Genomic DNA, 56,982 nt, shown 5'->3' on the forward strand with positions numbered 1-56,982 from the left:
GGTCGAGAATGTCGTTCGGTATCGAAGGCTCTTTGCGTCGTGACATAGTGGATCTCCTTGTTGCCCATTATGCCTCGCCGCACACGAAATTCCTGGCAGTCCCGGCCACGCCGTTCATGCTTTTGCAGTTCATGGAGAAGTTCCTGAGGCGTGATATCGGTGACAGGCCGCTTTCTGAAGTCTGCACCCATCAGTTTCACAAACCAGCGCATCTTCTCCAGCGTTGGCTCAGCCAACCCCTCGCGGGCCCTCTTTTCTATCAGTTCCTCGGCCACGCTAGCGAAGCTGTGGCTGGCCCGAATGCGCGCCTCGATGCGGGCTTGCCTCTTGGCTACATTGGGATCGACTGCGTGAGCCAGTTGCTTACGGGCTGCATCCCTGGCGGCGCGCGCCTCGGCCAGCGTAATCTCGGGATACGCCCCTATCGACAGTTTCCGCTCCACGCCGTCGAAACGGTATTTGATTCGCCACAGCTTGCTGCCGCTTGGATTGACGAGCAAATACAAACCCAGGGAGTCAGTAACCTTGTAAGGCTTACCTGCAGGCTTGGCATTATGGATAGCGGTATCGGTTAGCGCCATTGGGGACCTCGGTTCTGCTGGGGCCTTTTGAGGCCCCCAAATTCGGGCCCCATCATCCGCAATTGCAGGCAAACAAGGGCATCCACTGACAATCAGCGAATGCTCATAAACTACCGGAAATCAGGGATTTTTCAACTGTTGGCAGACGTCGCCAGACAGGATTATGGAGGCCCGAGCCGGAATCGAACCGGCGTGCACGGATTTGCAGTCCGCTGCGTCACCACTCCGCCATCGGGCCGTCCTACGCGGTGGAGGAGGGCAAATGTGCTGCTTTGGTCGCAAAGTCAAGCATCCAGCCATGGCGGTTTCCAAGATTCCTTGCGTTCTTCCGCGCAAAGGCGCTTGGCGTGGCCTCTCGCCTGAATTAGAGCAGGCTGACTCTCTTTTAGTGTATTGCATTGCCAATACAGTTGTGCCAAGCGAGGAACTGTCGTGACCGAGCATAATTTTTCTTCGATGCGCGCCGCCATGGTCGAAAGTCAGCTTCGCACCAGCGACGTTGACGAACCGTTGGTGATCGCCGCCATGGCGCGGGTTCCGCGGGAGCGTTTCGTGCCTGCCGAGCGCGTGGCGATGGCCTATATCGACCGGCCGGTGCCGTTGGGGGGAGGGCGCGCGCTGAACCCGCCGCTGGCGACGGGGCGCTTGCTGTCGGAAGCGGCGGTGCAGCCGGGGGAAAAGGTGCTGCTGATCGGTGCGGCGACGGGCTATGCCGCTGCATTACTGGCGGAAATCGGCGCGGTGGTCACAGCGGTCGAAGCGCCGGATGGCCCCGAAACGACGATCGCCGATGGCGTGACGCTGGCGCGTGGACCGCTGGCCGAGGGCTCCGCCGACGGTGCGCCCTATGATGTTCTGCTGGTCGATGGCGCGGTGGAGGAACTGCCCGCTGCGCTCGTTGAGCAGCTTGGCGAGGACGCGCGGATCGCGACCGGCATCGTTGAGCACGGGGTGACCCGGCTGTGCACGGGCCGCAAGGTGGCAGGGACGTTTGGCCTCGTCGGCGTGACCGACATGGAAATGGTGGTGTTGCCGGGCTTTGCCACGCCGGAGCGTTTCGTTTTCTGAATATTAAAGACAGGACTTATGACAGCAAAGCGACTTCCCCATCCGCGCATCGCCGCAACAGCCTTGCTGTCCATGTCCACCGTCCTCGCTTCGCCAGCCTGGGCGGGCACGCTTCAGGAGGCGCTGGCCAAGGCCTACCGCTCCAACCCGACACTGACGGCGACCCGCGCTGGCTTGCAGGCGACGGATGAAAATGTGCAGGTGGCTAAGGCTGACGGGCGGCCGAGCGTGAGCGCCACCGGCAGCTTCACCGAAAGCATCCTGAAGCCGACGATCAGCTTCACCGCGCAGCAGCGATCGGTGGCCGCCAATGCGACCGCGACGGTGCCGATCTATTCGGGCGGCGCGGTGCGCAATGCGATCAAGGGCGCCAAGGTGCGGGTCGAGGCGGGGCGCGCCAATCTGCGCGGGACCGAAGCGACCGTGTTCGCCAATGTCGTCGCCGCCTATATGGATGTGATCCGCGACAGCGCGATCGTGTCGCTCAACATGGCGAATGTGAACGTGCTGGAGGTCAATCTTCAGGCGACCAATGATCGTTTCGAGGTCGGCGACCTGACCCGCACCGATCTGGCGCAATCCGAATCGCGGCTGGCGCTGGCGCGGTCCGACCTTCAGACGGCGCAAGCCAACCTGATTACCAGCCGCGAAAATTATATCGCGCTGGTCGGCGAGGCGCCCGACAATCTGGAGCCGCCGCCGGCGCTGCCCGGCTTGCCCGCAACGCCTGAGGATGCGGTGCGCGTGGCGCTGGCCGACAATCCCGACATTTTGGCCGCGCAAAAGACGCGCGATGCCGCCGCTTATGATACGAAAGTCGCCAAGGCTGGCGTTTCTCCGCGCCTGTCGGGCTTTGTGCAGGGCGCCTACACCAATTTCCTCGACACTTTGCCCAATTCGCCCGAGCAACTGAACAAGACCGCATCGGCCGGGGTGCAATTGACCTTGCCGCTCTATCAGGGCGGTCGCCCGGGCGCGCAGGTTCGGCTTAACCAGGCGCTGGAAAGTCAGGCGATCGAGCAGGAAATCGGCACGGAACGCGGCGTCATCGCCCAGACCCGCGCCGCCTACGCCAGTTGGCAGGCCTCCCTCCAGACGATCGAATCGAGCCAGAAGGCGGTCGATGCCGCCGCGCTCTCGCTGGAAGGCGTGCGGGCGGAAAATTCGGTCGGATCGCGCACCATACTCGATATTTTGAACGCCGAACAGGAATCGCTCAACGCGCGCGTGTCGCTGGTTTCGGCGCGGCGCAACGCCTATGTCGCCGGGTTCAGCCTGCTGGCGGCCATGGGCCATGCAGAGGCCGACGATCTGGGTCTGGAATCAGGCGCGCTTTATGACCCGGTGGTCCATTACGACCATGTGAAGGGCAAGCTGTTCGACTGGGATTTCGGCCACAAGCCGCAACCGGTGGCGACGCGCACCGTTGACACGCCCACGCAAAATGCCAATGTGGCTCCGAACGCCGCCGATTAACTTCAATTGGTTGGGTTGAGGGCGGCTGGGCATCGAGCGGGGGCGGATTGCGCGATGGGTGACATGAGCAAGGAACCCTCGATGGAAGAGATTCTCTCCTCCATCAAGCGGATCATCGCCGAAGAAGGCGAGGAGGCCGTGCATTCAGCCGCGCCTCTGGCCCGTCGCGCTCGCTTAGAACCGGTTGAGGTGCCTGTGCCCGGCGCTGCTCCCGCCGCCGCATCGACGGATGCCGAGGAAGTTCTGGAACTCACCGATCTGGTCGAGGAGGAAGTCGTGGCCAAAGCGCCCAGCCAGACCCGCGCGGCGCCAGCGCCCGTGAAGGAAGAAGCGCCTTCCATCCTGTCGGTGGAGAGCGAGGTTGCGACGCGCCAGTCGCTTTCGGCCCTGTCGGCCATGCTGGTAAAGCCGCGCGATGGCGAGGATAATACGCTCGACGGCCTGGTCCGCTCCATGCTGCGCCCGATGCTGAAGGAATGGCTGGACGCCAATCTGCCCGCAATGGTGCAGGATATGGTCGCCAGGGAGATTGCGCGGATCACCGGCGCGCAGTAACGGGTGCGGGCGCTTGGGCGCTCCCGCTTCGACCCGCCCCCTTTTTTGACACGGGTTGTATCGCTTTTGGCGATGGACAGGCGTGCGCCGCGCCCCGGATAGGGAGGGTGGCCAGACCAAGAGGGGAAAATCGCCATGTTGAACCGCCGCACCATGATCCGCGCCGCATTGGGTGTGGGCTGCGCCGGATTGCTGGCGCCTTCGCCTCTTTTCGCTGCGCTGGCCGGGGACGATGCCGCCGACATGGCCGCCTTCATCGCCGGGCTGCCCAAAGCGGAATATCATGTCCATCTGGAAGGCACGCTGGAGGCGGAGATGAAGTTCGCACTGGCCCGGCGCAACGGCCTGCAGCTGCCCTTTGCCGATGTCGCGGCGCTGAAGGCCAGCTATCGCTATCACGACCTGCCCAGTTTTCTCGCCATCTATTATGACGGCATGAAGGTGCTGCTGAAGGAGCCCGATTTCTACGACCTTGCCTATGCCTATCTGGCGAAGGCGGCGTCGCAGAATGTGCTTTATGCCGAAATGTTCTTCGATCCGCAGGAGCATCTGAAGCGCGGCGTCGCCATGGCGGACGTGATCGGCGGCATCACCCGCGCGCGGACGGATGCGGCGGCGAAACTGGGAATCCAGTCGCAGCTCATCCTGTGCTTCGTGCGCGATCTGTCGGCGGAATCGGCCATGGCGGCGCTGGATGCGGCCTTGCCGATGAAACAATATCTGGTCGGCGTCGGCCTCGATTCCGATGAGAAGGGCAATCCGCCGTCCAAATTCGCCGCCCATTTCGCCAAGGCGCGGGCGGCGGGCCTGAAGGTCACGGCGCATTGCGATCTTAATCAGGAAAACACGCTGGAGCATATCCGGCAGGCCATCGTCGATATACGGGTCGACCGCATCGATCATGGCGGCAACATATTGCAATCGCCGGAATTGATGGCGCTGGCGAAGGCGAAGAACCTCTATTTCACCGTCTGCCCGACTTTTTCGGGCACGGTGCAGGGCGAGGCGCCGCCGGTGGACGTGGTGCGCGGGATGCTGGACGCGGGCCTCAACATCACCATCAATTCCGACGATCCGGCCTATATGGCCAGCGAATATCTGAACGAGGTGCTGGTGAAGGCGCAGCACCGCAGCGCACTGACCAAAGCTGAACTGGTGCGGATGGAGCGGAACGCCTTCATGGCGGGATGGATGGACGAAGGGTTGCGGGCGGCATGTCTGGCGAAGCTGGACGCCTATGCCGCCGCGCATGGGCTATTGGCGTGATGCATGGCGAATGAACGGTTGGGAGGGGTTATGAGGTATAGGCGGTCGGCATGTGCTCTTTTGGCGGCGATGATGGCGGCGTCGGGGTGCGCTTCGCCGCCCGCCGCCCCCGAAGCCGCGCCGCCCCCTGCGCCCGGGGCTGAACGTCTTTTCGTCCCGGCCGATTTCACGCCGCCGACGCTGGTCGAAACGGCGGAGTTCAAGCTTGTGCCGCTCGGCCCCGATTTGGTGAAGGTCGACTATGACGCCTATATGTCGTCGATCGAGCATTTGCAGACGACCTTTTCCCGCAGCACAAGCTGGCCGCACAAGGCGATTTCGGATGCCGACGCCATGGCCGACATGGAATCCGAACAGGCCCGTTTCCAAAGCCGCAAATCCTTTGCCTATGCGGTGCTGACCCCGGACGGCAAGCGCGAGCGGGGGAGCGTCTATGTCTCGCCCAGCCCCGTGCCGCCCTATGACGCGATGGTCAGACTGTGGGTAACCAAGGCCGATTATGACGCGGGTTTCGACGCGGAACTCTACCAGTGGGTGACCCGATGGGTGCAGGCGGACTGGCCCTTCCGCAACGTCGCCTACCCCGGCCGCGCCATCGACTGGGCGACTTGGGACGCAATGGTTGCGGCCGGGAAGGCCGGCGATTAGTTCGGTTGAGTGAGATGGGTTGAGAGTTGCTGTTGGCCGCCCGGATCAACTGCGAAAAGGCCCTGCCGATTGTCCGATGTTGCCCCCGTATGATAAGTCCTCGGCCATGCACCTTTACGAGGTCGCGCCGTGCCGATGACGGGGCGCCCGGTCGATTTGGAAAGCCGATCCGATGAAATATCTTCCTGCTGCTGCCCTTGCCGCGATCATGCTGGCGCCGTTGCCCGCTTTGGCGCGGCCGTTCACGCCCGCCGACATGGTGAACCTCAATCGCCTGTCCGCGCCGGTGGTGTCGGCCGAGGGGCGTTGGCTGGCCTATCAACTGCGCACGACCGATTTCGACAATAATCGCGGTCGCAACGACCTGTATCTGCTCGACCTCCAAGCGAAGGGGGCGACGCCGCGCCTGATCGCGTCGGTCACCGACAAGAATGAGACGGCGCCGACTTTCGCGCCCGATGGCGCGTCTCTCTATTATCTGTCGGACGCGAGCGGCGACGATCAACTGTGGCGCGTGGCGCTGTCGGGTGGGGAGCCGGTGAAGATCACTGACGCGCCCGGCGGCCTGTCCGGTTATCTGCTGAGCCCCATGGGCGACAAGGTGGCCCTTTGGGCCGACCGGCCCATCGGCGCGGCGACCCTAGCCGACACCGCCCCTGCCAAAGCGAAGGACGCGGGCAGCGGCCGCGTGTACGACCGCTTGTTCGTGCGCCATTGGGACAGTTGGTCCGATGGCCAGCGGTCGCAGATTTTCGTCATGCCGCTCAAGCCCGGCGCGAAGGCCGTTTCGGTGATGGGCGGCCTGATCGGCGATGCGCCGTCCAAGCCCTTTGGCGGGGCGGAGGAACTGGCGTGGAGCAGGGACGGCAAGACGTTGTTCTTCGCCTTGCGCGAAGCCGGGCGGATCGAGCCGCTGTCCACCAATCTCGACATATTCGCCACGCCCATCGATGGCGGCGGCGCGCCGGTCAACCTCACCGACGCCAACGACGCGACCGACACCATGCCGACCGTCTCGCCCGACGGCCAATGGCTGGCCTATGCGGCGATGGCGCGGCCGGGTTATGAAAGCGATCGGCTGGTGCTGATGCTGCGCAACATCGCCAGCGGGGAGACACGCGCGCTGACGCAGGATTGGGACCGTTCGGTCGCCTCCATCGCATGGGAGGCGAGCGGCAAATCGCTGATCGTCACCGCCGACGAGGTGCTGGACCATCCCGCCTTCCGCGTCGATGTGGCGAGCGGCCGGGTGACGCGGCTGACCGGGGCGGGGCATGTGGGCGGGGTGACCCCCTTGCCCGATGGCGGCTTCCTCTATGCGCTCGACAGCATCCAGTCGCCCGCCGACCTGTGGCGTATGGGCAAGGGCGGCAAGCCCGTGCGGCTGACCAGCGTCAATGCCGACAAGCTGGCGGGCGTCGACGACGTGTCGGTCGAACGGTTCAGCTTCCGGGGCGCGAATGGCGACACGGTCTGGGGCCAGATCATCAAGCCGCTGAACCCGTCGGCCACCGGCGCGGGGGCGAAGCTGCCGGTCGCCTATCTGGTGCATGGCGGGCCGCAGGGCAGTTTCGGCGATTCATGGTCCTATCGCTGGAATCCCAAGGCGTTCGCGGCGGCGGGCTACGCCGCCGTCACCGTCGATTTCCACGGATCGACCGGCTATGGCCAGGCCTTTGTCGACAGCATCAACAAGGATTGGGGCGGCAAGCCGCTGGAGGACCTGAAACTGGGTCTGGCCGCCGCCGCGGCGAAGGACGCGCAGGTCGACGCAAGCAACGCCTGTGCACTGGGGGCCAGCTATGGCGGCTATATGATGAACTGGATCGAGGGGCGGTGGCCCGATGCGTTCAAGTGCATCGTCCAGCATGACGGCGTGTTCGACGCCCGCGCCATGGCGTATGAAACCGAGGAATTATGGTTCGACGAGTGGGAACATGGCGGCCCCTATTATGAACAGGCGGCCGAATATGAAAAATGGAACCCGGTCGCCCATGTGACCGCATGGAAGACGCCGATGCTGGTCATCACCAGCGAAAAGGATTTCCGCATTCCCTATACGCAGGGGCTGGCCGCGTTCACGGCGCTGCAACGGCGCGACATAGCGTCGAAGCTGCTGATCTTCCCTGACGAGAATCACTGGGTGCTGAAGCCCAAAAATTCGCTGCAATGGTATGGCGAAGTGCTGGGCTGGCTGGGCCAGTGGACGGGGAAATGACGCGAAGGTGAAACGCGGCTATGTTTGTCTTTCCGCACGACTCCGGTGGGAGAGACAAGCATGACGATGGTCCTGATCGCCGCGATCGCCTTTGTCGGTTCGCATTTCATCCTTTCGCATCCCCTGCGTGCGCCTTTGGTGGCGCGGGTCGGGGAAAAGGGATTTCTGGGCCTTTATTCGCTGGTCGCGGCGGCGACGCTGATCTGGCTGGCCATGGCCTATCGCACGGCCCCGGCGCAGGCGCCTCTGTGGGTAGCCGGAGACGGGCTGTGGGCCATCGCCACGGCCATCATGCTGCTCGCCTCCTTCCTGTTCATGGGGTCGCTGGTCGGCAATCCGGCGGTGCCCGATCCTGAAGGAAAGATGGCCATTCCGGCGGTGGCGAAGGGCGTTTACGCCATCACCCGCCATCCGATGATGTGGGGCTTTGCGCTGTGGGGCGTGGCGCACATCATCGCCTTTCCCGAACCGTCCAATATCATCCTGTGCGGGGCGATCATGCTGCTGGCGCTGGGCGGCGCGGCGATGCAGGACCGCAAGAAGGAACGGCTGAAACCCGCTGAATGGGCGCAGTGGGAGGCGAAGACAAGCTATTGGCCGTTCGCCGCCATCGCCGCCGGGCGGGCGCGGATCGGTGGGTTCGGGATGCATACGCTTGCCGGCGGACTTGTGCTGTGGCTGGCGGCAAGCTGGGCGCATTTGCCGCTGGCGGGCTGGGCGGCGGGCATCTGGCGCTGGATCGGCTGACGGTTTTGCTGGAATGGAGCGGGAAGGGCCATTAAGGGCGCTTCCATGACCGAACTGCCCAAGACATTCGACCCCGTCGCCATCGAAGCCCGCTGGTACGCCCATTGGGAGGAAAAGGGGCTGTTCCGCCCCCACCGGCCGGACGCGACGCCCTTCACCATCGTGAACCCGCCGCCGAATGTGACGGGTTCCCTGCATATCGGCCATGCACTGGACAACACGTTGCAGGACATCATGGTCCGTTACGAGCGGCTGCGCGGCAAGGATGCCTTGTGGGTGGTCGGCACCGACCATGCGGGCATTGCGACGCAGATGGTGGTCGAGCGGCAGTTGAATGCGAAGGGCGAGAAGCGCACCGACTATAGCCGCGACGATTTCATCGCCAAGGTGTGGGAATGGAAGGCCGAGAGCGGCGGCGCGATCACGCGGCAGTTGCGGCGGCTGGGCTGTTCCATGGACTGGGCCAATGAACGCTTCACCATGGATGAAGGCTTTTCGAAGGCCGTCATCAAGGTGTTCGTGGAACTGCACAAGCGCGGACTGCTCTATCGCGACAAAAGGCTGGTGAACTGGGACCCGCATTTCCGGTCCGCCATTTCCGATCTGGAGGTGGAGACGAAGGAGACGCAGGGCAGCTTCTGGCGCTTCCGCTATCCGCTGGCGGATGGCGTTCGCCTCGCGGACGGGAGCGACCATATCGTCGTCGCGACGACGCGGCCCGAAACGATGCTGGCCGACATGGCGGTGGCGGTGCATCCCGACGATGCGCGTTATCAGTCGGTCATCGGCAGGGAGATACTCCAGCCGATCACCGGACGGCGGTTGCGGATCGTGGGCGACGATTATGCCGACCCGGAACTGGGTTCTGGCGCGGTGAAGATCACGCCGGGGCATGATTTCAACGATTTCGAGGTCGGCAAGCGCGCGGGGATCGCCGCGTCTCAGATGCTCAACATGTTCGACGCCGACGCGAAGGTGGTGCAGACCGCCGACGGGCTGGTGCCGGAGGCTTTCCTGGGGCTGGACCGTTTCGACGCGCGCAAAGCGGTGGTCGAGGCGATGAAGCCAGATTTTTTGGTTCCCCATGTCACGAAGACCAGGGAAGGCGAGGCAGTCGAGAGCGATTTTGAGCCGCGCGCCATCCAGACGCCCTATGGCGACCGTTCGGGCGTGGTCATCGAACCCTGGCTGACCGATCAATGGTATGTCGATGCGGCGAAACTCGCGGTCGCGCCGATGCAGGCGGTGCGCGACGGACGCATCGAGATCGTGCCCAAGAGCTGGGAAAAGACCTTCTTCAACTGGATGGAGAATATCCAGCCCTGGTGCGTGAGCCGCCAGCTTTGGTGGGGGCACCGGATACCAGCTTGGTATGGGCAGCGTAAAGAAGGCGATAATTTGTTTGGGCATTTCCAGCCTATACTTAAGACAGGTGGCAATCGTGCAATATTTGTTGCGGAGAATGAAGAATCTGCGCTTGAGCAGGCGCGAGCCTACTATGGTGACGGATATGCTCCGTTCATTGCTGAATCGAATGACACGGACGAAAATACAGAGCTTTTCTTTACTAAAGAAGGTGAAAACAAGCCAGTAAAGCTAACCCGCGACCCCGACGTCCTCGACACCTGGTTCTCGTCCGCGCTGTGGCCGTTCGGGACGCTGGGCTGGCCCGAAGACACCCTCCCCCTTGAGGGGGAGGGCAGGGTGGGGGTGGTCCACCCTCTCGATAGCAGCACCCCCTCACCCCAACCCTCTCCCCCCAGGGGAGAGGGAGCCAGTCTTGTCTCCCGCCACTACCCCAACGACCTGCTGATTTCCGGCTTCGACATCCTGTTCTTCTGGGATGCGCGGATGGCGATGATGGGACAGGAGTTCATGGGCGATGTCCCGTGGCGCAAGCTCTACCTGCACGGCCTTGTTCGCGCGGCGGACGGGCAGAAAATGTCCAAGTCCAAGGGCAATGTCGTCGATCCGCTGGGCCTGATCGACAGGTTCGGCGCGGATGCGCTGCGCTTCTTCATGGCGGCAATGGAGAGCCAGGGCCGCGACGTGAAGATGGATGAAAAGCGGGTTGAGGGATACCGCAACTTCGCGACGAAGCTGTGGAACGCCGCGCGCTTCCTCCAGTCGAACGGCGTGGTCGGCGCGTCCGCGCATGAAGCGCCCCATGCCCAGTTGCCGGTCAACCGCTGGATCATCGCGGAGACGGTGGCGACCGTTCAGGCGCTCGACACCGCCTTTGCCGAACTGCGTTTCGACGCGGCGGCCAACGCCATTTATCACTTCATCTGGGACCAGTTTTGCGACTGGTATATCGAGCTGACCAAGGCGGCGATGGATGATGAGACGAAGGCGGTCGCGGGATGGGCGTTCGACCAGATCCTCATCATGCTTCACCCCTTCATGCCATTCATCACCGAAGAGCTTTGGCACGCCATGGGCGCGCGCGACCATGACCTGATCGTGGCGCAATGGCCGCAGGCGCTGGCGGCGGTGGACAGCGACGCGCAGGGCGAGATCGACTGGCTGATCCGGCTGGTGAGCGCCATTCGCACCGCGCGGACCGAACTCAACGTGCCGCCGGGCGCGAAGCTGCCCATGGTGGTGCGCGACGCGGCGGAAGCGACGCAGCGGCGGCTGGATCGGCAGGGCGTGGCGCTGGCGCGGCTGGGCCGGGTGGAGAGCCTGAGCTTTGGCGAACCGCCTGCGGGCGGCGCGGCGCAGATCGTGGTGGACGAGGCGACCTTCATCCTGCCGCTGGAAGGGGTGATCGACATCGCGGCGGAGAAGGCGCGTCTGGCCAAGGCTCTGGCGGCGGCGGAGAAGGAGCGGGATGGCCTCGGCAATCGTCTGAACAACCCGAGTTTCGTCGAGAAAGCCAAGCCCGAAGCCGTCGCCAAGGCGCGCGAGGACCATGCCGAAAAGAGTGCGGAAGCCGAGCGGTTGAAGGCGGCGCTCGACCGGCTGGGATGATCGGGCGGAGCCTGCCCGTTCTATTCGACCAGTTCGAAATAGAGCGGGCAATGGTCCGAATAATCGGCGATCCATTGGTCTTTGGCCGCATCGTCGGGGGCCTGCGCCCACCCGCCGACGTGCACCGTTGCATCACCGCCATCGGCCCCGGGGACATGTTTGAGCGTCAGTTGCTGCGACACATAGACGTGGTCGAGCGATGAATCCGGGATGCGGGAACGCGACCCGTTTGACCAGCTATATGGCCAGCTTTTTACCTGTCGAACCATCTGCACAGCGGCACGCGCGGCCTCTTTGTCCCATTTTTTCAGTTCGATCTCATGGGGAATGCCATGGTCGAACGGATATTCCAGTCCCATGGAATTAAGGTCGCCCAAGATGATGTAGCGCGCTTGCCCGCGGCCGCCGGCGGATTTGTCCAGCACTTTGCGAAAGTCGAAAGCGCGCTGGACCATGTCGTCGCGAAGGCCCATGCCGCGCGGGTCTACGCCGCTGGCCACATGCAGGAACAGGATCGCATAATCATGGCCGCCGACCCGCGCGGTCACCAACTGACCGGGGCGCATATGGGTCGTACCGGAACGATATTCGACCTTCTGCGTGACGAAAGCGGTGATGTTGCGGCGAATGCCCACCAGAATTTCCTGGGTCTGCGGTCCTTCGGTGATCTGGAAGGTATAGCCGGGCATTCTGGTGACCAGCGTTTCGAAAATATCCTTCCCCTCCACTTCGAACAGGCCGAAAATATCGGGATCATATTGCGCGAGGAGGTCGACGACCCGGCCAATCCGTTCCGTTTCAAAGCTCTTGCCCCGAGCGGAGGCTCCGAAATGTTCGACATTCCAGGACAGGACGGACAGCAATTTCGCCATGATGATTTCCTCCGCGATGCGCGGGCCGCAATATAGCATGGCGACAAAGCAGCCGGGAGAGGGTTGGCGGGTTCCGGCCCCAGACTTGTTCCGTTTGTGATCGAACCGGAGCGGTCCGTTTTTTTTGTTTGATTTCCGTTATTTCCGAATCGGCAGGTGATTCCGCCTGCCTCGAAATCGCTCTAACGCCCCTGATTGCGCCAGCGGGTGATGGTGCGGTCCAATATGTCGGATTCGCCGCCCGCCTGACGCCACAAATGGGTGAAGCTGGGGTCGCCGGACGCCGGGCGGCGGCTTTCCTCCAGATTGTCGAGCGCCACGCGGATCGGTACGGCGACGCCCTCGCCGCAGACGATCGCTTCGCGGTTGCGCAGCGCGGGGATGGAATCGAGGAAACCGCGCGCGCCTTCGGGCATGGCGGCCTTCACGAAGGCCTGGTCGCGGTCGTTGTTGAGGCGCATGGAAATGATGGTGCCGCACTGCGACAGCACGCCTTCGGCCAGGTCGGACGGGCGCTGCGTAATCAGGCCCAGCGACACGCCATATTTACGGCCTTCCTTGGCGATCCGCTCCAATATCTTGCGCACCGCCTGACCCGATCCGGTCGTGGTGTTGGGGATGTATCGGTGCGCCTCTTCGCAGACGAGCAATATAGGGCGCTGCGGTTCGTTGCGCGACCAGATGGCGTAATCGAACACCAGCCGCGAGAGCACCGACACCACGGTCGAGGTGATTTCCGACGGCATGGCCGATACGTCGATGATCGAGATCGGCTTGCCGTTCGAGGGCAGGCGGAAAATCTTCGCCAGGAAATCCTGCATCGTGTCCGCCACCAGCATGCCGGAGAACATGAAGCTGTAGCGGGGATCGGCCTTGATCTCGTCGATCTTGGTCTTCAACCGCATATAGGGCAGCGAATTGGTGCCCTTGTCGAGCTTGCCCATCTCGTTCTGCAGGATGTTGGTGAGGTCCGACAACAGATAGGGAATGGGCGAATCGACGGTCAGGCGGCCGATCTGTTCGGCCAACCGGTTCTTCGACCGCGCGGCCAGCAGGCATTTGGCGAGGATGTCGCAATCCTGCGTCCGCTCCGCCCCTTCGGACGTGACGAACACTTCGCAATGTTCCTCGAAGTTCATCAGCCAATAGGGCAAAGCGAGATTGTTGACGTCGAACACTGCGCCATTTTGATCGAAGGCGGCGCCATATTCGCCATGCGGGTCGATCATCACGATATGGCCCTGCGGCGACAGGTCGCAGATGCGGTGCAGAATGAGCGCGGCGCTGGTCGATTTGCCGGTACCGGTCGAACCCAGCAGCGCGAAATGCTTGCCCAGCATCGAATCGACATAGAGCGCGGCGCGCGTGCTGCTGGTCGGATAAACGGTGCCGATCTGCACATGCGGCCGGTCGTCGGCGGCATAGATCTGGTCCATATCCTTGCTGGACACAGGGTAAAGCTCCGTGCCTGGCACCGGATAGCAGGTGACGCCGCGCCGGAAACGGTGGATGCGCCCGGTCAGCTTTTCCTCATCGCCTTCGCCCAGAAAGTCGATGTCGGCGATCACCTGTTGCGGATTGTCGCGGTCCAGCGCCATCGCGCGGATGTTCGCGATCAGCCAGCTTCCGCCCACGCGCATCTTGATCTGGCTGCCGACCTGGCCCGCCATGGCGATGCTGGCGTCGGCGTCGAGCGCCAGTTCCTGCTGGCGCAGCGCGTCGATCATGATTTTGGAGGAGGAACCGGCAACCTGGAACACCATGCCCATGGGAGCGCCAAGGCGCGCAAGGGCAGCGGGCGCAGCGGCGGAAAATTGGGCGGCGCCCGGCATATGCGTCATCGGCCTTTGCAAAGTCCCTCACGAAGCCCGCGCGGTTGGCGGACTGAGCCCTTTCACCCCTAAGCGGCAGAGGTAAATTTTGGCTTAGCCTGTCAGCGTTAAGCGTCAGAATTTGATGAATGATTAGCGATCCATCCGAAACGGAGCCGCTGTTCGGCAGGGAACGGCCCCGGCATCGGCGCGTTGGCAGCCGGCCCGCAACAGGAACAGGCCCATTGCCCTTGATATTGCCGATTGACGCAAGCCGCCGTTCGGCCGCCATCGCCATCGCCCGGTCGCTTTGCATATTGGGGGTCGTTTATGTTCATGCCTGGACGGGGATAGGCAGCGCGGAATTGGCCGCGCTGCGCGGTACGGGGCAGGATGCGCTGCGCTGGACGTTGATGGAGGCGCTGGGGCGCAGCGCGGTGCCGTTGCTGGGCCTGATTTCTGGCTGGCTGGTCGCGTCGTCGGCGCGCTCGCGCGACTGGGGGCCTTTTGTCCGGCGCAAGGCGCGGTCAATCCTGTTGCCAATGATCCTGTGGAACGCGCTGGCCATTTCGCTGGTTTCGGGCGCCGCCTGGCTTTGGACCTTGCCCGCGCCGGTGCCCACATCATGGGAGTGGGTTGCGCAGGAATTGTTCATTCTAACCCGCAATCCCGACATCAATGTGCAGATGCCGTTCCTGCGCGACCTGTTCCTGTGCATGGTTGTCGCGCCCCTGTTGGTGCGTCTGCCCGCTGTCGCGTTGCTGGCGCTGGCTGGCCTGGCGGGCGTCGCCCATGTCGCGGGGCTGGGGCCGCCGGTGCTGATGCGCGCCGCCATTCTCTGTTTCTTTCTGCTGGGCATGGTGGCGTGGCGTTGGGGTTGGGCGGACCGCACGGTGGCTTGGCCGTTCTGGATGTCGGCCATGCCATTCGCTGTCGCCATGCCGGTGAGGCTGGCGCTGGCGCTGCAATGGGGAGCGCCGCAGGACAATATGGTGATGGCGGCGATCGACCTTGTCTCGCGGGTGGCGGCGGCTCTGTTTTTCTGGCGTCTTGCCTGGGCGCTTGTGCCGACGCGGGCGGGGGCAATATTGCGACGGATCGAACCCTTCGCCTTCTTCCTCTTTTGCGCGCACCTGATCCTGATCTGGCTGGGCGGGCCGCTGATCGGCCGGATCGTCGGGCGGATGGGATCGCCGCTCTATCCGCTGTTTCTGCTGCTTCAGCCGGCACTGATTCTGATGGCTGCGGCGCCTATGGCATCAGCTCTCAATCGGCTGTCCCCAGTCGCCGCCGCGCTGCTTAGTGGTGGGCGGCTGGGGCGACGCTGATCGACTGAGCGGCGGCCATGGCGATGCTGAAACTGCGATGGCGGGCGACGGGATCAAAAATTTGCCCGGCGATGATGACCTCGTCCACCTGCGTGCGGGCGATGAAGGCGGAAAGATCGCGGGCGACATCCGCCTGCGTGCCGATGCTGGACGCCCGAAGCGATTTGACCAGCATGTTGTGCGCCTGCGGGGGCAGGCTGTCGCGATAGCCGGGCACGGGCGGGGGCAGGAGGCCCGGCTGACCGGTCCATAGGGCGACGAAAGTCTGCTCCATCGAACTGGCGATCAGCGCCGCTTCCTGCGCCGTGTCGGCGGCAAAGACGTTGAAGCCGGCCATGGCATAAGGGCGGTCGAGCACGGCCGAAGGTTGAAAATCCCGACGATAAATCGCCAGCGCTTCGTCCAGCAGTTTGGGCGCGAAATGCGATGCGAAGGCGTAGGGGAGGCCCAGGGCGGCGGCCAGTTGCGCGCCATAATGGCTGGACCCCAATATCCACAGCGCCACGTCGGCGCCCGCGCCCGGCGTCGCGCGAAAGCCCAGTCGGTCGTCGCCCGCGAAATAACCCTGCAATTCCAGGACGTCGCGGGGGAATTGATCTGGCCCACTGGTGAGCATGCGGCGCATCGCCTGCATCACCCGCTGGTCGGAACCCGGCGCGCGGCCAAGGCCGAGATCGACGCGGCCGGGGAAAAGCGCGTCCAGAGTGCCGAATTGTTCGGCAATAACGAGCGGCGCGTGATTGGGCAGCATGATGCCGCCCGCGCCGATGCGGATGCGGCTGGTCGCCTGACCAATGTGGGCAAGCACCACCGATGTGGCGGCGGAGGCGATGCCCGCCATGCCATGATGTTCGGCGACCCAATATCGGTGATAGCCCAGTTCTTCGGCATGGGCGGCGAGCGCGGCGGCGCGGGACAGGGCGGTGGCGACGTCGCTGCCGCGCGTGACGGGCACCAGATCGAGCAGGGAAAATTTCGTCATGCGCCGTCATATGGGAGCATGACAGCTTCTATTCCACCAAGATTTTATCCGGCGCGGCCGAAAGTGGCGGGGCGAGGGTCGGCGCGACGGCCAAAGACGGGACGGCGCGGCACCAACGGATTGGCTTCGCGGTCCAGTTCGGCCATGGTTTCAGTGAAACAGGGCCGCAGGGCGACCACGATTTCAATCAACTCTTCGGGGCTTTCGCGAAATTCGACGCAGCGGCGCGCGGTCATTTCGATCTGTTCGGCCATGGCGCTCAGCCGCCAGGCGCCGAACTGGGCGGATTCGCCCTTCAGCGTGTGCGCGGGAATAACGAGGGCGGCGGCGTTGCGATCGCGGAAAGCCTGCTCGACGGCGGTGATCGCCTTGTCGCCATCTTCCCGGAAATAGCCCAGAATGCGAAGGAAACCGGCGCCCAGTTCCGCCCGCACCCGGCCGAAATCCGCCCAGTCCACCAATGCTCTTTCCCGATGCGGCACGCGCACGCTCCCTGCCATTACGGCCTTGGAATACACCTTCAGCCGTAAACGAGGGGTTAAGAGGAGGCGTCCGATCCCCGCTCGATCCGGAAATGATCCGCCCCGATCCCGCTCAGCGTCCAGCCCTGTTCGCGCGCCAGCGCGGCCAGTTCGGTGGGGGCCTGCGGATCATCGGCGCGGATGATGATGGCGCTGTGTTCGCGCAGGGCGCGGGCGGCGCGCAGCACCGGCCAGGGGCATTTCATGCCGCGCGCGTCCACCTCGAACGCGTCATTTGCTGGCATAGGGGTTCTTGGCGCTGCGCAGCGTCAGGCGCACCGGCACCGCGCCAAAGCCCAGTTCCTTGCGAATGCCGTTAACCAGATAGCGGCGATAGCTTTCAGGCAATTCGTCTAGCCGCGTGCCGAACAGAACGAACGTCGGCGGGCGGGTCTTGTTCTGGGTGATGTAGCGCAGCTTGATGCGCTTGCCGCCGGGGGCTGGCGGCGGGTTGGCCTCCAGCGCGCGTTCGAACCAGCGATTGAGTTGCCCCGTCGAAATGCGCTGCGACCATGCCGTGCGCGTTTCAAAGGCGACGCGGATGATTTCGTCCAGCCCCTTGCCCGTCGCGCCCGACAGGGTGAGGATCGGCACGCCGCGTATCTGCGCCAACCCGTCGGACAGGGCCTGCTTGATGCCCTGATAAAGGGCTGATCCGTTTTCCACAGTGTCCCATTTGTTGAGGCCGATGACGAGCGCGCGCCCTTCCTCGATCACACGGTCGGCGATGCGCAGATCCTGCGCCTCCAGCCCGCGCGTAGCGTCGAGCAGCAGGACGACGACCTCGGCGAAATTGACGGCATTGAGGCCATCGGACACGGCCAGCTTTTCCAGCTTGTCCTGCACCTTGGCGCGCTTGCGCATGCCCGCCGTGTCGATCAGGCGGACCGGGCGGACATTGCCGTCGGCGTCGGTCCATTCCCAGTCGACGGCGATGCTGTCGCGGGTGATGCCCGCCTCCGGCCCGGTCAGCAGACGGTTTTCCCCCAGAAAACGGTTGATCAGGGTGGATTTGCCCGCATTGGGGCGACCAACGATAGCGAGCTTCAGGGGCGCGGATTCAAAATCCAGTTCATCCTCCTCGACCGGCGCTTCCTCCTCTTCGCGGTCGATATGGGGCAACAGCGCCTGGAACAGGTCTGCCATGCCCTGGCCATGTTCGGCCGAGAAGGGGATGGGGTCGCCCAGACCCAGGCCGAAGGCTTCCATGACGCCGCCATCAGCGGCCTTGCCCTCCGCCTTGTTGGCGACCAGCACCACCGGCGCGTCGCCTTCGCGCAGCCAGCGGGCGATTTCCTCGTCCAGCGGAGTGATGCCCGCGCGCGCGTCGATCAGGAACAGGGCGACGTCGGCGCTTTCGACCGCCGCCTGCGTCTGCATCCGCATCCGGCCCGGCAGGCTCTGGGGGTCTTCATCCTCATAGCCGGCGGTGTCGATGATGGTGAAATCGACGCCCAGCAGGTTCGCTTTTCCCTCGCGCCGGTCGCGCGTGACGCCAGGCTGGTCGTCGACCAGCGCCAGCTTCTTGCCGACAAGGCGGTTGAAGAGGGTGGACTTGCCCACATTGGGCCGCCCGACAATGGCAACTGTGGGCAGCATGATGAGGGCCCTTATTCCTTTCTTGCGCGCCGCCTTAACGCAGGGCGGTCAGCTTGCCGTCATCCGCCAGGATGTACAGCATGTTGTTGGCGACGACCGGCGACAGGGACATGGATTTGCCCATGTCCACCTGCGCCTGGATGGCGCCGCTGGTCGGGTCGACATAGTTGAGGTCGCCCTGCGTCGAAACCAGCAGCAGGCGGCTGCCCGCCAGCACCGGGCCGGTCCAGCGGATCGCGCCCTTCTTGTCCTTCACATCCTTCCACCGGCGCAACTGGCTGATCCAGCGAATCTTGCCGGTGGCGCGGGCGATGCACAGCAGCTTGGCGTCGCTGGTGACGACGAACACCCATTCGCCCACGACCCAGGGGGTGGAAATGCCCGCAACATTGATTTCCCACAGCCGCTGGCCGCTGACCAGTTCGTAGGAGGCCATGCGGCCGCCCTGACCGATCACGAACACGCGGCCGCGGTCGATGACCGGATTGGCGTCGATGTCGGTCAGCGATGCGACCGCGGTCGAAATGCTGGTGCGCGACAGGGCGTCGCCCCACAGGGTGCGGCCATTTTCATAACGATAGGCGGTCAGTTCGCCCGAACTGTAGCCCGCGATCACCGTGCCCTGCGCGGCGGCGGGGGCGGCGACGCCGAACACGCCGGTCGCCTGCAACGTGCCGCTGTCGGTCCACACGACTTCGCCGTCGCTCTGGTTAAGCGCGAATATCTGGTTGTCCTGGCTCATGACATAGGCATGGCCATTTTCGAGCGTCGGGGCGCCGCGCAGCGGGCCGCCGGGGCGCTTCTTCCAGATTTGCGCGCCGTTGGCGGCGTTGAGGGCGAACACGTCGCCAACGCCGGTCGAGGCATAGACCCGGTCGCCCAGCACGGACACGCCGCCGCCAAACAGGGCGCGGCCATTGCCTTCGGCGGGCAAGGGCGTCTGCCAAAGGCGGGCGCCGCTGGCGGCGTCGAATGCGATGACGCGGGCGGAAGAGTCGATCACATAGAGCTTGCCGTCGGCGACCACCGGAGATGAAGCGAGCCGGGCTTGTGGCGTCGAGCCGTCAATGGAGGCGGTCCAGGCCGTGGATGGGGAACCGGAGAGCGAGAGATTGCCCATCGCCTTCGACGGCACGCCGCCCGGCTGGCTCCATTCGCTGTTGATATAGGGGGCGGGCAGCGCCACGCCGACGTCGGCAATCGCAGGGTCGACCTCGATCCCCTGTTCGGATGACAGGATCGACATGCGGTTGCCCAAAACCGGCGTCTTCGGCCCGCCCTTCTTGCCGCCGATAATGCCGCAACCGGCGACCGTCGCCAGCAACAGGGCGGCGCTTAGCACACGGCCCGTCGAACCCATGAATTTCATGCCATCCATCCCCAATTTGTCGCCCAACATCGGTCCGATCAGCCTTCGGCGCCATTGGCCGGAGCCTCAATCGCATCGACCCCCAATAGTCCCGCCATCTGTCGCGCGCGTGAACGGATAGTCTGCGGCACCGTGTCATCCTTGGCCATGGCGGCAAAGATCGGCCCGGCCAGATCGCGCTTGCCCATTTTCATATAGGCGATGGCGACCAGTTCGCCCGCGCTGCCGAACCATGCATTGCCCTCGATCGCCAGCGGCTTGAGCCGGTCGACGATTTCCTGCGGCTTCAGGCTGTCAAATTCCAGCGTCGTCTGGCGGATCAGCGCCAGATCGCGATAGGGCTGGGCCAGCGATGTGTCGGCCGCCATCGCCTTGTAACTGGCGATGGCGGCTTTGGTGTCGCCCTTGCGCGCGGCGACGCCCGCCTCGACCAGCCGGGCCGATGCGGCGAAGCCGGGCTGGCTCGCGTCGGTCAGTTTTTTCAGCGCCTTGGCATCTGGCGCGCCGCCACCGCCGGCGCTGTCAATCACCTTGGCCATTTCTTCCGACACGGCCTCTGACTGTGTTTTGCTGTGATGTTGCCAATAGAGCCAGCCGCCAAAGGCCGCGAGGCCCAGGATGATGACGGCCACCAATAGGCGGCCATAACGCTCCCAGAATGACAGAAGCTGGTCCTGCCGGACCGCTTCGTCGACTTCGCGCATGAAGGCTTCGCTATTCTGTGGCGTCAAGGCCAAGGGTAATACTCCGAAAATAGCCGGGAAACCGCCCGGAAGGCGCGATCTTTAGCGGGCGCGCGACAACAGGCAAATCACTTTTTGGGCCGATAGACCTGTTCTTGCGTCGGAAAGGCGCGGGAACGAACTTCGCCCGCGTATCGTTCCGCCGCTCCGCTGATTGTTTCCGCAATATTTTCATAGCGTTTCACGAAACGCGCGACGCGGTCGAACATGCCCAGCATGTCTTCGGTCACCAGCACCTGGCCATCGCAATGAGCCGAAGCGCCAATGCCGATGACGGGAATGGCGACGCTGTCGGTAATCGCGATGGCCAGATCCTCCATCACCCCTTCCAGCACGACGGCAAAGGCGCCGGCATCGGCGACGGCGCGGGCGTCGGCCATGATCTTGGCATGTTCCTCCTCGCTTTTGCCGCGTGCGCCATAGCCGCCCAGCGCGTTGACCGCCTGCGGCGTCAGGCCGACATGGGCCATGACGGGAATGCCCCGCTGGCTCAGGAAAGCGATGGTGTCGGCCATGGCCCGTCCACCCTCCAGCTTGACCGCGGCCGCGCCGGTTTCCGCCATGACCCGGCTGGCGCTGGCAAAGGCCGCCGACGGCGATGCTTCATAGCTGCCAAAGGGCATGTCGACGATGACGACGCTATGATAGCTGCCCCGCACCACGGCGGCGCCATGGGCGATCATCATGTCCAGCGTGACGGGCAGGGTCGATGGCAGGCCATAGATGACCTGGCCCAGCGAATCGCCGACCAGCAGCATGTCGCAATGCGAATCGAGCAGTTGCGCCTGCCGCGCAGTATAGGCGGTGAGCATCACCAGCGGTTCGGCGGTTGTGCCGTCGACCTTGCGGCGCTGAATGGCGGGCACCGTCAGCCGCTTCATCGGCGCGGGCGTGGGATTGGCGCGGCTGGTCGCGGTGTCGAGCGTGAAAGTGGTGGACATGGCGCTGATCTAGCCGAGCGAGGCTCCCCGCGCAAATCACGAAAAAATGCGGGGGTGGCCTGATGGCGCCACCCCCGCGAGTTGCCGTAACAGGGGACCGTTCAAAAACCGGCCTTGATCGTCAGGCCATAGGTGCGCGGGTCACCCGGCTGACCAGCGATCAAACCGGTATTGCCCGGCGTTGTTGCCAGCAACTCCATATAATCCTTGTCAAATATGTTGCGGACCCAGCCATAGATGTTGAGGCCGTCGTCGTTGCGAAAGCCTAGCCGCAGATTGTTGAGCGCATAGCCCTTCACATCCATGTAAATGGATCGGGATGCGTTGGACGAGAATTTCGAGCGATAGCTGCCGTCCCAACCGATGTAGAATTCACCGTCGCCGCCAAAGAGCGGGGTCGGCACGTTGAATTCGACGCCATAGGAGAGCGACCATTTCGACACGCCCGGTAGCAACTGGCCGGAAATGTCGCAGGTCGGCGGGCTGGAACTGCCGCCCGACAATTCCGGCGGGCAGGGGGCGTTGGTGAATGTGCGATAGGTGGCCTCGGTATAGGATGCGCTGGTATAGGCGTTGACCCGTTCGGAGGGGCGGATGGAGAAATCCGCCTCCGCGCCGCGCGTGCGCACCTTGCCCGCATTGGCGAGGTAGCCGCGCAGCACTGCGTTCTGACCATTGTTCACGATCGCCTGATAATCCTGGATATCCGTCCAGAACCCGGTGAGGTTGAGCGTCGCCTTGCGATCCCAGAACTGGGTTTTCAGGCCGATCTCATAATGGTCGACGGTTTCGGGTTTCACGTTTGCGACCGACAGTTGCGGTACGCCAGCACTGTCCAGCGGCACGCCGTTCAGGTTGATGCCGCCCGACTTGAACGCCTTGGAATAGGTGGCGTAGGCCATCACGACATCGCTGACCTTGTAGGATGCGGTCAGGCCATAGGACAGGTTCCAGTCGCTAAACGATGTCTTGAAATATTGCGGGGGCAAAACGCCGCGTTGCGCGACGATCCACGGGTCGCTGGCATAGGGGCCGCTGAACAGCACCAGTTGCCGCGTGCCGTCGGACGCGGTGCCGGTGACCACCGAATTATATTCGCCGGTCTTCTTGTCATAGTTGATGCGCACGCCCGGCTGAATGTCCAGCCGGTCGGTGACGTGCCAGGTAAGCTGGCCAAAGGCCGCCGCGCTGCTGTTTTTGAAGCGGATGTCGTTGTCCGCCGTCAGGCCGTCGAGCACTGCGGGATTTTGCGACAGGGCGTTGGTAGGATTGAGCAGCCATGCGCTGGCCGCCGGCCCCTGAACCTGACTGCCGGTGGTGTGCAGCTTTTGATGGAAGCCGAACAGGCCCGCCACGAAGTCGATCGTGTCGCCGGTCTGTGCATAGCGCAATTCCTGCGTCCATTGCGTCTGGCGGGTCGGGTTCTGCGATTTTGTGGTGATCGGCAGGCCGGTGAAGTCGCGGTCGTTGGACGGATCCCAGGCCCAGTAGCGCCAGGCGGTGATGGAGGTCAGCGTGCCTGCCCCCAGATCCCACTCCGCACGCAGCGATGCGCCGCCCAATTCGTTGCGGGCGTTGAGCGTCGCGTCGAGATCGGTCAGGCGATCATAGGGGTTGGTGCTCGGTACGCTATACCCCTGTGCGGCGCTGAGCGCCGGATATTGGCGATTGGTCGCGCGCTGTGTGGGGCCGTATCCGGCGTAGATCTGGGCGCAGCAATTGGGGTTTTGCAGGTTGAAATCGCCCGACAGGGTGATGTCGAGATTGTCCGTAGCCTTCCACAGCAGCGCGCCGCGAATGCCCAGAAAATCCTGACCGTTCACATGATCGTCGGTCGCGACATTGTAGATGGTGCCGTTGCGGCTGGTCGCCGCGACGCCCAGGCGAATGGCCAGAGTGTCCGACAGAGGCCCGGAAATCGAGGCCTTGCCTTGTTTGAAGCCCAGATTGCCGACAGAAATCTCCGCCTTGCCCTCAAGGGTGAAGCTGGGCGCCTTGGTCGTTATGTTGATGGCGCCGGCCGTCGTGTTCTTGCCATAGAGCGTGCCCTGCGGCCCGCGCAGCACCTCGATCTGCTGGATGTCGACGAAGTCGAGCGTCGCGGCGGCGACACGGTTGTAGTAGACTTGGTCGACATAGATGCCGACGCCCTGTTCGATGCCGTCATTGGTCAGGCCCAGCGGCGCGCCTATGCCGCGAATGTTGATCGAACTGTTGCGCGGATTGGTGGAGAAGAATTGCAGGCTGGGCTGCAACTGCTGAAGCCGCGTGACGTTATAGCTGCCGGTCTGCTCAATCGTCTGGGCGTTGAGGACGGAAACCGCGAGCGGCACGTCCTGCAACTGTTCCACACGACGTCGGGCGGTGACAACGATATTGCCATCGCCTCTGTCCCCGCTGGCTTCGGTAGCGGGAGGCGCATCCTGCGCCTGTGCGCTGGATGCGATGAAGGGTGCGCCCGCCACGGAGGCGAGCAACAGGAAACGCGCGATCATATTGGTCCCTTTCTGCCGGATGTCCGGTGTCTTTTGGATCGCGGCGTCTCCGGTGGTCCGGTCGAAGCCTTTTTTTCGGTGTTTGCCGACCGCTGTTCAGGCGGTCAGCCGGGTTCTTTCCGTCACGTCGATCTGGACGACACGGGCGTCATGCACCGTGACCGTGATCGATCCGAAACGCAGATGTTCCAGAACGGAACGCAGCTTTTCGACGCTGGCGACGATGTCCTTGCGCTCGTGCGGCGCAACGCTGGTCGGGTGCTGGTGGCTCATTATCATCTCTTGCTCGTGTTTATCTCAATTTATTCAATAGACAAATAACTTAAAATAGGGAGCGATCAAGCTTTGCTTGCCGCCCCTCAATGTCGCGTCAGCGGGGCGGCGCACCCAGTTGGCGCGATGATTCCTGCGGGCGCAACGGCACGGCGGGACGAAACTGGCGCATGGCTTGCGCCTGATCCTGAGCATGGATGACGAGGCGGTCGAGCAGGCTTTGCCCAAAACCCCAGTCTCCCAAGCCCGAATCCGCGTTAATGTGGCCGCTGAAGCCTGCATCCACAAACTCGCTACCCCAATATTTGCCGATGCTGTGGACCCTTTCGAAGAAAATATAGGGATCGTTCCGACTGCCCACGACGATCGTGGGGAAGGGCAGGGGCACGCGCGGGACGGGGCCGAAACCGCCGATCGTCTCCGGCGTTTCCATGCGGTCGCAATCAGGCGGCGCAACCAGGAGCGCGCCTGTGACCGGCCAGCCATAGGCCTGACTTTGCAAGGCCCCCCACCAGGCGACGGCGAGGCACCCCAGGCTGTGCGCGGCCAGCACGATGGGGCCGGGCGTTTCGCGGATGGCCGCGTCCAGCCGCGTCACCCAGCTATTGCGGTTAGGACTGGCCCAACTGCCCAGGTCGACGCGGCGGCAATCGCCGCGGGTTTCTTCCCAGATGCTTTGCCGGTGACCGGGGCCGCTGTTGTTGAGACCGGGAATCGTCAGCACGACGGGCTGACGAGCGTCATCGACATATCCGAAACGGTCCATGATTCTGGTCCTTTCCTTTGCCATGGCCCCATTCTCTAATATCTATAATAATAGTAGACAATAGGCAAGCGCCCAAATGTGGCGAAATGTGGATGGCCCGCCGGATGCCATCGCGCGTTAACATTTCGGGCACAGGCAACCCAAGGCGCACCGATGGGTTTCGCCTTCACCACGGACGAGGAGTAGGATGATGCAGATCAATCGAAGCGGGTCGGCAAAATGGAGCGGCGGGCTGAAAGACGGCAGGGGCTCAATCTCCACCCAGAGCAAGGCGCTTGATGACCATCCTTATGGTTTCGCCATGCGGTTTGAAGGGGTTGCGGGCACCAATCCGGAAGAGTTGATCGGCGCGGCCCATGCGGCCTGTTTCACCATGGCGCTGTCGAAGATATTGGGTGAGGCCGGGCTGACCGCCGACGCGATGGAGACCAAAGCGGTCGTGACGCTGGAGGAAAAGGATGGCGGTTTCGCTATCACGGCCAGCAAGCTGACTTTGAAGGCGACGATTCCCGGCGCGCAACAGGCGCAGTTTCAGGAACTGGCGGCGCTGGCCAAGGCGAACTGTCCGGTTTCCAAGTTGCTCAACGCCCAGATTGATCTGGAAGCCGAGCTTCTGGGCTAAATCCTGTTCGGCTGGCGCGAGCGTATATGTTCGCGCCAGCCGATATAGGCGCCTGCGCCGATTATCATCGCTGCGCCGACCCATGTGGTGGCCATCGGCCATTCGCCCCATAGCAGGAAGCCGAGCAGTGTCGCCCAGAGGATAGAACTGTAATCCATGCCCAGCACGACCGATACGGGCGCATAACGCAGCGCCGCCGTCAGAAACAACTGGGCGAACGCGCCAACGACGCCCGTCAACACGAGCAGCCCCCAGGTGACAGGATCATGGCCATGACCGAAAAACGGCATCAACAGGGCAAGCGGCGGCAGCGATAACGCGGTGAACCAGAAGACAATGACTCCGGGGCTTTCCGTGCGGCCGAGGTCGCGGATCACCAGGCTGATGCAAGCGGTCAGAAAAGCCGCAGCGAGGGCAACGGCGACGCCAAAGGCGGCGAAGTGCCCGGCATCGGGCCGCGCGATCACCAATATGCCGGCGAAGCCTACCAGAATGGCGCTCCAGCGATGGATGCCGGTCGCCTCCCGCAGCACGACTGCGGCCAATATGGTAGCAAACATCGGCATGGTGAAGCCGATGATGGTCGCTTCAGTCAGCGGCAGAAGGATGAAGCCGCCGAAATTGCATGCCAGGCCGAGCAAGCCCATCATCGCGCGCAAACCGTGTTTGCCGATGCGATTGGTCCGGACGGCGCGGGGGCCATCGCGCAGCGCGATGAACGCGAAAACCACGGGCATGGCAAAGAGCTGGCGATAAAACACCGTCTCTACCAGCGTGACGTGCCGATCCGCGGCGATTTTCCCCAGCGTAAACATCGACGTGAGGAACAACATCGCCAGCAGGCGGAGCGCCATGCCGAGCAACGGCCGATCGGGACGATGGGGGGCAGGTTGCACAATGGCGGGCGGGGCGGGCGATGACATGCCCCCATCCCTTAAGGCCGCGTCTGCCCCTGACAACAGGGCAGACGCGACAAAGTGGCTATTGGACGGGCTTGCGGAATTTCAGCGTCATGCGGTCGCTTTCGCCGATGGCGAGATATTTGTCCTTGTCCACTTCCTTGTTCCGCAGCACGGGCGGCAGAGTCCAGACGCCCTTTTCCCAATCGGCGGTGTCCTCGGGATTGGCGTTGACTTCCGATGCCGCGACAAATTCGAACCCGGCCGCCTCGGCAATCCGGCGAATGGTGGAGACCTTCAGGTAGCCGCTGCTCTTTTCGAGCGCGCTGTCGCGGTCTTCGGGCAGGCGGTGATCGACGATGCCCAATGTGCCGCCGGGCTTCAGGGCGGCGAAGAAGGCGGCGAAGGTTTCGGCTTCCTTGCCGCCCATCACCATATTGTGGACGTTGCGGAAGGTGAGGAGCGTATCGACGCTGCCTGCCGGGATTTGCGCTGTTTCCTCGGGATAGGCGATCACCTTCACCTTGTCGTAAACCGCCGGATTGGCGGCCAGAAAGGCCTTGTATCCCGCCAGATAGCCGCCCGTCGGTTGAAGCGCATAGAAGGTTCCATGGTCGCGCAGCAATGGCGCCAGGATTTCGGTATACCAGCCGCCGCTGGGCGCATATTCGACCACGGTCTGGCCCGGCGCGACCCCGAAAAAGGCAAGCGTTTCGGCGGGGTGTCGATATTTGTCGCGCGCGACATTGGCCGGTGTGCGGCTGGGCGCGGCAACGGCCGCCGCGATCGGATCGGCGGGCATGGCGTGGCCCGCATGGGCGTTATGATCGGCCTGTTGCGCGGCCAGAGGCAGGGCGGGAAGCGCGATGGCGCCAAGCAGCAAGGCGGCGCGCGGGAAAGATAACATGGGGGCGATCCTCTCATGGGGGAAGGGGTGCCCCGATGTGCCGTCCGGTTCGCGCCGACGCAAGAGGGCCGACGGACAAATGCCCGCCAGCCATCATTCGTTACAAACTTGCCCGTGGTTACAGGCAGGCTTCCAGAAAAGGCTGATCGAAACCGAACATGCGCGCCTTGTCGAGCGTATAGGGGCGCAGGCCCATAGAGCGATATTCACCGATGATCTTTCCGCTGTCGTCCTCGTCATGATATTCGAACTTGAACAGTTCCTGCGTGACGATCACGTCGCCTTCCATGCCGATCACTTCGGTCACATTGGTGACGCGGCGCGAACCGTCGCGCAGGCGCTTCACCTGGACGATCAGGTCGACCGAATCGGCGATCTGTTTGGAAATGGCTTCCTTGGGGATTTTGATGTCGCCCATCAGGATCATGTTTTCCATACGACCCAGGCATTCGCGCGGGCTGTTGCTGTGGAGCGTGCACATGGAACCATCATGGCCAGTGTTCATCGCGGCGAGCAGGTCGAAACATTCCGCGCCGCGGATTTCGCCCAGGATGATGCGATCGGGGCGCATACGCAGGGCGTTCTTGACGAGGTCGCCGATGGTGATCGCGCCATTGCCCTCCAGATTGGCGGGCCGCGTTTCCAGCGGCAGCCAGTGCGGCTGTTGCAGGCGCAGTTCGGCCGCGTCCTCGATGGTCAGCACGCGCTCGCCCGGGTCGATCATCTTCGACAGGGCGTTGAGCATGGTGGTCTTGCCCGAACCCGTTCCGCCCGAAATGACGATGTTGAAACGACATGCGCCGGCGATTTTCAGCGCCGTCGCCATTTTCGGCGACATTGCTCCCCATTGCGCCAGCATGTCGATGGTGATCGGCTTCGCCGAAAATTTACGAATGGAAATCGCGGTGCCGCGCAGCGACAGCGGCGGCACGATCACGTTGACGCGAGAGCCGTCGGGCAGTCGGGCGTCGGCCAGCGGCGTGGTCTGGTCGACGCGGCGGCCGACCTTGTTCACGATGCGCTGGGCGATCTGGAACAGATGCTCCTCATCGCGGAACTTGATCGGCGCGATCTGCAGCTTGCCCTTTTTTTCGATATAGGTCTGGTCCGGGCCGTTGACCATGATGTCGGTCACGTCCGGGTCGGACAGCAGTTCCTCCAGCGGGCCAAGGCCCAGCAATTCGTCGACCAGCACCTTTTCCAGCGCGAACTGTTCGCGCCGGTTCAGCGTGAATTTCAGTTCCGCCAGCACTTCCAGGATGATCGGGCGGAATTCCTCGGCCAGTTCATCCTTCGTCAGCGTGGCGGCCGCTTCCGGGTCGACACGCTCGAGCAGGCGGGGCAGCACCTGTTCCTTGATTTTGTGGACGCTGGCCTCAAAACCCTGGATTTCCGGTTCGCCCGAATGCTCGGCATTGGCGCGGTCGGTCAGGCGCGCCATCGCGTCGGCATTGCGCTGCATCTGGCTGGTCGGCGCGGACAGCGGGTCGAACGGCGTTTCGCCGGGCAGGGCGGCGATGTCGAGTGGCGGGAACTGGTCGCCGCCTTGTTCGTCGCGCCGTGTCCCGGGGCCATGCATCGGCCTGGCCACACCAAAGCCGGGCTTCATGCCCGCGGGTCCGTTCTTCCGTCCAAACGCGCTCATATGTCTCCGCCGGTTTCTCGTCGCGCCCCTGCTTCGCAGAACAAGGGTCAGCCAATGATGGTCGAAGAAGGTGAATAGGCTGGAAACTTTGACAAATGCCTAATGGCGGGGCGTCGGCCGAAGGCGATGAGCGCCAACGACAGCAGCCCCAGCGCGCTGACGGCCCAGCCGAGCCGTTCCTGCCACAAGGTCACGCGCTCTATGCGATATTCGCCGGGCACAGCCTGAAAATGCAGCAAGGGTCCGCTTGCGGGTGTCGCAGCGCCATCGTGGACCACTCGCCAGATCGGGAAGGCGGCGCGACCCAGTGTGACCGGGCCTGGCTGGTCGACGATGATCCTGTCGGTTCGCGGCAGCCCGCGCCAGGGTGACAAGTCCGCCCAGCGGTCGAAGGCGTCGACCCGCCGGGCGTCGAAACCGGCGGGCAGATATTCAGGCGCATCGGGCATCTGGCGCGTGATGCGGGGCAGGTCGACGCCCTTGTAGAGATTGCCGGCGACCGTGACCGCGGTGAAGCAGAGCGGCGGCAGCAGCATCGCCCCGCCCAGCATCCAGTGGACCCGTCCGGGCCAGCGCCCGGCGATGGCGGTGACCGCCGCAAATTCGGCGATCACCAGTGCGCGCCAGGGAAATTGCACCTGATTGAGCAGGTCTATGTCCCACAGGAAGGGGATAAGACGGACAGAGGCCAGCGCGGTAAAGACGGTGATCGCCGTCCAGAAACCGCGCGCGGGCCAGGCCAGCAGGATGAGGGCCAGCGCCATGCAGGGGAAAAGCTCAACCTCCCGCGTCCATATCGACCAGTCCGTGGCGCGATAATGGCGCGTCCACAGCATGTCGGCGGAAATATGGCCTTGCAGGGTGAGCGCGGGCAGCAGGAAGAAGGCTGCCAGCGCGAAAGCGATCAGGCCGGCCGTTGCACCGGCAAGCGGAATCCGCCAGCCAGCCAGTGCGCGCCGCGCCATCATCGGCGCGATCAGGAAAAGCCCGGCCAGCTCCGCCGTCGGCAGATGAGTGAGCAACAACGCGCCATAGGACAGCGCAAGCAGCACGATGCCCCGGCGATGGGGCAGGCGCTGTATTCCCAGAGCCGCCAGCGGCAGCAGCGCATAGGCGGCATGTTCGGCCAGCGCTCCCCGCACCAGCAGGTCGAAAAGATGATAGGGCGCCAGCATGTAGAGGATCGCGCCCGCCATCGGCCGAGCGCCGCGCTCCGCCAGCCAGGCGTGCATGGCGAGGCCAGACGCCAGCAGGAACAGCAGCCCTGCGACATGGACCGCCTGAAATGTCGGCAGGCCGATGGCGTCCAGCGCGCCGGAGACCCAATAGGCGATGGGCGGATAGAAATAGAAGGTCGGGCTGCCGAGCCCCTCAAAACTTTGCGGGAGCCAGCGGGGGTAAAACTCGCCCGCCTGCATCGCCGCGCCGAACTGGCTGGTCCAGACATAGTTATACAGGTGCGAATGCGTCGCCCCCGGCCCGAAAATCAGGCTGGGCAGGCTGAGCAGCAGCGCGATCAGGACCAGCAGGGCCAGATTGCGTTGGTCAGGCAGGGCGGGCAAAGGCGCGTTCATCCCCCGCCTTGTCGCGCAACATGGTAAACGAACCGTAAGCTTTTGCGGAGCCGGATACCAAGCGTTAACCATTAGGACCGATAAGTCCGATCCATCCATTGGTCGGGAAACCGTATGTCTGAACGCACAGCCCTGTCTATCGTCATTCCGGTGCTTGACGAACAGGACAGCCTGTCGCTGTTTCTGGATCGCGCCCGCCCGGCGGTGAACCGCGCGCTGGCGCTGATCGGGCCGGATGCGCGGGCGGAATATCTGTTCGTCGACGATGGCAGCACCGACCGGACGGCCGACATATTGATGCTGTTGTCGCGGCTCAATCCCGATGTCCGTTTTCTGTCGCTGTCGCGCAACTTCGGCAAGGAGGCGGCGTTGGCCGCCGGTATCGACCATGCGCGCGGCGATGCCGTCATCCCCATTGACGTCGATCTTCAGGATCCGCCCGAAGTCATCATCGACATGGTGCGCCACTGGCTGTCGGGCGCCCGCGTGGTCAACGCCCGGCGCGTCGACCGTTCCAGCGACGGATGGCTGAAACGCTGGACGGCCCATGCCTTCTACCGCGTCATCAACCGCATGTCGGACCATCCGATCCCCGAAAATGTCGGCGATTTCCGGTTGCTTGACCGGGAAGCGGTGGAGGTTCTGCGGCGGCTGGGCGAACAGGCGCGCTTCAACAAGGGTCTGTTTTCCTGGATCGGCTTTCGCGTCGCCACCGTCGACTATGAGCGCGCGCCGCGAGAGGCTGGGGCGACCAAATGGCGCTGGGGCAAGCTGTGGGCGCTGGCCATTGATGGAATCACGGCGTCGACCACCATGCCGCTGCGCATCTGGTCCTATATCGGCGGCGGCATTGCGATGCTGGCTTTTGGCTACGCCGCCTTCCTCGTCATCCACACGCTGATCACGGGCGTCGACACGCCGGGCTATGCGTCGATCATGGTCGCGGTGCTGATGCTGGGCGGCCTTAACCTGATGAGCCTGGGCATCATCGGCGAATATCTGGGCCGGGTGGCGCGCGAAGTGCGCAACCGCCCGCTTTATGTCGTGGCGGCGGGCGAACATGCGCCCTCCAATCAGGAACAGAAGGACAAGCCATGGACCGCGCAGCCTATCAGAGCATGAACGCGCAGGAGGGCGAACATTGGTGGTTCGTCGCGCGCCGGGCCATCATCGACAGCCTGATTCGCAACCATGTGCCCTTGCCAGCCGATCCGCGCATATTGGAGGCGGGATGTGGCACCGGCGGCAATCTGGCGTTGCTGGCGTCCCACGGAACGCTCGACGCGCTGGAATATGATGAGGATGCGCGCGCCATCGCGGCGGCGCGCGGACTGGCGCGGGTGGAGGTGGGCGCGCTGCCCGACCGGATCGGCTTTGGCGACACGCGCTACGACATGATCGCGCTGCTCGACGTGCTGGAGCATGTCGATGCCGATGAGGCGTCCTTGCGCGCTCTGGGCGCGCGACTGGCCGATGGCGGGCGCATTTTGCTGACCGTGCCGGCGGTGCCATGGCTGTGGTCGGAGCATGACGTGCTGCACCATCACAAGCGCCGCTATACCCATGAACAACTGGTCGCCGTGGCGCAGGCGGCTGGCCTGAAGGTAGAGCTTTCGGGCTATTTCAACAGTCTGCTCTTCCCGCTGGCGGTGGCGCAGCGCGTCGCGCACAAGCTGCTGCGGAGGGATGCGCCGCTCGACGCGCGGCCCGCGCCCTGGCTCAACGCCGCCCTGCAACAGGCCTTTGCCGTTGAGCGGCATATGCTTGACCGGGTCCGCTTCCCGATCGGCCTGTCACTTTACGCCGTTCTTTCCGCCTGACGGATCATTGTCCAGGTTGAGCGGGCTGGGCCATTGCCCGTCCCAGCAGCGCGCGGGCTCCTGTGCGCTGGCCAGCGCCGGGTGCGCCGGGCGGATCAGCGCGGGCATTTGGGGCAGCGGCGCCAGATAGGAACCTTTAGGGAAAACCGCGAAATTCTGGTCCCATGCCTTGAAGAAGGTGCAGCGCACCTGAGGCGCGGCGGGAAACAGGAAGGCGCGGCGGATTTCGGAGAGGCCGGTAAGGCTGCCGATGGCGAGCACCGCCAGCAACCAGGTGCGGACAGCGCCGCCTTCCGCAATCTTGTCGGCCACCATCGCCGCGACGATGGCGAGAGCGGTGATCGACCCGCGCATCATGAAGTCGATGGACCAGCCGATCTGGACGATGGGGATCAGCATCAGCCAGGCAAAGGCCAGCCACAGCGTATCGCAGCCGAAGCGGGCGGATGACCCCGCCAGCAGCAGGGGGATCAGGAAGGGCCATGTCTCCAGCGCCTGAAACGTCGCCCACTGGGTGAAGGGCAGGGCGATGACGCGCAGCCCGACATCGTCGCCCGCCGCGCCCATGTAAAACAGGCCGGGTATCGCCATCAGGCTGGACATGGCGGGGACGGCGATGTCGCTGACGGTCAACCGCCGGGCCAGCAGCGTGCGAACGCCCGCCAGCGCGGCGAAGGGCATTGCCCCCATCAGCCCCAGCGGCGACCACAGCGCCGTCATCGGCAGCAGCGCCAGAAACGCGATCAGCGGCCATTGCTCGCGCCGCCACAGCATATAGCCGACCGCGCCGATCCATCCGGCCAGCGCATGTTGCGGCACCCAGAAAGCGAGCGTGACGGTGGAGGAATATTGGATATTGGCCCAATCCTCCATATGGCTCGACATCGCGCCGTTGATGAGCAGGTCGCCAATGGCGTCCATGCCGCTGAACACCAGAAAGACGACAAGCGCCACGATCCGCGACCGCCGGGTGGCAAACAGCATCGACGACAGCGCCAGCACGATCCCGATCATCAGGGCGTTCTGAACCAGCAGGGCAATGTCAGCGGCGCGCGGCCCGAACGCCTTGAAGACAAGGGCAGGGGCCAGGAACATACCGATCGGCGCGCGCAGCACGTCGGGCACCGGCCGGTGGGTGTAGACGAAGGGCCAGGGGTTGACGCCCATGTCGTGCAACACGGCGAAGCGCACCTGCCAGTCGACATTGGCATAGAAGAAGCGCCCCTCGCCGCCAAGGACCAGCAGGATGAGCGCGATGAGGATGCAGGTCAGGAGCGTTCCGCGCGACGGCCCGCCCGGAAAGCCGCGCATTGCCCGCAGCACGCCGCCGACGATCAACAGGGTCGCGGCAGTGCCCAGCGCATAAGCCCACCATGGCGCGACATCCAGAAAGCGCCACAGCAGCATCTGTCCGCCCGACAGCCAGATCAGCAGCGCGGCGACCAGCCCACCAGCAGACGCCGGGCGCGCCAGCCAATGGGTCAGGTCGCCTTGACCGGCGGTGTCGTTCGGTGTCGCCCCCATGGCAGCCGCCATAAGCAAGCCGCGCGCGCAGGTCGAGAGCGCAAAGCAAAAGGGCCGGGATGATCCCGGCCCATGCGAATGTTTCGATCAGGCGCAGCGCCCTGTGCGGAGTAAGTGCGCCGCCCAAACCACCGCCCTTTCGGCTGTCCGGGCGTCAGCCCGCCTTTTCAGCGAGGACCGTCAGGCCCTTTTCATTCACTTCGGCAAAGCCGCCCTGCACCGGGATGACTTCCGGCGCGGCGCCTGCGTTGGCAAAAATCTGGATGCTGCCGTCGCGCACGGTCGACATGAAGGGCGCATGGCCTTCCAGAACGCCGAAATCGCCGTCTGTGCCGGGAACGACCACCTGATAGACCTCCTGCGAGCGGACCAGCTTTTCCGGGGTCACGAGTTCGAAATGCAATGCCATTCTTATTTCCTTCTCCCTCTCCCCTTCAGGGGAGAGGGTCGGGGAGAGGGGGCTGGAGCAGCAAGGGCCTTACAGGCCCCTCTCCCGCCTTCGCTTCGCTCGGCACCCTCTCCCCTGAAGGGGAGAGGGAATTCGTTTACGCCGCTTCGGCGGCCAGCTTCTTCGCCTTTTCGATGGCCTCGTCGATGCCGCCGACCATGTAGAAGGCGTTTTCGGGCAGATGATCATATTCGCCATCGACCACCGCCTTGAACGACTTCACCGTGTCTTCGATCTGGACGAACTTGCCCGAAATGCCGGTGAAGACTTCGGCGACGTGGAAGGGCTGCGACAGGAACTTCTGGATCTTGCGCGCACGGGCGACGGTGAGCTTATCCTCTTCGGACAGCTCGTCCATGCCCAGAATGGCGATGATGTCCTGAAGCGACTTGTACTTTTGCAGGATCGCCTGAACCGCGCGGGCGGTTTCATAATGTTCCTGACCGACGACGCGGGGTTCCAGAACGCGGCTGGTCGAATCCAGCGGGTCGACCGCAGGATAGATGCCCAGTTCGGAAATGGCGCGGTTGAGAACGGTGGTGGCGTCCAAGTGCGCGAACGAGGTCGCAGGCGCCGGGTCGGTCAAGTCGTCCGCGGGGACGTAGACGGCCTGCACCGAGGTGATCGAACCCTTGTTGGTCGAGGTGATGCGTTCCTGCAGCGCGCCCATGTCGGTGGCGAGCGTCGGCTGATAGCCCACGGCCGAAGGGATACGACCGAGCAGAGCCGACACTTCCGCGCCCGCCTGCGTGAAGCGGAAGATGTTGTCGACGAAGAACAGCACGTCCTGATTTTCGACGTCGCGGAAATATTCCGCGATGGTCAGGCCCGACAGGGCGACGCGGGCGCGGGCGCCCGGGGGCTCGTTCATCTGGCCGTAAACCAGCGCGACCTTCGACCCTTCGCTGATCGCGTTGCCGTCGGCGTCCTTGGCGATAACGCCGGCGTCGAGGAATTCGTGATACAGGTCGTTGCCTTCACGGGTGCGTTCACCCACGCCCGCGAAGACCGAGGTGCCGCCATGGCCCTTGGCGATGTTGTTGATCAGTTCCTGGATGAGCACGGTCTTGCCCACGCCCGCGCCGCCGAACAGGCCGATCTTGCCGCCCTTTGCGTAAGGGGCGAGAAGGTCGATGACCTTGATGCCGGTGACCAGAATGCTGGCGTCGGTCGACTGGTCGACGAATTCCGGGGCCTTGGCGTGGATCGGCGACTTGAGTTCCGTCGCGACCGGGCCGCGCTCGTCAATCGGTTCGCCGACGACGTTCAGGATGCGGCCGAGCGTGGCCGGGCCGACGGGAACGCTGATCTGCGATCCGGTGTCGGTGACCTCCTGACCGCGGGTCAGACCGTCGGTCGAATCCATCGCGATGGTGCGGACGGTGTTTTCACCCAGATGCTGGGCGACTTCCAGAACAAGGCGCTGGCCATTGTTGCTGGTTTCCAGCGCCGAAAGGATCGCGGGGAGAGCATCAGGAAAGGTCACGTCGACGACGGCGCCGATGACCTGCGAGATGCGGCCTACATTGTTGGTGGTTGCCATTGCTTCGTTTCCTTGCCTTCTACGTCTCTTCAGGCCGTCACCCCAGCGAAGGCTGGGGTCTCATGCCTCAATGTCCTGCTCCGCCGCCAGAGATGCCAGCTTTCGCTGGCATGACGACAGGGTTATAGCGCCTCAGCACCAGAAATGATCTCGACCAGTTCCGTCGTGATCGCGGCCTGGCGGCTGCGGTTGTACTGGATGGTCAGCTTGTTGATGAGGTCGCCGGCGTTGCGGGTCGCATTGTCCATGGCGGTCATCGACGCGCCCTGTTCGGATGCGTTGTTTTCCAGCAGCGCCTTGAAAATCTGCACCGTCACGTTGCGCGGCAGCAGGTCGTCGAGGATCGCTTCCTCGCTCGGTTCATATTCCACCGTCGCGCCGATGGCGTTGCGGTCGGCGTCGGCGGGGATCTTCACCGGGATGATCTGCTGTTCGGTCGGGATCTGCGCCAGAGCCGACTTGAACTGCGAATAGAAGAGGTGGGCGACGTCGAACTTGCCGTCGAGGAACATCTTGCCGAGTTCCTGCGCAATCGCCTGCGCCTGGGCGAAGCCGGGCTCCTTGACGCCGGTCGTATCATATTGCGCCACGATCATGCCGGGGAAGGTGCGGTTGATGACCGGGCGGCCCTTGCGGCCGATCAGGTAGAACTTCACCGTCTTGCCTGCCGCGATCAGCTCTTCGGCCTTGGCGCGGGCGGCCTTGACGATGTTGGCGTTGAACGCGCCCGCCAGACCACGGTCGGAGTTGGCGACGACCAGCAGATGGACGTCATCCTTGCCGGTGCCCGCCAGCAGCGGGGAAGCGCCCTCGCCCGAACCGCCTGCGATCTTGCTGGCGAGGCTGGCGACGACCGCTTCCAACCGGCTGCTATAGGGGCGCGCAGCCTCAGCCGCGGCCTGCGCCTTGCGCAGCTTCGCGGCGGCGACCATCTGCTTCGCCTTGGTGATCTTCTGGGTCGATTTCACCGACCCGATGCGGATCTTCAGTTCCTTGAGGCTGGCCATGACGAACCTTCTGTTCGTCATCCTGACGAAGGCTGAAACGAGTCACTTGCCTCATTTCAGGATCTCGCGCCTCCAGGTTCAACCCGTGTGGCCCGAGATCCCAGCCTTCGCTGGGATGACGGATTAATTACGCAAACGTCTTGCCGAACGAGTCGAGCGCGGCCTTCAACTGGGCCTTGGCGTCGTCGCCCAGATCCTTGCTGTCGCGGATCGCGGCCAGCACTCGCGGGTGGTCGTGACGCAGATAGGCGAGCATCAGCTCTTCATAACGGGTCACGTCCTTGACCGGGATCGCGTCCAGATAGCCGTTGGTGCCCGCGAAGATCGACGCGGTCTGCTCTTCGAAAGGCAGCGGCGAGAACTGCGCCTGCTTGAGCAGCTCGGTCAGGCGCGCGCCGCGGTTCAGCAGCTTCTGGGTCGAAGCGTCGAGGTCCGAACCGAACTGGGCGAAGGCCGCCATTTCGCGATACTGGGCCAGCTCCAGCTTGATCGAGCCCGAAACCTTCTTCATCGCCTTGGTCTGCGCGGCCGAACCGACGCGCGACACCGACAGGCCGACGTTGATGGCCGGACGGATGCCCTGATAGAAGAGGTTGGTTTCCAGGAAGATCTGGCCGTCGGTGATCGAAATCACGTTGGTCGGGATGTAGGCCGACACGTCGCCCGCCTGCGTTTCGATGATGGGCAGAGCGGTCAAAGAACCGGCGCCCATGGCGTCCGACATCTTGGCGGCGCGTTCCAGCAGTCGGCTGTGCAGGTAGAACACGTCGCCGGGATAGGCTTCGCGGCCCGGAGGACGACGCAGCAGCAGCGACATCTGGCGGTAGGCGACGGCCTGCTTGGAAAGATCGTCATACACGATCACGGCGTGCATGCCGTTGTCGCGGAAAAATTCGCCCATGGTGACGCCCGTATAGGGGGCCAGATACTGGAGCGGGGCCGGTTCCGAAGCGGTCGCGGCGACGACGATGGAATATTCCATCGCGCCATTTTCTTCGAGCTGCTTCACGATCTGGGCGACGGTCGAGCGCTTCTGGCCGACGGCGACATAGATGCAGTAGAGCTTCTTGCTCTCGTCATCGCCCGCGTTGATGCCCTTCTGGTTGATGAAGGTGTCGATCGCGACGGCGGTCTTGCCGGTCTGGCGGTCGCCGATGATCAGTTCGCGCTGGCCGCGGCCGACGGGGACGAGGGCGTCGATGGCTTTCAGGCCGGTCTGCACGGGTTCGTGCACCGACTTGCGGGGGATGATGCCCGGCGCCTTGACCTCAACGCGCTTGCGTTCGGTATACTGGATCGGTCCCTTGCCGTCGATCGGGTTGCCGAGGCCATCGACCACGCGGCCCAGCAGGCCCTTGCCAACCGGAACGTCGACGATGGTGCCGGTGCGCTTGACGGTGTCGCCTTCCTTGATTTCGGCGTCCGAGCCGAAAATCACGACGCCGACATTGTCGGCTTCGAGGTTGAGCGCCATGCCCTGCACGCCGTTGGAGAACTCGACCATTTCGCCCGCCTGGACGTTGTCGAGGCCGTGGACGCGGGCGATGCCATCACCCACGGACAGCACGGAACCGACTTCGCTCACCTGCGCTTCGGTGCCGAAATTGGCGATCTGGTCCTTGATGACCTTCGAAATTTCTGCGGCGTTGATATCCATGTTCAGCCTTTCATCGCCAAAGCGAGACTATTCAAACGGGTGCGGATGGAGGAATCGATCATCTGGCTGCCGATCTTCACGACCAGCCCGCCCAGGATCGCGGGGTCGACCCTTGCATTGACAGCCACTTCGCGGCCGACGCGAGCCTTCAGGCTGGCGGACAGCGCGCTGATCTGATCGCTGCTCAGCGGGTGGGCGCTCGTCACTTCGGCGAGGGCTTCACCCTTGTGATTCGACAACAATGTTTCATAGGCCCCGACAATGGCGGGCAACTGGGACAGGCGGCGGTTTTCAGCCAGCACGCCCAGGAACCTGACGGTGAGCGGGTCAATGTTCATCGCGGCGGCGACGGCGGCGATGGCCTTGCCCGACGCATCGCGGCTCAAAACCGGGCTGTTGATAAGTCCCTTGAAATCAGTCGATTCGGCGATCGCGCCCTTCAACGCGGCCAGCGATTGCGCCACCGTGTCGAGCACATTGCCCTCTCGGGCCAGATCGAACAGCGCCACCGCATAACGGCCGCCGAGGCTGGCTTGTATGCCTCCGCTCATCTCCACGCGCTTACCGCCCTCCTGTTGCAACGCCGGTCATGCAAATAAAGGGGGGCAGAAGACCCGTCCCCCTTGGTTCGGGGGCCGGTTAGCAGCGCCATTGTGACTATGCAAGTCATGCGGTGCGATTCGATGACGGGGTTGGGACCAAAGGATGAAGAGAGAGGGCGCCACCGCCGCTTTACGTCAAGGCCCTGGCCGGACGAATGGAGATGGCAGGCGCCTGACGCGCGGCAAAGGTTAATGTGTTTGTGACGAAAATATGACAGTTTTCTGCGCTGTTGCAGGAGATGTTGCCCGATTTTCGCCGTCGCTGTTAACCAATTTTTATGCTGTTTCCTGCGATTTGAGAGGTGATCCAGTTCCCTTTCGCAACCGGAAGAAAAATGCCTGTGGCTTCGCGACTTTTCCATTCAGTCATACCCGTCGACCGGGGGCAGGGGCTGGCGAGGCGCGCGCGCTTCGTGGTGACTGGGGCAAGCGCCGCATTGCTGCTGCTGGCGATGGTCGTGCTGGGCGGGACGATGGCAAGCCAGATCGGGCTTGCCCGGCTGGTCGACAACAGGCTGGGGCCGGTGGGCGCATTGCAGGCGGCGACCGACCATTATGGCCAGGCGCTGGCCATCGCCAACAAGGTGAACAGCGGCAACATGACCGCACCGGGCGGGGCAAGCGCGCTTGAATCCCTGCGCGCACAGATCGGCGCCGACTGGCGCGCGCTGGACGGCCATGTGCCGACCGAAGCGGGCGGAATCGCCTGGCAGGCGCTGTCCGATGAGCGCAGCCGGGCCGATGAGGCGCTTGGACGGCTGATGCGGCTGCTGGCGGCGGATGATCGCGACGGGCTCGACTTCTTTCTGGCCGGGACGTTCAACACCCATGTCGATCCGCTGCTGAATATGGCGCGTGGATATACCGCGGGATTGCGCGAACTGGCCGATCGGGAAGAGCGCATTTTGGGCATCGTCACATTTGCGGTTCAGGCGGTCACGGTGCTGGCGCTGCTGGCTGGCTTTGGCGCGGGCATATTGCTTTTGCGGGCTGCACGGCGGCATATGCTCGAACCGCTGGTTGATATCGCCCGAGCGACGGGGAAGGAAAATGACGCCGCCGCCCCGGTTCCCCATTGCGAGAGACTTGACGAAATAGGCGACATTGCGCGCGCCATCGCGGCGGCGCGCGAGCGCGACGAACAGGCGCGGGCTTTCCAGCGCGCCCAGCACGCGGCCGAAGCCGCGCTTCATGCGCGCGAACTGGCCATCGCGCAGGCGGCCGAGCGGCGGGCGCAGGCGCTGGATCGGCTGTTTGAACAATTTGGCGCAGGCCTCGCCGATCTGGTGTCGGGAATGGTGGGCGCCGCCCGAACCATGCGCGCCATGGCCGATAATATGCGCGCCGCATCGGGCGCTTCGGAGCAAATGGCTGGCGACGCCACCGGAACAGTGCAGGCAATCGCGCTGACGATGACCCAGATCGAACAGGAGGCGTCGATCATGCTCGCCATGGTGGCCGACGTCGAGGCCACGATCCGGTCGGCGCGGACCCGGGCGGTCGATGTCCATGCGCAGAGTCAGCGCAACCGCGCCCATGCCGACGGGTTGCGCCATTTGGTGAAGGACATTTTCGGCACGCTCGACCTTATCACCGCCATTGCCTCGCAAACCAACATGCTGGCGCTTAACGCCGCCATCGAAGCGAACCGGGCGGGCGAGGCGGGTCGGGGCTTCGCCGTGGTCGCCATGGAGGTCAAGGCGCTGGCTGCGCAGACGCGCAGCGCGGCTGAGGAAGTTGGCGCGCAGTTGCAGCGGATCAGCGCGACCAGCGACGATATGCGGATCAGCGTGGCGCTGGTGGAGGAAATGGCTGCGGATGCGGAGCGCGATGCTGCCGTGATGAGCCACGCGGTAACGACGCAGACGGGAGCGAGCCGGGAAATCGTGGCTGCGCTGGGGCAGGCGCGCAATGGTTCCCGCACGGCGGTTGAAGGAATGTTGAACCTCAAGGGGCAGGCGCATGACGTGTTGAGCGTCGCTCAGGGGCTGCTCGCCACATCCGACGACATTGCGCGCAAGGCCGATCGGTTGCGCGACGAGTTCACGCGCCTTGCCGACGAGGTCAGGCAGGCTGCCTGAAACCAGTCGCGACCGTTCATTCGTCGACGGTGAGTCGCCCTTTCTGGCAGCGGTGGACCAGTCGCTCATTGGGCGGACCATTGAGAAGGGCGCGCAGATCGCTCTCCAGCGTGGCGAGGACAGTGCGTTTGTCGGCGTCCGCGAAGCATCCCTTGACCTGCGCCTTTTCCACCAGCGCGCGCGCTTTCGCCATGGTGTCAGGGTCGGGCAGCCAGCGGCGGACGACTAACTGGCCGCTCGCCGGATCGAAAATCTGTTCCGCGACGAAATTGGCGTCGTTGGGCGCCAGCGTCCGCCGCCAGCGGCTGCCTTCGCTCAGGAATTGCGTATCGCGATTGACGCAGCCGCCATCCTGCCAGTTGAAGGGGCGGTCGATGGGCTGAGAGACGGTGACACGGCTGCGGTTGAGATCGATGCGACAGACATTGTCGCCCGCCCAGGCATAGGCGTTGTTGCTGGTCGATCCAGTGTCGATGGGCGCGTCGATGCGGGCTTCCAGATCCGAAAAGCCGGGGCGCAGCAGGAAGAGGAGCAGCGCCCCCAGCAACAGCGCGCCGCCGCCGCCCAGCCACCAGATCGCCTGCTTCTCCTTGCCCTGCGTATAAAACAGTCCGCCCGCGCCTATGCCCAGCACCGCCAGCGCCAGCAGCGCCGCCGACCCCGCCATGAAATTTTCGCGCGCGGCGATGATGTCGCGCTCCGCCTGATCGCGGGCCTTCTGCATCGCGTCGCGCTGCTGCTCGGCATGGGCGCGCTCGCTTTGTTCGGTCCGGTCGCGGTCGCCCTGATCCAGAGCCGCCGCCGCTGCTTCGGCCTCCGCCATGGACCGGCAGGGGACGATGGTGTGCGTCGCCGATACCCCGGCCTGCCGCAGGAAGGACGAAATTTCGCGCCAGGACACGGCAAAGCCGAATTCGGCGTCGTTGCCGTCGGATACCGAGCCAAAGCTGTTCACGCCAAGCACCCGGCCGCATTCGTCGACCAGCGGCCCGCCGCTGTTCCCCGCAGCCAGCGGCGCCGTGTGCAAGATCGTGTCGAAGCTGCGGGTCGAGCGGCCCGAGGAGACGGTGCCGTTGGTCTTTACCGTGCCCATCGGCTCGATCATCTGCTGAAGGCTGAGCCCCTGCGCCCGGTCGACCGTGCCAGGATAGCCGATAGCGGTCACCGACTGGCCATCGCCGAGCGCCCCGGCGTAAAAGGTGCTGACCGGCAGGCTGCCTTCCTCCAGCTGAATGAGCGCCAGATCGTTGCCGGGCGAATAGGCGACGACCCGTCCCCCATAGCTTTTGCGCCCTTCCGACGGGATGACGCCGATGACCAGATTTTTCTCTGATCGGGTCAGTTCGACGACATGCGCGTTGGTAAGCACCTTGTCGGGGGCAACCGCAAGGCCGCTGCCATGGCCAACGAAATAGGCGTCGCCGCCATCCGTTGCGACCAGAACGACGCGCACCACGCCGCGCGCGGCGGCGGCGATGTCCTGCTGGTCCGCGCGCGCCGGCGCGGCGAGCAGGGCAAGGGAGCAAAGGGCGAGGAGGGGACGCAGGAGCCTGAACATGGATGAGCGCATACATATGCGAAGCGTAGGGCAGGGCAATGCGGAAAAAGACTTAGAGCCTGTCTCGAAATGCGCGGGAGAGCGCATTTCGGATGCGGCACCGGCTCTCACCCCCACCCGACCGCCCACAAAGTGTATCCTGGATGGGAGGTCGGGTGGGGGTGAGGGCCGGTGCGGATGCGCGACAAGCGCATTTCGAGACAAACTCTTAGAAATTACTTTGAAAGCAAGGCGCGGGAGGCATGGTCAGGGAAGGGCGGCTAGGTCATATCCATGAACAGCATGACCAGCCCGTTGCTCCCTGTCGAAACAATGCCTCCGCCCGATGATTGCTGGGCGGCGTTCCTGCGCCGCGACCGGGCGATGGACGGGCGGTTCGTGGGCGCCGTCACCAGCACCGGCATCTATTGCCGCCCGTCCTGCGCGGCGCGGCATCCAAAGCGAAAGAATATGCGCTTCTATCCCGATCCGGCGGCGGCGCAGGCGGCGGGTTTTCGCGCCTGCCTGCGCTGTCGCCCGGATGAGGTGGCGCGCGACGTGCGCGCGGTGAGCGAGGCTCTGACGCTGATCGAGGCGGCTGACGCGCCACTCTCGCTGGAGCAGGTGGCGGCCCATGCGGGCTATGCCCCGCATCATTTCCATCGCCTGTTCAAGCGGGCGACGGGCATGACCCCGGCGGCCTATGCCCGGTCGCTAAGGGCCGGGCGTCTGGCCGCCGCCCTGGAAGGAGACGAAAGCGTGACAGACGCGATCTACGCCGCTGGCTATAACGCGCCCAGCCGCGCCTATGCCGACGCGGCAACGCATATGGGCATGACACCCAGCGCCTGGAAGGATGGCGGGCGCGGCGTTACCATCCGCCATGCGGTGATGCCGACCGCGCTGGGGCCCATGCTGGTCGCGGCGACCGACAGGGGGCTGGTCCGCATCAGCTTCGACGAGGATGAGGGCGAATTGCGCCGCCGCTTCCCCCATGCCGACATTGTGGCGGGCGATGATGATTTTCTGGCCCTCGCCCGGCGTGTGGCGGCATTGACTGACGACCCTGTCGGTGGGGACGCGGCTCTGCCCATGGATGTGGCGGGCACCGCGTTTCAGCAGGCGGTTTGGGCCGCGCTGAGGGCCATCCCGGCGGGGGAAACCCGCACCTACAAACAGGTGGCTGCCGCCATCGGTCGCCCCGAAGCGGTGCGGGCGACAGGCACGGCGTGTGGCGACAACAATCTCGCCGTCCTTATCCCCTGCCATCGGGTCTTGCGCAGCGACGGCGGGCTGGGCGGTTATGCCTATGGGCTCAACCGCAAGAAGGCGCTGCTGGAGCGGGAAATGGACCGATAAGGATCAAATTTTGTCTTTGAAATGACGCGCCGTGGCGTCATCGTCCCACCCTGACATGGGGGTTTTCAGGGGCAATATGCGGTTCATGGTGAATATCGCTGCCGGCTTGACGGCAATGCTGTTGGCCGGCGGCGAAGCGCGGGCGGAATGGTGGAAGGCGCAGAGCCGACACTTCACCGTCTACAGCGAAGGCAGGGATGAAACCTTGCGCGGCTTTGCCGAGCGGCTGGAGAAGTTCGATTTCCTGCTGCGCACGATCACCGGCATTGATGAAACGCGGCAGGGCAGCCCTGTGCAGGTGTTCATGCTGTCGAGTGAGGACAAGGTCAGGAAACTGATCGGCGACCGCAATGTCGCTGGCTTCTACAGCACGTCCGATCGCATCGCCTTTGCCGTGCTGTCGCGCAACCGGAAGACAAGCGAATTCGATCTGGGCGCCGAAGAGGTGTTGTTCCACGAATATACCCACCATTTCATGCTGCACTATTTCCCCGCCGCCTATCCCGCCTGGTATGTCGAGGGATTTGCGGAATTTTTCTCGGTCGTGAAATTCCCGAAGGATGGCAGCATCCAGTTCGGCTTCGTTCCGATGGCGCGCGCGCCGGGGCTGGTGCTGGGGTCGCCCTATCCGGTCAAGAACCTGTTCGCACGGAATGCCGATGGGCTCAGCCTGGCCGATGGCGACCGCTATTATGGCACCGCCTGGCTGCTCACCCACTATTATCAGTATAACACGGGCGAGCGGCACAAGGAGATGTCCCGCTATCTGGGCGACGTGGCGAAGGGCGTGCCGGACATGAACCCCGACAGCTATTTTGCGGGCGGCCTCGACGGGTTGGAAAAAGACCTCAAGGCCTATATGCGCTCACGCCTTACCGGCTCGATCCTGAAGATTTCAAAAGCGGAACCGATCACCATCACGCCGGTTGATCCGGCGCGCGGCGCGGTGATCGAGGATGAATTGCGGGTGATCAACGGGCGCAAGACCATGGATGTTGCCGATCTGGCGGCGTCCCTGCGCGCGACGGCGGGCAAATATCCCGACAGCGCCCATGTCCGCGCGCTTCTGGCCGAGGCGGAATGGGATGCGGAACAGAAGGACACCGCGCTGGCCGATGCGGATGCGGCCATCGCGCTCGACCCGCAAAACGCGCGCGCGCATGCGATCCGCGCGCAGGTGCTGCTGGAGCGCGCCCATGACAGCGACAAGCCGGAGGACTGGAAGGCGGCGCTGTCCGCCATCGTCAAGGCGAACCGGGCGGACACCGAGGATCCGGTGCCGCTGGCGCTCTTCTATCGCTATCACGCCATGCGCGGCGGCAAGATGCCCGACCTTGGCTATGACGGGCTTTACAAGGCTTACACATTGCTGCCGCAAAGTTCGACCTACCGCATGAACCTGGCGCGGGCGATGGCGATACGCGGCGAATATCGATCAGCCTCGATCCTGCTCGACCCTATCGCCTATTCCCCCCACGGATCGGAATTGCGGGACTATGCCCTGAAGATGAAAGCCCGCCTGGACGAACGCGCCGCGAAAAAGGCCGCAGGCGGCAATGTCGAGGACGAGGGCGAAGACATTGTCGGCGATGGCCCGGAGGAGGCGGAGGAATAGCGGCCCTCCTCGCGCCAAGCGTGAGACGATGCGCGGATGGCGGGGAAGGGGTGGGGAACTGTCGCCAATCTGCCCCTCTCCCCTTGGGGAGAGGGCTGCGGAGACTTGGCGGCTTGCTGTCGAGTCGTAGCTGGGTGAGGGGGTGGCAAGCTTGCCGACGCAGGCTATCGTTGCGCCAATCCCCCTCATCCAACTCCGCCTAACCGCTGCGCGGTAAGGCTCCATATCCTTCTCCCTCCAAGGGAGAAGGAATGTCTTACTTTGGTCGAAACCAGACCCTTCACTCAAACCGGCGGTCACCCGCACCCAGATGCCCCATGATCGCCCCGACCCACAGGTCAGCGCCCTTTTCCGGGTGAATATGGTGGTCGCCGGGTTCGACATGTTTGAGGTCCTCGCGGAACAGTCCGGTGGCGGGGTCCATCATCAGCGCGGCGATGTCGAGGAAGGTTATGCCGCGTTCCCCGCACCCTTCGGCAAGGCGGCGGTTATAGTCCAGGGTCAGGTCGGTGCGTTGTCGCTGGCTCGCCTTCACCTCCTGCCGCAGCACATGGACTTCGCCCAGGACGGCGGGATCGTCGCCGATCGTGGGCAGGGTGGCGGCGGTGACGATCTGTCGCGCATATCCGGCCGCCTGCATTTGCGACAGGAAATCGAGATAGGCCGTGAGCGATGCGTCAAGCTGTTGCTGAACGGATTCGCCATAGCGTTGCGCCCGCACCCAGATGACGAAGCCGCAATCGACCTCTCCCAGTTGATAGACGGGGATGGTGTCGGGCTGAAAAGGGAGCAATTCCTTGCGAAAGCGCAGCAGCGCCTGCGTCTTCGACGTGGGGTGGCGCAGGCCCACCGCCGTCGCCCCGGCGACAAGCAGCACCCGCGCATCATAGCCGGTGAAGCGGCCTTCGCTGGCGGGCGCCTTCAGGCAGGTCACATGGCTGTCGCCCAGGAACAGGATTGTCGTCATCGGCGCTCATTCTCCCCGCCCTGATCCTGGCCGGCGGGCCGTGCCTGCGCAACGCCGTCCTGTCCCGCCAGCCGCGCCATGACGGCGGCGCGCTGGTCGTCGGTTATGCTGCGCCAGTGGACGATTTCGTCGATGGTGCGGCCGCATCCTGTGCAACGGGCGCGCGCCGCATCGAGCGCGCAAAGGTTGCGGCAGGGGCTCTGCATCACATGAAGCTGTAGGGATCGATGTCGACGCTGACCCGCGTGCCCGATTTCCACACCAGATCAGCGAGCCATTGGCGGATGATGTCCTGCACGTCGATGGCGCGGGTGGCGTGGACCAGCAGGCGGTGGCGGTGCCGCCCGCGCAGCACGGCCAGCGGCGCGGGGGCGGGGCCATAGACGCGCAGCCCCTCCATCACCGGGGCGGACTTGCCGATCAGCCGGGCGGTGGCGGCGGCTTCTTCCGCATCCTCGCTGGAAATCACGATGGCGGCGAAACGGCCGAAAGGCGGGGCGTTGGCGCGGCGGCGGCTTTCGGTTTCGGCGGCGTAGAAACGCTCGGCGTCGCCGTCGACCAGCGCCTCGATGACGCCCGCTTCGGGCATTCGCGTCTGGATATAGACATGGCCCGGCTTTTCGCCGCGCCCGGCGCGCCCGGCCACCTGCATGATTTGCTGGAAGGTGCGCTCGGCCGCGCGCAGGTCGCCGCCCTCCAGCCCCAGGTCGGCGTCAATCACGCCCACCAGCGTCAGATTGGGGAAATGATAGCCCTTGGTCACGAGCTGGGTGCCGATGATGATGTCGACATCCCCGGCCTCGACCGACTTCACGAACTCGGCGGCTTTCGCGGGCGACCAGAGCGTGTCGGAGGTGACGATGGCGGTGCGCGCGTCGGGCCACAGCGCCTTCACCTCGTCCGCGATCCGCTCGACGCCCGGGCCGCAGGCGACCAGTGCGTCCTCCTCCTTGCATTCCGGGCAGAAACGCGGCGTCGGGATCACATGGCCGCAATGGTGGCAGGCCAGCCGATGAGTCAGCCTATGTTCGACCATCCAGGCCGTGCAATTGGGGCATTGGAAACGATAGCCGCAATGGCGGCACAAGGTGAGCGGCGCATAGCCGCGCCGGTTGAGGAAGAGCAGCGACTGTTCGCCGCGCGCCATCGTCTCGTCGATCGCCTGCACCAGCGGCGGCGCGATCCAGCGGCCGCGTTCGGGCGGATCGGTGAGCAGGTTGATGCCGGTAATGGCGGGCATCTGGGCCCCGCCGAAACGGGCCGGCAGGCGGATTTCGCGGTATCGGCCCAGTTCGACCTGATGGCGCGTCTCTATGGCGGGCGTGGCCGACGCCAGGATGACCGGGAATTTCTCGATCAGCCCGCGCATCACCGCCACGTCGCGGGCATGATAATGGACGCCATCCTCCTGCTTGAAACTCGCCTCATGCGCTTCGTCGACGATGATGAGGCCAAGGTTCGGATAGGGAAGGAACAGGGCGGATCGCGCGCCGACCACTACTTTCGCCTGTCCCGCCGCAATGGCGCGCCAGGCGCGCCGCCGCTCGGTCTGGCGCAGGCCGCTGTGCCAGCTTACGGGGACGCAGCCGAAGCGTTTCTCGAACCGTTCGAGAAAGGGTTCGGTCAGCGCGATTTCGGGCAACAGCACCAGCACCTGCCGCCCTTCGCGCATAGCCGCCGCTATGGCTTCGAAATAGACTTCGGTCTTGCCCGATCCGGTGACGCCGTCGAGCAGGAAGGGGGCGAAGGCGCGCGCCTCCACCGCCGAAACGAACTGCCCGGCGGCGGCGGCCTGTTCATCGGACAGGGCCGGGGGCGCATGGGCCGGATCGGGATCGGGGAAGGGTGTGTCGACGTTCACCTCCACCGGCTCAAAGGCGTCGGCCTTCACCAGCCCCCGGATCACCGCGTCGCTGACCCCGCCAATCATCGCCAGCTCGCGGATCAGCCCCTGTCGCTCGCCGATCCGCTCCATCGCCTGGGTGCGCTGATCGGTCATGCGGTCGGGGAGGCGGCCGGTGGCGCGATATTCGATCACCGTGCGCGCCCCCTCCAGCGCGGCCATGGACGACAATGTCATGCGCAGCACGGCGGCGGGCGGGGCGAGATAATAGTCCGCCGTCCATTCGATCAGGCGGCGCAGCGTCGCCGGGATCGGCGGCGCGTCGATCAGGTCGATCAGGTTGCGCAGGCGATTGTCGCCCACCGTCTCCACATCGGGGAAAGCGTCCGCCTCCCAAACGACGCCGATCAGTTGCCGCGGCCCCAGCGGCGCGACCACGATGCTGCCCGGCTTCGCATCCATGCCGTGCGGCACGCGATAATCGAGCGGGCCAAGGGCGGCATTGAGCAGGAGGACGCGGGCGCGGGAGGACATGGGTGGTTCCTAGCGCGGACCCGCCGCCGCGCAAACAGCGTTAGAGCCGAAAACTCAGCGTCGCCCAGGGGATGTGGGCCACGGCGTCGGGGCGGTGGTCGCGGAAGGTCTGTTGCCGCATGTACAGCAGTTGCGCGTCGATCTGGGGCGAGAGGCGCTGGCGCAGGCCTATTTGCTGGCGCATCATGGCAAGGCCAGTCTTGTCGCTGGGCCGCGCGCGGTTGAGGTGGAAGAAGAGTTCGTTCGTCGCGATCAGGCTGGTGCGCCGCGCATGGTCGAGCGGCACCGTGATGGCGATTCGCTCGCGCAGGCGCCAGCTTGCCTCATCGGCATTGTCGAAGAAGCGCTGCTCCAGCCGGGTGCGGCTGGAGAACAGGCCATGGGTCAGGGTGAGTTGCTGGTGGAAACGCAGCTCCTTCTCGCTTTCGGCCTTCAGATAGGCAAAGCCGCCGCCAATCTCGACGCCGGTTGCGATACGGCGGTCGATGGATATGCGCTGCAGAAACTGTTCCCCGCCTGATGTCCGGTCCGACCGGGCGCGCTGGCTGGCGTCGAGGGTGATGGTGGTCGCCTTGTCCGCCTTGAAGGCGAATTGCTCGGTGATCCAGGCCTGGCTTTCGCTGGTCGCCGCCTGTGCGGCCCCGGCCTGGGCGAACATGGCGATGAGGAACATGGGCGCCGCGCGGCGGGGGGTGAGCGAAAAAGTCACAAAAGGGATCCTTGCGAAAGGTGGCGTCGCCATAATGTGTCGGCGGGCCGCGCGCAATCTGTAGCCGCAGCGCATGGCCAAGGGGGGAGGCAAAGGCTAAACAAGGCCGAGAATCAGTCCCATCCCGGAGCCTTCCCCCATGAAATTCTTTGTCGACACCGCCGATACCGCCGAGATTCGCGACCTTGCCGCCACCGGCCTGCTCGATGGCGTCACCACCAACCCGTCGCTGATCGCCAAGTCGGGCCGCAAGTTCGTGGAAGTGGTGGAGGAAATCTGCGGCATCGTCGACGGGCCGGTGTCGGCCGAGGTGGTCGCGCTCGACCATGAAACGATGATGAAGGAAGCGGCCATCCTGCGGAAGATCGCCGACAATGTCTGCATCAAGGTGCCGCTGACCATCGACGGGCTCAAGACCTGCAAGGCGCTGTCGGACGATGGCTGCATGGTCAATGTGACGCTTTGCTTCTCGGCCAATCAGGCGCTGCTGGCGGCGAAGGCGGGGGCGAGCTTCATTTCGCCCTTCGTCGGCCGGCACGACGATAACGGCTTCGACGGCATGGCATTGATCGAAGACATCCGTTTGATTTACGACAATTATAATTTCTCGACCGAAATCCTGGTCGCGTCGGTCCGCCACCCGATTCATGTGCTGCAAAGCGCGAAGATCGGCGCCGACGTGATGACCGCGCCGCCCGCCGTGATCAAGGCGCTGTTCAATCATGTGCTGACCGACAAGGGCATTGCCGGCTTCATGGCGGACTGGGCCAAGACTGGCCAGTCGCTGCTCTGATTGGAGAGGAGGGGCGAGGCCGGCCGGCTTCGCTCCCTTCCCGTCACCATGGCGGCGCAACAAAAAAGACTGCCCGAACAGGATGTTCAGGCAGTCTTTTTAAATGGTCTGGCAGCGAAAGCCTCAGGCTTCGTCGGCCGGGGCTTCGTCCGCTTCGACCGCGATTTCGCCGGGTTCGGCGTTCGGATCATAATCTTCGGTGAAGCCCGTTTCGTCCTTTTCGAACATTTCGGCCATCACGTCCACGCCCTTCGCCTGCAGTTCGGCCTCTTCGGGCGAGCGGGCGACGTTCACCTGGATGGTGACGGCGACTTCGGGGTGCAGCGCAACCTTGACGTCGAACAGGCCCAGGGTCTTGATCGGGCGTTCCAGCACGATCATCGCCTTGGTGACGCCTTCAACGCCATCGGCGGCCAGCGCCTCGACCACGTCACGGACGGCGACCGAACCATAAAGGTGGCCGGCGTTCGACGACTGGCGAATGAGGACGATCTGCGTGCCGTTGACGGTTTCGGCGGCCTTTTCAGCGTCCGAACGACGAGCGGCGTTTTCAGCCTCGATCTTCGCGCGGTTGGCTTCGAAGACCTTCTTGTTGGCGGCGTTGGAGCGCAGCGCCTTCTTGTTCGGCAGCAAATAGTTACGGGCGTAGCCGTCCTTGACGGTCACGACGTCGCCAATGGCGCCGAGCTTCTCGATCCGTTCGAGGAGAATGATTTCCATGGGTCTTTCTCCCTTACTTCACGATGTAGGGCAGCAGGCCCAGGTGACGGGCGCGCTTGATGGCCTGGGCCAGTTCGCGCTGCTTCTTGCCGGAAACGGCGGTGATGCGGCTGGGGACGATCTTGCCGCGCTCGGACACGAAGCCCTGGAGCAGACGGACGTCCTTGTAATCAATCTTCGGCGCATCCTTGGCGGCGAAGGGGCAGCTCTTGCGGCGGCGGAAAAACGGGCGTGCCATGTTTCAGATCTCCTTATTCGCCAGCGGCTTCTTCGCGCTCGCGGCGCGGGCCACGATCTTCGCGCGGGCCACGGGGGCCGCGATCGCCGCGATCGGACCGTTCCTGCTTGCGCATCATCACCGACGGGCCGGTTTCCAGCGCGTCGACCTTGATGGTCATGTAGCGGATGATGTCTTCGTTGATCTGGGTCTGGCGTTCCAGCTCGGCCACGACACCGGCAGGGGCGTCGATGTTGAGCATGACATAGTGCGCCTTGCGGTTCTTGGCGATCTTGTAGGCGAGCGAACGCAGACCCCAGGTCTCGACCTTGGTCACCTTGCCGTCCATGTCCTCGACGATCTTGGTGGCGGTTTCCGCCAGCGCGTCCACCTGCGCCTGTGCCAGATCCTGGCGCGCAAGGAACACATGCTCATAAAGAGCCATGATAGTGCCTCATCTGTTGGCCGATCGCTGACGCACGCCCCATGCGGCGCCCCTCCGGCTGTCGTCTAAAAATGCAAATATTCGCGCGCCACCGAGTCTCTCCGGTGCCGTGCGAAGCGCGGCCTATGACGCAGCGGCATTGGAAAGGCAAGAGGATGGGCGCAAAAAGACGCCCCGGCAAGCCGTTGCGATGGCTTCCGGGGCGTCCGGCCAGACAGGGGAGGCCGGACTTTAGCGGAAGGCGCCGCCGATGACCGCGCCGATGACGCCGCCGGTGATGGCGATCAGCGCCGCGTCATTGCCCGAACGGACCCAATGATAGCCGCGCGGCGGGGCCGACAGGCGATAGTTGCGATAATTGTTCACGACCCGGTAGTTGGCGGCATGGCGACGGTCGAAACGCTGGCCCTTGGCCCAACGGCGGTGTTCGGCCTTGCGCACGGTCTTCTGCTTGACGATCGTGCGGCCAAGGGGCTTGTGCTTGACGACAATGCGGGTGGTTTCGGTGCGGTGCTTCTGCGGGCCATGGGTTGCGGCCTGCGCCTGGGTGGTGGCGATCGGGCCTGCGATCATCGTGGTGGCGGTCAGGGCGATCAAAATCTTCTTGAACATGGAAACTGCTCCTCTTTCCAATTGCGGGCGCCGTTCCGTGGCGTCGAAATCAGAAATAAGAGGGGTTTGTCGCAGCGATGTGCCGGGGGGGCGGAAAGATGTCAGAGAATGTAACAACGCCCGCTCATTTCTGAACGGGCGTTCATAGGTCCGGGTTATTCGTGGCGCAGGGCGTCGATCGGGTTCAGCGCGGCGGCGCGGCGCGCGGGGAAATAGCCGAAGATGACGCCGATGGCCGCAGAGAAAGCGAAGGCGATCAGGTTCACCTGAATGTTGAAGATAAAGGGCACCTGCATCAGCGGCGCGATGGCGATGGATGCGACCAGTGCGAGGACCAGGCCGATGAGGCCGCCCAGACAGGATAGCACGATGGCCTCCACTAGAAACTGGGTCAGCACCTCGCTCGCCACTGCGCCGATGGCGAGGCGGATGCCGATTTCGCGGGTTCGTTCCGTCACCGATACCAGCATGATGTTCATGATGCCGATGCCGCCCACCAGCAGAGAAATGGCCGCCACCGTACCGACGATCTGCGTCAGGATGGTGGTGGTGCCGGTTAGCGTGTCGGAAATCTGCTTGGTGTCGAACACGTTGAAATTGTCGTCCGCGCCGGGCTTGATCTTGCGCCGTTCGCGCATCAGTTGTTCCAGGCTCGCCTGGACGACGGATGTGTCATAGGCGTCGTCGACCGCGACCATGATCTGGCTGATGTCGCGATCGCCGGTGAAGCGGCGCTGCACGAATTTGATCGGCATGACCACGACATCGTCCTGATCGCCGAAGCCGCCCTGTCCGCGCGTCGTCAGCACGCCGATGACCTGGCAGGACACGCCCTTGATCCGCATCCGTTTACCCACCGGATCGGCCCTCTGGAACAGGTTGTTCCGCACCGTATTGCCGATGATGCAGACGGGGCTGCCGGCCTCTTCCTCTTCGGGCATGAACAGGCGCCCGTCCGCCACCTTCCACTGCTGCACCTCGGAATAGGCCGATGTGGTGCCATAGACGCTGGTTGACCAGTTATTACCTTCATAAATGGCCGTGCCGCTCGACTGGACGATGGGAGCGACAGCGCGCACGCCGGTTAACTGGTTGGCGATGGCGGTCAGATCCTGTTCCTTGAAGTCGGGCGGGCGCGGGCCGCCGCCACCCCGACCAAAGCCCTGTCCCGGCCGCAATTGCAGCACATTGGCGCCCAGCGAACTGATCTGTTCGCGGACCGCCGCCGTCGCGCCATTGCCCAGCGTGACCATCGTGACGACCGCCGCCACGCCGATGATGATGCCTAGCGTGGTGAGGAAGGAGCGCAACTTGTGCCGGTTGATCGCGCGCAGCGCGAGGACGACCGTGGTGCCCAGTATCATGCCATCGCTCCCTGGTCCACACGTTCGACCAGCCCGTCCTTGAAATGCACGATGGTGCGGGCGAAGGCCGCCATGTCCGGTTCATGCGTCACCATCAGCACGGTGATGCCGCTGTTGCGGTTGAGGTCGGTCAGCAATTGCATGATTTCCACCGATCGTTCCGAATCGAGGTTGCCGGTCGGTTCGTCGGCCAGCAGCACGTCGGGCTGGGTGACGATGGCGCGGGCGATGGCGACGCGCTGTTGCTGGCCGCCCGACAATTCGGCGGGCGTGTGATCCCACCAGTCCTTCAGGCCCACCTTGTCCAGCGCGGCCATGCCCGCGATCTGCCGCGTCCGGCGATCCTCGCCACGATAGAGCAGGGGCAGTTCGACATTTTCAAGCGCGGTGGTCCGCGCCAGCAGGTTGAACCCCTGAAATACGAAGCCCAGATAGCGGCGACGCAACAGCGCCCGCTGGTCCCGGTCCAGCGTTTCGACATGCCGTCCCTTGAACAGGAAGGCGCCGGTGGTCGGCACGTCGAGACAGCCCAATATGTTCATCGTCGTCGACTTGCCGGAACCCGAAGGGCCCATGACCGCGACGAAATCGCCCTGTGCAATGTCGAGGTCGACACCCTTGAGCGCCTGAAAGGCGGTCGCGCCCGAACCATAGTTTTTGGTCACCCCGCGCAGGGAAATGATGGGATCGGCGCTCACCCTTCATTCCCCTCCGGTAGACTGGGCGGCGGCGCGGCGTTCCTCACGCCTCTTGCGCCATTCCGCCCGCTGTTCCGGCGTCATGCTGTCGATGAAGGCCTGGCGCCGTTCGGGCGTCATGTCGCGCATCCGGGGGCGTTCGGTTGCGGCGGCCGCACCGGCTGTAGGCGTGTTTGCCGGAGCATTGGCCGGAGCGGGGGCCTGTTTTGGGGCCGATGACATTGGAGCGGCGGCGGTCGCATTGTCTGCGGCCTTAGGGACGTTACCGTTGCCCGGCTTTGCTTTCGCGCCGCTGTCGCGTGATTGGTCCTCCGGCGGCGCTTCCTGCCCGGCGGCAAGCTGGCCAGTGATGACGCGCATTCCTTCCTTCAGGTCGCCACCGGTCACGACCGTGCGGTTGCCGTCGCTGGCGCCGATGACGACCTGAACCGCCTTGGGGTTGCCTTCCTCGTCGACGACATAGACGGTCTGGCTGCTGCCTGCGCCAAAGCTGACCTGACGGGCATTGCCGCGCCGCATTCGACCGGGTCCGGGCAGGATACTGGTGATGCCGCTGCCCGACTTGCCGGCGCTTGGTTTGAAGCGCAACGCGGCGTTGGGGACGAGCAGCACATCATGCAGCTCCTGCGTCACGATGTCGGCGCTGGCGGTCATGCCGGGGCGCAGCGTTTCGTCCGCATTGTTGACCGACAGCACGGCCGTATAGGCGACGACCGTGCCCGACGAACTGCTGGTGGTGGTCGAGGACGAGGACGATGTGCTGGCGTTGGAGCCGACATTCACCCGGGTGATCCGCGCCGGGAAGGTGCGGCCGGGGAAGGCGTCGACAGCGAAGGTCGCCGACTGGCCGTCCTTGACCTGTCCGACATCGGCCTCGTCGACGGACACCTCAACCTCCATCTGGGTCAGGTCTTCGGCGATGGTGAAGAGCACGGGCGCGTTGAAAGACGCTGCGACGGTCTGGCCCGGTTCGATGTCGCGCGACAGGACGACGCCGGTCACCGGCGAGACGATCTGGGCGATGGACAGGTTGGTGGTCGCGGAACTCAACTGCGCGCGGGCGACGTCGACCTGCGCCTTGGCGGCGCGCAGAGAAGCGATAGCCTGTTGATGGGTGGCGCGCGCCGAATCCAGCTCAGTCTTGGAAGGGACGCGACCGCCCGACAGTTGATAGACGCTCAATTGCCGGTCCAGGGTCGCCTTGGCCAGCGCCACCTGCGCCTGCGCCTGCGCGACCCCGGCCTGCGCCGAGGCGAGCTGCGCGCGGTTCTGTTCGACGGCGTCCGACAGGCGGCGGGTGTCGAGTTCCGCCAGCCTTTGCCCCTTGGTCACGCGATCGTTCACGTCGACGAAGACCTGGGTGATCTTGCCCGATTGTTCGGAACCCACGTCCACCTGATTGATGGGTTTCAGGTTACCGGTGGCCGACACGGTGACGGTCAGATCGCCCTTTCGCACCACACGGGTTGCGTAATTGGGTTTGTCGTCGCTGCCGAAACAGCGGCTGAGCAGCAACAGCAGGACGATAAGGCCAAGGCCGATGCCGCCGCGGATCGCCCATTTGCGCCACGGCTTTTGGGGCTTGGCGCCCAGAAAATCGTCGAGGGACTGGTCGTTGATCACATCATTGCTCATCGGGGCGGTCATCCATGCTCTGCCAGCCGCCACCCAACGCATTGTAAAGCTGGGCAATGGCGAGGATTTCGTCGGCGCACGCACCGGCCAGGCTGTTGCGCGCGGAAAGAAGGGAAGATTCGCTGGTGGACAGCGTCTGGAAGTCGATCAGCCCGGCCTGATATTGGCTGCGGGCGAGGATCGCGGCATTGTTCGACGCATCCAGGGCGATGGCGAACTCCGCCTTGCGGGCGCGGGCGCTGGCCATTGAGGCCATCGCGTTTTCGACATCCTCCAGCGCGCCCAGCACGCTTTGCCTGTAGGCGGCGAAAGCGGCGTCGGTCGCGGCCTTTTGCGAGCGGACTTGCGAGGCGAGCCGCCCGCCGTCGAAGAT

General features: G+C 64.1%; 52 protein-coding genes and 1 tRNA gene (1 of these 53 only partly in view). 16 read left to right on the forward strand and 37 right to left on the reverse strand.

The window, feature by feature from the left end:
• Positions 1 to 581, reverse strand: a 581-nt coding sequence (locus GGR44_RS00005; protein WP_246344245.1) for a tyrosine-type recombinase/integrase, incomplete at its 3' end; no start/stop codon positions are given.
• 164 nt (positions 582 to 745) lie between these two features.
• A tRNA-Cys gene (locus tag GGR44_RS00010) sits at positions 746 to 819 on the reverse strand.
• 194 nt (positions 820 to 1,013) lie between these two features.
• Between GGR44_RS00010 and GGR44_RS00015 the strand changes: the two genes are divergently transcribed.
• The 8 genes from GGR44_RS00015 (at position 1,014) to GGR44_RS00050 (ending at position 11,532) form a co-directional block, all read left to right on the forward strand.
• Entirely contained in the window at positions 1,014 to 1,649 is a 636-nt protein-coding gene (locus tag GGR44_RS00015; RefSeq protein ID WP_183953414.1) for a protein-L-isoaspartate O-methyltransferase, read from the forward strand.
• Between the two features lie 18 nt (positions 1,650 to 1,667).
• Positions 1,668 to 3,125, forward strand: a complete 1,458-nt coding sequence (locus GGR44_RS00020) for a TolC family outer membrane protein (RefSeq protein ID WP_183953415.1) — start codon at positions 1,668 to 1,670, stop codon at positions 3,123 to 3,125.
• A gap of 54 nt (positions 3,126 to 3,179) precedes the next feature.
• Entirely contained in the window at positions 3,180 to 3,680 is a 501-nt protein-coding gene (locus tag GGR44_RS00025) for a DUF2497 domain-containing protein (protein ID WP_183953416.1), read from the forward strand.
• 135 nt (positions 3,681 to 3,815) lie between these two features.
• On the forward strand, positions 3,816 to 4,946 hold the full coding sequence (gene add, locus GGR44_RS00030; protein ID WP_246344246.1) for an adenosine deaminase: 1,131 nt from the start codon (positions 3,816 to 3,818) through the stop codon (positions 4,944 to 4,946).
• A 30-nt stretch (positions 4,947 to 4,976) separates the two neighbouring features.
• Positions 4,977 to 5,594, forward strand: a complete 618-nt coding sequence (locus tag GGR44_RS00035; protein ID WP_183953417.1) for a twin-arginine translocation pathway signal protein — start codon at positions 4,977 to 4,979, stop codon at positions 5,592 to 5,594.
• Between the two features lie 172 nt (positions 5,595 to 5,766).
• On the forward strand, positions 5,767 to 7,812 hold the full coding sequence (locus GGR44_RS00040) for a S9 family peptidase (protein WP_183953418.1): 2,046 nt from the start codon (positions 5,767 to 5,769) through the stop codon (positions 7,810 to 7,812).
• A 60-nt stretch (positions 7,813 to 7,872) separates the two neighbouring features.
• On the forward strand, positions 7,873 to 8,559 hold the full coding sequence (locus tag GGR44_RS00045) for an NnrU family protein (protein ID WP_183953419.1): 687 nt from the start codon (positions 7,873 to 7,875) through the stop codon (positions 8,557 to 8,559).
• 45 nt (positions 8,560 to 8,604) lie between these two features.
• Entirely contained in the window at positions 8,605 to 11,532 is a 2,928-nt protein-coding gene (locus GGR44_RS00050; RefSeq protein ID WP_183953420.1) for a valine--tRNA ligase, read from the forward strand.
• Between the two features lie 20 nt (positions 11,533 to 11,552).
• On the opposite strand, the gene GGR44_RS00055 is transcribed toward GGR44_RS00050, so the two are convergent.
• On the reverse strand, positions 11,553 to 12,404 hold the full coding sequence (locus tag GGR44_RS00055) for an endonuclease/exonuclease/phosphatase family protein (RefSeq protein WP_183953421.1): 852 nt from the start codon (positions 12,402 to 12,404) through the stop codon (positions 11,553 to 11,555).
• 182 nt (positions 12,405 to 12,586) lie between these two features.
• On the reverse strand, positions 12,587 to 14,245 hold the full coding sequence (locus tag GGR44_RS00060) for an ATP-binding protein (protein ID WP_183953422.1): 1,659 nt from the start codon (positions 14,243 to 14,245) through the stop codon (positions 12,587 to 12,589).
• A 227-nt stretch (positions 14,246 to 14,472) separates the two neighbouring features.
• Between GGR44_RS00060 and GGR44_RS00065 the strand changes: the two genes are divergently transcribed.
• Entirely contained in the window at positions 14,473 to 15,543 is a 1,071-nt protein-coding gene (locus tag GGR44_RS00065) for an acyltransferase family protein (protein ID WP_246344247.1), read from the forward strand.
• Here GGR44_RS00065 and GGR44_RS00070 read toward each other — a convergent pair.
• From GGR44_RS00070 to GGR44_RS00115, 10 genes are all read right to left on the reverse strand, one after another.
• Positions 15,515 to 16,525, reverse strand: a complete 1,011-nt coding sequence (locus tag GGR44_RS00070; RefSeq protein ID WP_183953424.1) for an LLM class flavin-dependent oxidoreductase — start codon at positions 16,523 to 16,525, stop codon at positions 15,515 to 15,517. The two genes, GGR44_RS00065 and GGR44_RS00070, sit on opposite strands and share 29 nt — an antisense overlap.
• 44 nt (positions 16,526 to 16,569) lie before the next feature.
• Positions 16,570 to 17,007: an Hpt domain-containing protein gene (locus GGR44_RS00075; protein ID WP_183953425.1), complete on the reverse strand. Its 438-nt coding sequence runs from the start codon at positions 17,005 to 17,007 to the stop codon at positions 16,570 to 16,572.
• A 56-nt stretch (positions 17,008 to 17,063) separates the two neighbouring features.
• A complete protein-coding gene (locus GGR44_RS00080; RefSeq protein WP_183953426.1) occupies positions 17,064 to 17,291 on the reverse strand; it encodes a sulfurtransferase TusA family protein in 228 nt (75 codons plus the stop codon).
• Positions 17,278 to 18,645, reverse strand: a complete 1,368-nt coding sequence (gene der, locus GGR44_RS00085; protein WP_183953427.1) for a ribosome biogenesis GTPase Der — start codon at positions 18,643 to 18,645, stop codon at positions 17,278 to 17,280. Before der ends, GGR44_RS00080 begins: the two co-directional genes overlap by 14 nt.
• 34 nt (positions 18,646 to 18,679) lie before the next feature.
• Positions 18,680 to 20,014, reverse strand: coding sequence for an outer membrane protein assembly factor BamB family protein (locus GGR44_RS00090; RefSeq protein WP_246344248.1), 1,335 nt, complete (start codon positions 20,012 to 20,014; stop codon positions 18,680 to 18,682).
• A gap of 38 nt (positions 20,015 to 20,052) precedes the next feature.
• Positions 20,053 to 20,751, reverse strand: a complete 699-nt coding sequence (locus GGR44_RS00095) for a tetratricopeptide repeat protein (protein ID WP_183953428.1) — start codon at positions 20,749 to 20,751, stop codon at positions 20,053 to 20,055.
• Between the two features lie 74 nt (positions 20,752 to 20,825).
• The gene (gene panB, locus GGR44_RS00100; protein WP_183953429.1) at positions 20,826 to 21,698 is read right to left on the reverse strand and encodes a 3-methyl-2-oxobutanoate hydroxymethyltransferase; all 873 of its coding nucleotides are present in this window, start codon (positions 21,696 to 21,698) and stop codon (positions 20,826 to 20,828) included.
• Positions 21,699 to 21,799: 101 nt separating this feature from the next.
• Complete coding sequence (locus GGR44_RS00105; RefSeq protein ID WP_183953430.1) at positions 21,800 to 24,193, reverse strand: TonB-dependent receptor; 2,394 nt, start codon at positions 24,191 to 24,193, stop codon at positions 21,800 to 21,802.
• Positions 24,194 to 24,289: 96 nt separating this feature from the next.
• Positions 24,290 to 24,466: a YezD family protein gene (locus GGR44_RS00110; RefSeq protein WP_246344249.1), complete on the reverse strand. Its 177-nt coding sequence runs from the start codon at positions 24,464 to 24,466 to the stop codon at positions 24,290 to 24,292.
• Positions 24,467 to 24,563: 97 nt separating this feature from the next.
• Positions 24,564 to 25,232: an RBBP9/YdeN family alpha/beta hydrolase gene (locus tag GGR44_RS00115; RefSeq protein WP_183953432.1), complete on the reverse strand. Its 669-nt coding sequence runs from the start codon at positions 25,230 to 25,232 to the stop codon at positions 24,564 to 24,566.
• 190 nt (positions 25,233 to 25,422) lie between these two features.
• On the opposite strand from GGR44_RS00115, the gene GGR44_RS00120 reads away from it, so the two are divergent.
• Positions 25,423 to 25,854, forward strand: a complete 432-nt coding sequence (locus tag GGR44_RS00120; protein ID WP_183954165.1) for an OsmC family protein — start codon at positions 25,423 to 25,425, stop codon at positions 25,852 to 25,854.
• On the opposite strand, the gene GGR44_RS00125 is transcribed toward GGR44_RS00120, so the two are convergent.
• From GGR44_RS00125 to GGR44_RS00140, 4 genes are all read right to left on the reverse strand, one after another.
• Positions 25,851 to 26,777, reverse strand: coding sequence for a DMT family transporter (locus tag GGR44_RS00125; protein ID WP_183953433.1), 927 nt, complete (start codon positions 26,775 to 26,777; stop codon positions 25,851 to 25,853). The genes GGR44_RS00120 and GGR44_RS00125 overlap by 4 nt on opposite strands.
• Before the next feature lie 58 nt (positions 26,778 to 26,835).
• Complete coding sequence (locus tag GGR44_RS00130) at positions 26,836 to 27,660, reverse strand: class I SAM-dependent methyltransferase (protein ID WP_183953434.1); 825 nt, start codon at positions 27,658 to 27,660, stop codon at positions 26,836 to 26,838.
• A gap of 118 nt (positions 27,661 to 27,778) precedes the next feature.
• Positions 27,779 to 29,305, reverse strand: a complete 1,527-nt coding sequence (locus GGR44_RS00135; protein ID WP_183953435.1) for a TadA family conjugal transfer-associated ATPase — start codon at positions 29,303 to 29,305, stop codon at positions 27,779 to 27,781.
• Positions 29,306 to 29,352: 47 nt separating this feature from the next.
• On the reverse strand, positions 29,353 to 30,879 hold the full coding sequence (locus GGR44_RS00140) for a 6-pyruvoyl-tetrahydropterin synthase-related protein (RefSeq protein WP_183953436.1): 1,527 nt from the start codon (positions 30,877 to 30,879) through the stop codon (positions 29,353 to 29,355).
• Between the two features lie 114 nt (positions 30,880 to 30,993).
• On the opposite strand from GGR44_RS00140, the gene GGR44_RS00145 reads away from it, so the two are divergent.
• Complete coding sequence (locus tag GGR44_RS00145; protein ID WP_183953437.1) at positions 30,994 to 32,001, forward strand: glycosyltransferase family 2 protein; 1,008 nt, start codon at positions 30,994 to 30,996, stop codon at positions 31,999 to 32,001.
• Positions 31,974 to 32,699, forward strand: a complete 726-nt coding sequence (locus GGR44_RS00150) for a class I SAM-dependent methyltransferase (RefSeq protein ID WP_183953438.1) — start codon at positions 31,974 to 31,976, stop codon at positions 32,697 to 32,699. The genes GGR44_RS00145 and GGR44_RS00150 overlap by 28 nt, the downstream gene beginning before the upstream one ends.
• Here GGR44_RS00150 and GGR44_RS00155 read toward each other — a convergent pair.
• From GGR44_RS00155 to GGR44_RS00180, 6 genes are all read right to left on the reverse strand, one after another.
• On the reverse strand, positions 32,673 to 34,235 hold the full coding sequence (locus GGR44_RS00155) for a hypothetical protein (protein ID WP_246344250.1): 1,563 nt from the start codon (positions 34,233 to 34,235) through the stop codon (positions 32,673 to 32,675). The genes GGR44_RS00150 and GGR44_RS00155 overlap by 27 nt on opposite strands.
• A 142-nt stretch (positions 34,236 to 34,377) precedes the next feature.
• A complete protein-coding gene (locus GGR44_RS00160; RefSeq protein WP_183953439.1) occupies positions 34,378 to 34,632 on the reverse strand; it encodes an ATP synthase F1 subunit epsilon in 255 nt (84 codons plus the stop codon).
• Between the two features lie 136 nt (positions 34,633 to 34,768).
• The gene (gene atpD / locus GGR44_RS00165) at positions 34,769 to 36,214 is read right to left on the reverse strand and encodes a F0F1 ATP synthase subunit beta (protein WP_183953440.1); all 1,446 of its coding nucleotides are present in this window, start codon (positions 36,212 to 36,214) and stop codon (positions 34,769 to 34,771) included.
• 122 nt (positions 36,215 to 36,336) lie between these two features.
• Entirely contained in the window at positions 36,337 to 37,221 is an 885-nt protein-coding gene (locus GGR44_RS00170) for a F0F1 ATP synthase subunit gamma (RefSeq protein WP_183954167.1), read from the reverse strand.
• A 127-nt stretch (positions 37,222 to 37,348) separates the two neighbouring features.
• A complete protein-coding gene (gene atpA, locus GGR44_RS00175) occupies positions 37,349 to 38,878 on the reverse strand; it encodes a F0F1 ATP synthase subunit alpha (RefSeq protein ID WP_183953441.1) in 1,530 nt (509 codons plus the stop codon).
• A gap of 2 nt (positions 38,879 to 38,880) precedes the next feature.
• The gene (locus GGR44_RS00180) at positions 38,881 to 39,435 is read right to left on the reverse strand and encodes a F0F1 ATP synthase subunit delta (RefSeq protein ID WP_183953442.1); all 555 of its coding nucleotides are present in this window, start codon (positions 39,433 to 39,435) and stop codon (positions 38,881 to 38,883) included.
• A 458-nt stretch (positions 39,436 to 39,893) separates the two neighbouring features.
• On the opposite strand from GGR44_RS00180, the gene GGR44_RS17135 reads away from it, so the two are divergent.
• Positions 39,894 to 41,561, forward strand: a complete 1,668-nt coding sequence (locus tag GGR44_RS17135; protein ID WP_183953443.1) for a methyl-accepting chemotaxis protein — start codon at positions 39,894 to 39,896, stop codon at positions 41,559 to 41,561.
• A gap of 16 nt (positions 41,562 to 41,577) precedes the next feature.
• On the opposite strand, the gene GGR44_RS00190 is transcribed toward GGR44_RS17135, so the two are convergent.
• Positions 41,578 to 43,119, reverse strand: a complete 1,542-nt coding sequence (locus tag GGR44_RS00190) for a S1C family serine protease (RefSeq protein ID WP_183953444.1) — start codon at positions 43,117 to 43,119, stop codon at positions 41,578 to 41,580.
• A 273-nt stretch (positions 43,120 to 43,392) separates the two neighbouring features.
• Here GGR44_RS00190 and ada point away from each other — a divergent pair, with 273 nt between their 5' ends.
• Positions 43,393 to 44,457, forward strand: coding sequence for a bifunctional DNA-binding transcriptional regulator/O6-methylguanine-DNA methyltransferase Ada (gene ada, locus GGR44_RS00195; protein ID WP_183953445.1), 1,065 nt, complete (start codon positions 43,393 to 43,395; stop codon positions 44,455 to 44,457).
• A 76-nt stretch (positions 44,458 to 44,533) separates the two neighbouring features.
• A complete protein-coding gene (locus tag GGR44_RS00200; RefSeq protein ID WP_246344251.1) occupies positions 44,534 to 46,072 on the forward strand; it encodes a hypothetical protein in 1,539 nt (512 codons plus the stop codon).
• Between the two features lie 280 nt (positions 46,073 to 46,352).
• On the opposite strand, the gene GGR44_RS00205 is transcribed toward GGR44_RS00200, so the two are convergent.
• From GGR44_RS00205 to GGR44_RS00220, 4 genes are read right to left on the reverse strand one after another with little or no spacing between them, the layout of a single operon-like run.
• Complete coding sequence (locus GGR44_RS00205) at positions 46,353 to 47,039, reverse strand: SGNH/GDSL hydrolase family protein (protein WP_183953446.1); 687 nt, start codon at positions 47,037 to 47,039, stop codon at positions 46,353 to 46,355.
• A complete protein-coding gene (locus tag GGR44_RS00210) occupies positions 47,036 to 47,245 on the reverse strand; it encodes a DUF1289 domain-containing protein (protein WP_183953447.1) in 210 nt (69 codons plus the stop codon). Before GGR44_RS00210 ends, GGR44_RS00205 begins: the two co-directional genes overlap by 4 nt.
• Positions 47,245 to 49,416 carry a primosomal protein N' gene (locus tag GGR44_RS00215; RefSeq protein ID WP_183953448.1) on the reverse strand — a complete coding sequence of 724 codons (2,172 nt, stop codon included), beginning with the start codon at positions 49,414 to 49,416 and terminating at the stop codon, positions 47,245 to 47,247. The genes GGR44_RS00210 and GGR44_RS00215 overlap by 1 nt, the downstream gene beginning before the upstream one ends.
• A gap of 40 nt (positions 49,417 to 49,456) precedes the next feature.
• Positions 49,457 to 50,125, reverse strand: coding sequence for a DUF2490 domain-containing protein (locus tag GGR44_RS00220; protein WP_343052274.1), 669 nt, complete (start codon positions 50,123 to 50,125; stop codon positions 49,457 to 49,459).
• 139 nt (positions 50,126 to 50,264) lie between these two features.
• Between GGR44_RS00220 and fsa the strand changes: the two genes are divergently transcribed.
• Positions 50,265 to 50,918, forward strand: a complete 654-nt coding sequence (gene fsa / locus GGR44_RS00225) for a fructose-6-phosphate aldolase (RefSeq protein ID WP_183953449.1) — start codon at positions 50,265 to 50,267, stop codon at positions 50,916 to 50,918.
• 123 nt (positions 50,919 to 51,041) lie between these two features.
• Here fsa and rplI read toward each other — a convergent pair whose 3' ends face one another.
• From rplI to GGR44_RS00265, 8 genes are all read right to left on the reverse strand, one after another.
• Positions 51,042 to 51,638 (reverse strand): 50S ribosomal protein L9, encoded by a 597-nt coding sequence (gene rplI, locus GGR44_RS00230; RefSeq protein ID WP_183953450.1) that lies wholly within the window; start codon positions 51,636 to 51,638, stop codon positions 51,042 to 51,044.
• A gap of 13 nt (positions 51,639 to 51,651) precedes the next feature.
• Positions 51,652 to 51,876 (reverse strand): 30S ribosomal protein S18, encoded by a 225-nt coding sequence (gene rpsR, locus GGR44_RS00235; protein ID WP_183953451.1) that lies wholly within the window; start codon positions 51,874 to 51,876, stop codon positions 51,652 to 51,654.
• Positions 51,877 to 51,889: 13 nt separating this feature from the next.
• The gene (gene rpsF, locus GGR44_RS00240) at positions 51,890 to 52,300 is read right to left on the reverse strand and encodes a 30S ribosomal protein S6 (protein WP_183953452.1); all 411 of its coding nucleotides are present in this window, start codon (positions 52,298 to 52,300) and stop codon (positions 51,890 to 51,892) included.
• Between the two features lie 231 nt (positions 52,301 to 52,531).
• Entirely contained in the window at positions 52,532 to 52,912 is a 381-nt protein-coding gene (locus GGR44_RS00245; protein ID WP_183953453.1) for an RcnB family protein, read from the reverse strand.
• Positions 52,913 to 53,067: 155 nt separating this feature from the next.
• Positions 53,068 to 54,273, reverse strand: coding sequence for an ABC transporter permease (locus GGR44_RS00250; RefSeq protein ID WP_183954169.1), 1,206 nt, complete (start codon positions 54,271 to 54,273; stop codon positions 53,068 to 53,070).
• A complete protein-coding gene (locus GGR44_RS00255) occupies positions 54,273 to 54,974 on the reverse strand; it encodes an ATP-binding cassette domain-containing protein (protein ID WP_183953454.1) in 702 nt (233 codons plus the stop codon). The genes GGR44_RS00250 and GGR44_RS00255 overlap by 1 nt, the downstream gene beginning before the upstream one ends.
• Positions 54,975 to 54,977: 3 nt before the next feature.
• Positions 54,978 to 56,609, reverse strand: coding sequence for an efflux RND transporter periplasmic adaptor subunit (locus GGR44_RS00260; RefSeq protein ID WP_183953455.1), 1,632 nt, complete (start codon positions 56,607 to 56,609; stop codon positions 54,978 to 54,980).
• Positions 56,599 to 56,982, reverse strand: partial view of an efflux transporter outer membrane subunit gene (locus tag GGR44_RS00265; protein ID WP_343052275.1) — the 3' end only. The gene runs 1,068 nt beyond the window's last position; only the last 384 of its 1,452 coding nucleotides appear in the window; its start codon lies beyond the right edge, outside the window — the gene reads right to left on this strand; the stop codon is at positions 56,599 to 56,601. Before GGR44_RS00265 ends, GGR44_RS00260 begins: the two co-directional genes overlap by 11 nt.

It is taken from the genome of Sphingobium fontiphilum (assembly GCF_014196635.1).
GTDB lineage: Bacteria > Pseudomonadota > Alphaproteobacteria > Sphingomonadales > Sphingomonadaceae > Sphingobium > Sphingobium fontiphilum.

Excerpts from the sequence above, each read along its gene's own strand:
- GGR44_RS00020 (WP_183953415.1), top strand. The coding sequence starts at position 1,668 with ATGACAGCAAAGCGACTTCCCCATCCGCGCATCGCCGCAACAGCCTTG.
- GGR44_RS00025 (WP_183953416.1), top strand. The coding sequence starts at position 3,180 with ATGGGTGACATGAGCAAGGAACCCTCGATGGAAGAGATTCTCTCCTCC.
- add (WP_246344246.1), top strand. The coding sequence starts at position 3,816 with ATGTTGAACCGCCGCACCATGATCCGCGCCGCATTGGGTGTGGGCTGC.
- GGR44_RS00035 (WP_183953417.1), top strand. The coding sequence starts at position 4,977 with ATGAGGTATAGGCGGTCGGCATGTGCTCTTTTGGCGGCGATGATGGCG.
- GGR44_RS00040 (WP_183953418.1), top strand. The coding sequence starts at position 5,767 with ATGAAATATCTTCCTGCTGCTGCCCTTGCCGCGATCATGCTGGCGCCG.
- GGR44_RS00045 (WP_183953419.1), top strand. The coding sequence starts at position 7,873 with ATGACGATGGTCCTGATCGCCGCGATCGCCTTTGTCGGTTCGCATTTC.
- GGR44_RS00050 (WP_183953420.1), top strand. The coding sequence starts at position 8,605 with ATGACCGAACTGCCCAAGACATTCGACCCCGTCGCCATCGAAGCCCGC.
- GGR44_RS00055 (WP_183953421.1), bottom strand. The coding sequence starts at position 12,404 with ATGGCGAAATTGCTGTCCGTCCTGTCCTGGAATGTCGAACATTTCGGA.
- GGR44_RS00060 (WP_183953422.1), bottom strand. The coding sequence starts at position 14,245 with ATGACGCATATGCCGGGCGCCGCCCAATTTTCCGCCGCTGCGCCCGCT.
- GGR44_RS00070 (WP_183953424.1), bottom strand. The coding sequence starts at position 16,525 with ATGACGAAATTTTCCCTGCTCGATCTGGTGCCCGTCACGCGCGGCAGC.
- GGR44_RS00080 (WP_183953426.1), bottom strand. The coding sequence starts at position 17,291 with ATGCCAGCAAATGACGCGTTCGAGGTGGACGCGCGCGGCATGAAATGC.
- der (WP_183953427.1), bottom strand. The coding sequence starts at position 18,645 with ATGCTGCCCACAGTTGCCATTGTCGGGCGGCCCAATGTGGGCAAGTCC.
- GGR44_RS00090 (WP_246344248.1), bottom strand. The coding sequence starts at position 20,014 with ATGAAATTCATGGGTTCGACGGGCCGTGTGCTAAGCGCCGCCCTGTTG.
- panB (WP_183953429.1), bottom strand. The coding sequence starts at position 21,698 with ATGTCCACCACTTTCACGCTCGACACCGCGACCAGCCGCGCCAATCCC.
- GGR44_RS00105 (WP_183953430.1), bottom strand. The coding sequence starts at position 24,193 with ATGATCGCGCGTTTCCTGTTGCTCGCCTCCGTGGCGGGCGCACCCTTC.
- GGR44_RS00110 (WP_246344249.1), bottom strand. The coding sequence starts at position 24,466 with ATGAGCCACCAGCACCCGACCAGCGTTGCGCCGCACGAGCGCAAGGAC.
- GGR44_RS00115 (WP_183953432.1), bottom strand. The coding sequence starts at position 25,232 with ATGGACCGTTTCGGATATGTCGATGACGCTCGTCAGCCCGTCGTGCTG.
- GGR44_RS00120 (WP_183954165.1), top strand. The coding sequence starts at position 25,423 with ATGCAGATCAATCGAAGCGGGTCGGCAAAATGGAGCGGCGGGCTGAAA.
- GGR44_RS00125 (WP_183953433.1), bottom strand. The coding sequence starts at position 26,777 with ATGTCATCGCCCGCCCCGCCCGCCATTGTGCAACCTGCCCCCCATCGT.
- GGR44_RS00130 (WP_183953434.1), bottom strand. The coding sequence starts at position 27,660 with ATGTTATCTTTCCCGCGCGCCGCCTTGCTGCTTGGCGCCATCGCGCTT.
- GGR44_RS00135 (WP_183953435.1), bottom strand. The coding sequence starts at position 29,305 with ATGAGCGCGTTTGGACGGAAGAACGGACCCGCGGGCATGAAGCCCGGC.
- GGR44_RS00140 (WP_183953436.1), bottom strand. The coding sequence starts at position 30,879 with ATGAACGCGCCTTTGCCCGCCCTGCCTGACCAACGCAATCTGGCCCTG.
- GGR44_RS00145 (WP_183953437.1), top strand. The coding sequence starts at position 30,994 with ATGTCTGAACGCACAGCCCTGTCTATCGTCATTCCGGTGCTTGACGAA.
- GGR44_RS00150 (WP_183953438.1), top strand. The coding sequence starts at position 31,974 with ATGGACCGCGCAGCCTATCAGAGCATGAACGCGCAGGAGGGCGAACAT.
- GGR44_RS00155 (WP_246344250.1), bottom strand. The coding sequence starts at position 34,235 with ATGGCGGCTGCCATGGGGGCGACACCGAACGACACCGCCGGTCAAGGC.
- GGR44_RS00160 (WP_183953439.1), bottom strand. The coding sequence starts at position 34,632 with ATGGCATTGCATTTCGAACTCGTGACCCCGGAAAAGCTGGTCCGCTCG.
- atpD (WP_183953440.1), bottom strand. The coding sequence starts at position 36,214 with ATGGCAACCACCAACAATGTAGGCCGCATCTCGCAGGTCATCGGCGCC.
- GGR44_RS00170 (WP_183954167.1), bottom strand. The coding sequence starts at position 37,221 with ATGGCCAGCCTCAAGGAACTGAAGATCCGCATCGGGTCGGTGAAATCG.
- atpA (WP_183953441.1), bottom strand. The coding sequence starts at position 38,878 with ATGGATATCAACGCCGCAGAAATTTCGAAGGTCATCAAGGACCAGATC.
- GGR44_RS00190 (WP_183953444.1), bottom strand. The coding sequence starts at position 43,119 with ATGTTCAGGCTCCTGCGTCCCCTCCTCGCCCTTTGCTCCCTTGCCCTG.
- ada (WP_183953445.1), top strand. The coding sequence starts at position 43,393 with ATGAACAGCATGACCAGCCCGTTGCTCCCTGTCGAAACAATGCCTCCG.
- GGR44_RS00200 (WP_246344251.1), top strand. The coding sequence starts at position 44,534 with ATGCGGTTCATGGTGAATATCGCTGCCGGCTTGACGGCAATGCTGTTG.
- GGR44_RS00205 (WP_183953446.1), bottom strand. The coding sequence starts at position 47,039 with ATGACGACAATCCTGTTCCTGGGCGACAGCCATGTGACCTGCCTGAAG.
- GGR44_RS00210 (WP_183953447.1), bottom strand. The coding sequence starts at position 47,245 with ATGCAGAGCCCCTGCCGCAACCTTTGCGCGCTCGATGCGGCGCGCGCC.
- GGR44_RS00215 (WP_183953448.1), bottom strand. The coding sequence starts at position 49,416 with ATGTCCTCCCGCGCCCGCGTCCTCCTGCTCAATGCCGCCCTTGGCCCG.
- fsa (WP_183953449.1), top strand. The coding sequence starts at position 50,265 with ATGAAATTCTTTGTCGACACCGCCGATACCGCCGAGATTCGCGACCTT.
- rplI (WP_183953450.1), bottom strand. The coding sequence starts at position 51,638 with ATGGAAATCATTCTCCTCGAACGGATCGAGAAGCTCGGCGCCATTGGC.
- rpsR (WP_183953451.1), bottom strand. The coding sequence starts at position 51,876 with ATGGCACGCCCGTTTTTCCGCCGCCGCAAGAGCTGCCCCTTCGCCGCC.
- rpsF (WP_183953452.1), bottom strand. The coding sequence starts at position 52,300 with ATGGCTCTTTATGAGCATGTGTTCCTTGCGCGCCAGGATCTGGCACAG.
- GGR44_RS00245 (WP_183953453.1), bottom strand. The coding sequence starts at position 52,912 with ATGTTCAAGAAGATTTTGATCGCCCTGACCGCCACCACGATGATCGCA.
- GGR44_RS00260 (WP_183953455.1), bottom strand. The coding sequence starts at position 56,609 with ATGAGCAATGATGTGATCAACGACCAGTCCCTCGACGATTTTCTGGGC.